Origin of the sequence: Conexibacter stalactiti, from assembly GCF_033542075.1 — a bacterium.
In the GTDB taxonomy this organism is placed as follows: domain Bacteria; phylum Actinomycetota; class Thermoleophilia; order Solirubrobacterales; family Solirubrobacteraceae; genus Conexibacter; species Conexibacter stalactiti.
The window spans coordinates 1-57,222 of record NZ_JAWSTH010000003.1 but is presented as its reverse complement, the minus strand read 5'-3'; the positions used below and the strand labels follow the sequence as shown (position 1 = coordinate 57,222).

The 57,222-nt window shown below is 72.7% G+C and carries 45 protein-coding genes, 1 tRNA gene and 1 pseudogene (1 of these 47 only partly in view); 19 read left to right on the top strand and 28 right to left on the bottom strand.

Annotated elements, in window-relative coordinates:
* Positions 1-1,086: the 3' portion of a phosphotransferase family protein gene (locus R7226_RS02340; protein ID WP_318595420.1), read on the top strand. The gene continues 9 nt to the left of window position 1, outside the view; only the last 1,086 of its 1,095 coding nucleotides appear in the window; its start codon lies off the left edge, out of view; its stop codon occupies positions 1,084-1,086.
* Positions 1,087-1,091: 5 nt separating this feature from the next.
* Here R7226_RS02340 and R7226_RS02335 read toward each other — a convergent pair whose 3' ends face one another.
* From R7226_RS02335 to R7226_RS02325, 3 genes are all read right to left on the bottom strand, one after another.
* Positions 1,092-1,880 carry an IclR family transcriptional regulator gene (locus tag R7226_RS02335; protein WP_318595419.1) on the bottom strand — a complete coding sequence of 263 codons (789 nt, stop codon included), beginning with the start codon at positions 1,878-1,880 and terminating at the stop codon, positions 1,092-1,094.
* Positions 1,881-2,032: 152 nt separating this feature from the next.
* A complete protein-coding gene (locus tag R7226_RS02330) occupies positions 2,033-3,052 on the bottom strand; it encodes a hypothetical protein (RefSeq protein WP_318595418.1) in 1,020 nt (339 codons plus the stop codon).
* Positions 3,053-3,116: 64 nt separating this feature from the next.
* Positions 3,117-4,679 carry a class I adenylate-forming enzyme family protein gene (locus tag R7226_RS02325; protein ID WP_318595417.1) on the bottom strand — a complete coding sequence of 521 codons (1,563 nt, stop codon included), beginning with the start codon at positions 4,677-4,679 and terminating at the stop codon, positions 3,117-3,119.
* A gap of 149 nt (positions 4,680-4,828) precedes the next feature.
* On the opposite strand from R7226_RS02325, the gene R7226_RS02320 reads away from it, so the two are divergent.
* Positions 4,829-6,391 (top strand): class I adenylate-forming enzyme family protein, encoded by a 1,563-nt coding sequence (locus R7226_RS02320; protein WP_318595416.1) that lies wholly within the window; start codon positions 4,829-4,831, stop codon positions 6,389-6,391.
* Here the strand turns inward: R7226_RS02320 and R7226_RS02315 are convergent.
* Complete coding sequence (locus R7226_RS02315) at positions 6,375-6,791, bottom strand: nuclear transport factor 2 family protein (protein ID WP_318595415.1); 417 nt, start codon at positions 6,789-6,791, stop codon at positions 6,375-6,377. The genes R7226_RS02320 and R7226_RS02315 overlap by 17 nt on opposite strands.
* A 71-nt stretch (positions 6,792-6,862) precedes the next feature.
* Positions 6,863-7,861, bottom strand: coding sequence for an MBL fold metallo-hydrolase (locus R7226_RS02310; RefSeq protein ID WP_318595414.1), 999 nt, complete (start codon positions 7,859-7,861; stop codon positions 6,863-6,865).
* 122 nt (positions 7,862-7,983) lie between these two features.
* On the opposite strand from R7226_RS02310, the gene R7226_RS02305 reads away from it, so the two are divergent.
* Both R7226_RS02305 and R7226_RS02300 read left to right on the top strand, forming a co-directional pair.
* Positions 7,984-9,534 (top strand): class I adenylate-forming enzyme family protein, encoded by a 1,551-nt coding sequence (locus tag R7226_RS02305; RefSeq protein WP_318595413.1) that lies wholly within the window; start codon positions 7,984-7,986, stop codon positions 9,532-9,534.
* Positions 9,521-10,567 carry a phosphotransferase family protein gene (locus R7226_RS02300; protein ID WP_318595412.1) on the top strand — a complete coding sequence of 349 codons (1,047 nt, stop codon included), beginning with the start codon at positions 9,521-9,523 and terminating at the stop codon, positions 10,565-10,567. The genes R7226_RS02305 and R7226_RS02300 overlap by 14 nt, the downstream gene beginning before the upstream one ends.
* Before the next feature lie 88 nt (positions 10,568-10,655).
* Here R7226_RS02300 and R7226_RS02295 read toward each other — a convergent pair whose 3' ends face one another.
* Genes R7226_RS02295 through R7226_RS02275 form a run of 5 tightly spaced genes read right to left on the bottom strand, consistent with a single transcriptional unit; the run spans position 10,656 to position 15,306 of the window.
* The gene (locus R7226_RS02295; RefSeq protein WP_318595411.1) at positions 10,656-11,354 is read right to left on the bottom strand and encodes an ABC transporter ATP-binding protein; all 699 of its coding nucleotides are present in this window, start codon (positions 11,352-11,354) and stop codon (positions 10,656-10,658) included.
* Positions 11,354-12,121 carry an ABC transporter ATP-binding protein gene (locus tag R7226_RS02290; RefSeq protein ID WP_318595410.1) on the bottom strand — a complete coding sequence of 256 codons (768 nt, stop codon included), beginning with the start codon at positions 12,119-12,121 and terminating at the stop codon, positions 11,354-11,356. Before R7226_RS02290 ends, R7226_RS02295 begins: the two co-directional genes overlap by 1 nt.
* A complete protein-coding gene (locus tag R7226_RS02285; protein WP_318595409.1) occupies positions 12,118-13,164 on the bottom strand; it encodes a branched-chain amino acid ABC transporter permease in 1,047 nt (348 codons plus the stop codon). Before R7226_RS02285 ends, R7226_RS02290 begins: the two co-directional genes overlap by 4 nt.
* Positions 13,165-13,173: 9 nt before the next feature.
* Positions 13,174-14,046 (bottom strand): branched-chain amino acid ABC transporter permease, encoded by an 873-nt coding sequence (locus R7226_RS02280; protein WP_318595408.1) that lies wholly within the window; start codon positions 14,044-14,046, stop codon positions 13,174-13,176.
* A 30-nt stretch (positions 14,047-14,076) separates the two neighbouring features.
* Positions 14,077-15,306, bottom strand: coding sequence for an ABC transporter substrate-binding protein (locus R7226_RS02275; protein ID WP_318595407.1), 1,230 nt, complete (start codon positions 15,304-15,306; stop codon positions 14,077-14,079).
* A 165-nt stretch (positions 15,307-15,471) separates the two neighbouring features.
* On the opposite strand from R7226_RS02275, the gene R7226_RS02270 reads away from it, so the two are divergent.
* Positions 15,472-17,031, top strand: coding sequence for a calcium-binding protein (locus R7226_RS02270; RefSeq protein WP_318595406.1), 1,560 nt, complete (start codon positions 15,472-15,474; stop codon positions 17,029-17,031).
* 28 nt (positions 17,032-17,059) lie between these two features.
* Here the strand turns inward: R7226_RS02270 and R7226_RS02265 are convergent, their stop codons facing one another.
* The 3 genes and pseudogenes from R7226_RS02265 to R7226_RS02255 form a co-directional block, all read right to left on the bottom strand.
* On the bottom strand, positions 17,060-19,774 hold the full coding sequence (locus R7226_RS02265) for a helix-turn-helix transcriptional regulator (RefSeq protein ID WP_318595405.1): 2,715 nt from the start codon (positions 19,772-19,774) through the stop codon (positions 17,060-17,062).
* A gap of 4 nt (positions 19,775-19,778) precedes the next feature.
* Entirely contained in the window at positions 19,779-20,639 is an 861-nt protein-coding gene (locus R7226_RS02260) for a polysaccharide deacetylase family protein (protein ID WP_318595404.1), read from the bottom strand.
* A 70-nt stretch (positions 20,640-20,709) separates the two neighbouring features.
* Positions 20,710-21,646: pseudogene (locus R7226_RS02255) on the bottom strand (alpha/beta fold hydrolase).
* A 167-nt stretch (positions 21,647-21,813) separates the two neighbouring features.
* Here R7226_RS02255 and R7226_RS02250 point away from each other — a divergent pair.
* Positions 21,814-22,107, top strand: a complete 294-nt coding sequence (locus R7226_RS02250) for a hypothetical protein (protein WP_318595402.1) — start codon at positions 21,814-21,816, stop codon at positions 22,105-22,107.
* A gap of 3 nt (positions 22,108-22,110) precedes the next feature.
* Here R7226_RS02250 and R7226_RS02245 read toward each other — a convergent pair whose 3' ends face one another.
* From R7226_RS02245 to R7226_RS02225, 5 genes are all read right to left on the bottom strand, one after another.
* The gene (locus tag R7226_RS02245) at positions 22,111-22,848 is read right to left on the bottom strand and encodes a DUF899 domain-containing protein (RefSeq protein WP_404827752.1); all 738 of its coding nucleotides are present in this window, start codon (positions 22,846-22,848) and stop codon (positions 22,111-22,113) included.
* A gap of 120 nt (positions 22,849-22,968) precedes the next feature.
* A complete protein-coding gene (locus R7226_RS02240) occupies positions 22,969-23,997 on the bottom strand; it encodes an SDR family oxidoreductase (RefSeq protein WP_318595400.1) in 1,029 nt (342 codons plus the stop codon).
* 163 nt (positions 23,998-24,160) lie between these two features.
* Positions 24,161-24,406, bottom strand: a complete 246-nt coding sequence (locus tag R7226_RS02235; protein ID WP_318595399.1) for a type II toxin-antitoxin system VapC family toxin — start codon at positions 24,404-24,406, stop codon at positions 24,161-24,163.
* A 109-nt stretch (positions 24,407-24,515) separates the two neighbouring features.
* On the bottom strand, positions 24,516-27,431 hold the full coding sequence (locus R7226_RS02230; RefSeq protein ID WP_318595398.1) for an NHL repeat-containing protein: 2,916 nt from the start codon (positions 27,429-27,431) through the stop codon (positions 24,516-24,518).
* Positions 27,432-27,436: 5 nt separating this feature from the next.
* Positions 27,437-29,887: a choice-of-anchor M domain-containing protein gene (locus R7226_RS02225; protein WP_318595397.1), complete on the bottom strand. Its 2,451-nt coding sequence runs from the start codon at positions 29,885-29,887 to the stop codon at positions 27,437-27,439.
* Between the two features lie 376 nt (positions 29,888-30,263).
* Here R7226_RS02225 and R7226_RS02220 point away from each other — a divergent pair, with 376 nt between their 5' ends.
* Positions 30,264-31,250 (top strand): hypothetical protein, encoded by a 987-nt coding sequence (locus R7226_RS02220; RefSeq protein ID WP_318595396.1) that lies wholly within the window; start codon positions 30,264-30,266, stop codon positions 31,248-31,250.
* Here the strand turns inward: R7226_RS02220 and R7226_RS02215 are convergent.
* The 6 genes from R7226_RS02215 to dnaK are packed head-to-tail and all read right to left on the bottom strand — an operon-like array spanning position 31,247 to position 38,907.
* Positions 31,247-32,395, bottom strand: coding sequence for a hypothetical protein (locus R7226_RS02215; RefSeq protein ID WP_318595395.1), 1,149 nt, complete (start codon positions 32,393-32,395; stop codon positions 31,247-31,249). The genes R7226_RS02220 and R7226_RS02215 overlap by 4 nt on opposite strands.
* A gap of 37 nt (positions 32,396-32,432) precedes the next feature.
* The gene (gene clpB, locus R7226_RS02210) at positions 32,433-35,111 is read right to left on the bottom strand and encodes an ATP-dependent chaperone ClpB (protein WP_318595394.1); all 2,679 of its coding nucleotides are present in this window, start codon (positions 35,109-35,111) and stop codon (positions 32,433-32,435) included.
* A gap of 3 nt (positions 35,112-35,114) precedes the next feature.
* The gene (locus R7226_RS02205) at positions 35,115-35,450 is read right to left on the bottom strand and encodes a chaperone modulator CbpM (RefSeq protein WP_318595393.1); all 336 of its coding nucleotides are present in this window, start codon (positions 35,448-35,450) and stop codon (positions 35,115-35,117) included.
* Positions 35,451-36,470, bottom strand: coding sequence for a DnaJ C-terminal domain-containing protein (locus R7226_RS02200; RefSeq protein WP_318595392.1), 1,020 nt, complete (start codon positions 36,468-36,470; stop codon positions 35,451-35,453).
* Entirely contained in the window at positions 36,471-37,040 is a 570-nt protein-coding gene (locus R7226_RS02195) for a nucleotide exchange factor GrpE (RefSeq protein ID WP_318595391.1), read from the bottom strand.
* Complete coding sequence (gene dnaK / locus R7226_RS02190; RefSeq protein ID WP_318595390.1) at positions 37,018-38,907, bottom strand: molecular chaperone DnaK; 1,890 nt, start codon at positions 38,905-38,907, stop codon at positions 37,018-37,020. The genes R7226_RS02195 and dnaK overlap by 23 nt, the downstream gene beginning before the upstream one ends.
* A gap of 208 nt (positions 38,908-39,115) precedes the next feature.
* On the opposite strand from dnaK, the gene R7226_RS02185 reads away from it, so the two are divergent.
* Positions 39,116-39,922 carry a sigma-70 family RNA polymerase sigma factor gene (locus tag R7226_RS02185; RefSeq protein WP_318595389.1) on the top strand — a complete coding sequence of 269 codons (807 nt, stop codon included), beginning with the start codon at positions 39,116-39,118 and terminating at the stop codon, positions 39,920-39,922.
* A gap of 56 nt (positions 39,923-39,978) precedes the next feature.
* Positions 39,979-40,431: a thioredoxin gene (trxA, locus tag R7226_RS02180; RefSeq protein ID WP_318595388.1), complete on the top strand. Its 453-nt coding sequence runs from the start codon at positions 39,979-39,981 to the stop codon at positions 40,429-40,431.
* A gap of 47 nt (positions 40,432-40,478) precedes the next feature.
* Here trxA and R7226_RS02175 read toward each other — a convergent pair whose 3' ends face one another.
* The gene (locus R7226_RS02175) at positions 40,479-42,185 is read right to left on the bottom strand and encodes an FAD-dependent oxidoreductase (protein WP_318595387.1); all 1,707 of its coding nucleotides are present in this window, start codon (positions 42,183-42,185) and stop codon (positions 40,479-40,481) included.
* Between the two features lie 151 nt (positions 42,186-42,336).
* Positions 42,337-42,409: transfer RNA gene (locus R7226_RS02170), tRNA-Gly, on the bottom strand.
* Positions 42,410-42,776: 367 nt separating this feature from the next.
* Here R7226_RS02170 and R7226_RS02165 point away from each other — a divergent pair.
* From R7226_RS02165 to R7226_RS02155, 3 genes are read left to right on the top strand one after another with little or no spacing between them, the layout of a single operon-like run.
* Positions 42,777-43,142 (top strand): hypothetical protein, encoded by a 366-nt coding sequence (locus R7226_RS02165; RefSeq protein ID WP_318595386.1) that lies wholly within the window; start codon positions 42,777-42,779, stop codon positions 43,140-43,142.
* A gap of 31 nt (positions 43,143-43,173) precedes the next feature.
* Positions 43,174-43,722, top strand: coding sequence for a TlpA family protein disulfide reductase (locus tag R7226_RS02160; protein ID WP_318595385.1), 549 nt, complete (start codon positions 43,174-43,176; stop codon positions 43,720-43,722).
* Complete coding sequence (locus R7226_RS02155) at positions 43,719-44,216, top strand: cytochrome c-type biogenesis protein CcmH (RefSeq protein WP_318595384.1); 498 nt, start codon at positions 43,719-43,721, stop codon at positions 44,214-44,216. The genes R7226_RS02160 and R7226_RS02155 overlap by 4 nt, the downstream gene beginning before the upstream one ends.
* 36 nt (positions 44,217-44,252) lie before the next feature.
* Here R7226_RS02155 and argS read toward each other — a convergent pair whose 3' ends face one another.
* A complete protein-coding gene (argS, locus tag R7226_RS02150; RefSeq protein ID WP_318595383.1) occupies positions 44,253-45,974 on the bottom strand; it encodes an arginine--tRNA ligase in 1,722 nt (573 codons plus the stop codon).
* Between the two features lie 202 nt (positions 45,975-46,176).
* Here argS and R7226_RS02145 point away from each other — a divergent pair, with 202 nt between their 5' ends.
* From R7226_RS02145 to R7226_RS02135, 3 genes are all read left to right on the top strand, one after another.
* Positions 46,177-49,566: a DUF3616 domain-containing protein gene (locus R7226_RS02145; protein WP_318595382.1), complete on the top strand. Its 3,390-nt coding sequence runs from the start codon at positions 46,177-46,179 to the stop codon at positions 49,564-49,566.
* A gap of 118 nt (positions 49,567-49,684) precedes the next feature.
* A complete protein-coding gene (locus R7226_RS02140; RefSeq protein ID WP_318595381.1) occupies positions 49,685-51,820 on the top strand; it encodes a PQQ-binding-like beta-propeller repeat protein in 2,136 nt (711 codons plus the stop codon).
* Between the two features lie 22 nt (positions 51,821-51,842).
* Positions 51,843-54,020, top strand: coding sequence for a PQQ-binding-like beta-propeller repeat protein (locus tag R7226_RS02135; RefSeq protein ID WP_318595380.1), 2,178 nt, complete (start codon positions 51,843-51,845; stop codon positions 54,018-54,020).
* Between the two features lie 69 nt (positions 54,021-54,089).
* On the opposite strand, the gene R7226_RS02130 is transcribed toward R7226_RS02135, so the two are convergent.
* Positions 54,090-54,494 (bottom strand): 23S rRNA (pseudouridine(1915)-N(3))-methyltransferase RlmH, encoded by a 405-nt coding sequence (locus tag R7226_RS02130; RefSeq protein WP_318595379.1) that lies wholly within the window; start codon positions 54,492-54,494, stop codon positions 54,090-54,092.
* A 19-nt stretch (positions 54,495-54,513) separates the two neighbouring features.
* Here R7226_RS02130 and R7226_RS02125 point away from each other — a divergent pair, with 19 nt between their 5' ends.
* The 4 genes from R7226_RS02125 to R7226_RS02110 form a co-directional block, all read left to right on the top strand.
* Complete coding sequence (locus R7226_RS02125) at positions 54,514-54,822, top strand: DUF3467 domain-containing protein (protein WP_304725624.1); 309 nt, start codon at positions 54,514-54,516, stop codon at positions 54,820-54,822.
* A gap of 78 nt (positions 54,823-54,900) precedes the next feature.
* Positions 54,901-55,632, top strand: coding sequence for a metallophosphoesterase family protein (locus R7226_RS02120; protein WP_318595378.1), 732 nt, complete (start codon positions 54,901-54,903; stop codon positions 55,630-55,632).
* Between the two features lie 48 nt (positions 55,633-55,680).
* Complete coding sequence (locus tag R7226_RS02115) at positions 55,681-56,274, top strand: hypothetical protein (RefSeq protein WP_318595377.1); 594 nt, start codon at positions 55,681-55,683, stop codon at positions 56,272-56,274.
* The coding region (locus tag R7226_RS02110; RefSeq protein WP_318595376.1) for a protein kinase domain-containing protein at positions 56,271-57,222 on the top strand (952 nt) is incomplete at its 3' end. The genes R7226_RS02115 and R7226_RS02110, both read left to right, overlap by 4 nt.

Sequence of the window (57,222 nt, the reverse complement as noted above, 5' to 3'; positions counted from 1 at the left end):
CACGAGCCGACAGCAGCGCCCGCCCTGGCGGTCGACACGCACCGCGAGGCCGCGGCGCTCGCGCGCCCGCCGCTGCTCGTGCGCCGGCCGCTGGAGGCGCTGCTCGACCGTCACGGGATCGGCGCCGGCCCGGTCGAGGCGGAGCTGGTCGGCGAGGGCGAGTCCAACGTGACGCTCGTCATCCGCCGCGGCGACGCGCGCGCGATCCTGCGTCGGCCGCCGCGCCGGCGCTCTGAACGGGCGACCCGCAACGTCCTGCGCGAGGCGCGCCTGCTGGAGCTGCTGGAGCCGACGGCGGCACGCGCGCCGCGGGTCCTGCTCACCTGCGTCGATCCCGCCGTGATCGGCGTCCCCTTCTACGTGATGGAGGAGGTCGCGGGCAGCGTCATCACCTCGACGCTGCCGATCGGACTCGACGACGCCGACGGCCGCGACACCGTCGCGCGCGAGCTGGTCGACGCGCTCGTCGAGCTGCACGCGATCGACCTCGCCAGCAGCGGGCTGCACGCGATCGGGCGCTCCGACGACTTCCTCGAGCGCCATCTACGGCGCTGGACGGGGATCTGGGAGCGCCACCGGACGCGCGACGTGCCGGTGCTCGACGAGGTGACCGGCTGGCTGCGCTCGCATCGCCCGGAGCCGTCGTCGGCGCCGACGCTCGTGCACGGCGACTACCGCCTCGGCAACGTCGTCTTCGCCCCGGCGGGGCCCGCGCGGCTGCGGGCCGTGCTCGACTGGGAGATCGCGTCGATCGGCGATCCACTGTGCGACCTCGCGTGGATGCTGACGACCTGGCCGGAGTCCGACGACCCCGCCGGCACGCTGCTGACGATGGCCGGCGCCGTCGCGCCCGCCGGCTTCCCGTCGCGCGCCGAGCTGGCCGCGCGCTACGCCGAGCTGTCGGGGCGGCCGATCTCCGGCCTCAGCTGGTACACGGCGCTGGCGCTGTGGCGCGCGGCGATCGGGCTCGAGACGCTGCGCGAGCGGGCGCTGACCGGCGCGGCCGAGGACGCCTTCGTGCGCGAGCTCGCGGTCGGCGTGCCGGAGCTCGCCGACCGCGCCCTGACCGCGGCGCTCACGACCTGACGGCGTCAGGAGGCCAGCGCCGTGAGCCGGTCCTCGCCGTCGGCGGCGGCCGGCGCGGCGAGCAGCTCCGAGAGCCGGTGCGCCGCGACCGTCACCGCGCGGGCGTACTGCGGCTCGGCCTGGCGCAGCACGCCGGGCGGCATCGAGACGCTGAGCGCGGCGATCACGCGCGCGCTCGCGTCGCGCACCGGCGCGGCGACGCAGCAGACGCCGCGCTGGTTCTCCTCGTAGTCGAAGGCGACTCCGTCGCGCAGGGCGAGGTCGAGCTGGGCGCGCAGGTCGCCGACCCTTCCGACCGTCGCCTCCGTGAACGCCGGCAGGCCGTCGACGGTCGCGCGCTCCTGCACCTCGTCCCAGGAGCGGTGCGCGAGCAGCATCTTGCCGAGCGCGGTCGAATGGCCGGGCAGCCGCACGCCCGGGGCGCGCTCGGGCCCCTCGACCCCGGCGGGATGCCCGCTCGCGGCGACGCAGACGAGCCGGCGCCCGTCCCAGGTCGCGACGCTGGCCGCCTGACCGAGCCGGCGCGCCATCAGCTGCGTGACGGCGTCGGCCTGCCGTTGGAAGCCGTCGGTCTCGACGAGGTTGCGGCTCATCGCCAGTAGACGCCAGCCGAGCCGGTAGCGACCGCCTGGAAGCCGTTCGAGCAGACCGATGCCGGCGAGGCTGGCGAGCATGTCGTGGGCGTTGGACTTCGGCAGCGAGAGCGCGGAGGCGACCTCTGTCACCCCCCACTCCGGACGTTCGGTGGTGAACAGCTTCAGAACCTTGCCGACCCGGGCGACGGTGTTGAGCATCGACTCTCTCCTCTCCTCCGGCGCGGGCCTCGACGCCTCGCTGCCGGAACGGCAACTCTCCAGGCTGCCGTTCCGCGGGCGACCATCGTATCAGACAGTATGTCCGGTCAGCATGTCAATTTTTTGCGAGGGCTCCCCTGGCGCCCTCTCGCTCAGAGCGACGGCCGGTAGACGTATCTCGCGCTGCGCGTGACGGCGAACTCGAAGACGCCGACGCCCTCGACGGCGCCGTCGAGCACGAAGCGGGCCGGCCGGTCGACCATCGGCGTGTCGAGCGCCCGCGGCGTGACGCTCCCGTCCAGCGGCCACGTCTCGTGCTCGACCACCCCGCGGCCGCGGGGCTTGCCGTGCCAGCCGCCGTAGCCGCCGCCCGAGAGGAAGCCGCCGCCGGCCGTCCCGTCGACGTCGAGCCGCAGCGTGCGCCCTGAGGCCGTCGTGAAGACGAGCGTGCCGCGCGGGCAGTCGAGGCCGGCGTCGAGCTCGAGCGCGTGAACGCCCGCGACGATCGGATCGTCGACGCCGTCGGTGCCGAGCACGGCGCCGTCGCAGTGGGTGACCTCGTTGTCACGGTCGAGGTTGAAGAGGACCGCGACCGAGCAGTCGGCGAACTGCGCCTGGATCCAGAGGTGGATCCCGCCGCCCTCGGAGACGAGCCGCACGCCGCGCGAGCGGTCGCGCTGGCCGCGCCAGCCGCCGACGTCGATCCGTTCGCCGTCGAGCAGCAGCGTCCCCTCGTACGTGCCCGACTGGAAGAAGTGACCGAAGTCGCTGACGCCGCCGCGGCCGTCCTCCAGATGGATCCGCTCGGTCTCCCACGGGTTCGTGCGAGCGCGCCAGATCACGTCCAGCTCGAAGCCGGCGGGGTTCTCTCCGACGACCAGCCGCCAGGCGCGCAGCGGCTCGACGATCTCCCAGGAGAGCGGGCCGACGCCGGTCGCCGGCAGCCGGTCGCTCTCATCGGAGAAGCGCACGTTGCGCTGCTCCCGGTCGACCCGGATCAGGTAGCCGTCGACCACCCCGCGGTTGGGGTAGGAGCCGGCGCCGAGCATGATCAGCGGCGTCGGGGCGGCCGGGTCGTGCAGGTTGAAGTAGAAGCGGTCGAAGAAGCGCTCGCCGCTCTCGTCGGGGGCCTCGCCGACGAGCAGGTCGTCTGTCGCGGTCAGTGTCGTCATCACAGCACCGTCTCCCCGCGCGCCGCCCCGTCGCAACGCGCGTCCGTCAGTCGCGGAAGGGTTTTCACGCGCCGCTCACGTGCCGGGCGACGTCGGGCCAGAACGGCGCGCGGACCTCGCGCCGCAGGACCTTCCCGACGCCGGACTTCGGCAGCTCGCCGGCGAACTCGACCGACGTCACCTTCTTGACCGAGCCGACCTGCTCGCGCGTCAGCTCGATCACCTCAGCGGCGCTCAGCGACGCGCCCTCCTCCAGCACCACGACCGCCTTCGGCGTCTCCCCCCAGCGCTCGTGCGGGACGCCGACGACGCAGACCTCCCTGACGGCCGCGTGCGTCGCGATCGCGCGCTCCAGCTCGGCCGGCCAGATGTTGTAGCCGCCGGAGATGATCAGGTCCTCCTTGCGGTCGGAGAGGTAGACGAAGCCCTCCTCGTCCATGTAGCCCATGTCGCGCGTGAGCACGCTGCCGTCGGGCAGCAGCCGCTCGGCGGTCGCGGCCGGGTCCTTCCAGATCTCCGTCATCCGCCCCGGCGAGCTGATCGCGATCTCGCCGACCTCGCCGGCCGGCAACGCGCGGCCGGCGTCGTCGACGACGGTGATGATCGTGTTCGGCGTCGGCCGTCCGATCGAGCGCAGCCAGCGCCGTTCGCGCTCGCTCCCCTGCGGCAGGTGCTGGTGCGCGTGCAGCATCGTCGCGGGGATCGCCTCGCTCTGCGCGTACATCTGCACGAGGATCGGGCCGAACCGCTCCAGCGCGCGGATCGCGGTGCGCTCGGAGATCGGCGAGGCCGCGTAGTGCAGGCAGCGAAGGCTGGAGAGGTCGCGGCGGTCGACGTCGGGATCGTCGAGCAGCGCCTGGATCATCGTCGGGACGACGACGGCGAAGCTGATCCGCTCGCGCTCGATCAGCTCCAGCGCCCGGCCGGGGTCGAACGCCTCCATCACGACGACGCGCCCGCCGGCCTGCAGGATCGGCCAGACGCAGATGATCGCGAGGTGGGTCAGCGGCCCGGCCGCCAGGTAGCGGTCGCGGTCGTCGAGCTGCGGCAGCCCGAGGCGCCACTCGTTCTCGACGTTCATCCAGGCGGCGTTGGTGTGGTAGATCCCCTTCGGGCGCCCGGTCGTGCCGGCCGAGAAGCGCACGACGTGCCCGTCGCCGGGCCGCAGCTCGACCTGCGGATCGTCCGGCGCGGCGTCGGCGAGCACCCGCTCGTAGGCGAGGTGGCCGCGCGCGTCGCCGCCGAACACCAGCACGTGCTCCAACTGGGTGAGCGCGCCGAGGTGCGGCTCGATCTCCTCGACGTGGTCGGCGTGGACGAGCAGGGCGCGCGCGTCGACCAGATCCATCATGTAGGCGTTCAGCTCGCCCGTCTGGTGCGTGTAGAGCCCCGATCGCACGTAGCCGCCGAGCGCCACGCCGGCGAGCTGTTCGATCGTCTCGAAGCCGTTCGGCGTCAGCAGCGCGACGCGGTCGCCCTGCGCCAGCCCGAGCCCGCGCAGGGCGTTGGCGAGGCGGCTGGCGCGTTCGAACAGCTCGGTGTAGGTCTGCTCGCGGTCGCCGTGCACGACCGCGACGTTCTCGCGATGGTGCCGGGCCGCTTGACGAATGAGGTGCGCGAAGTCCATGTCGCGCAGCGTGCCGTGCCGGCCGCGGGTCGCAGGAGTACGGTCCGAGACTGCTGGACGCGCGGAGAGCGACGACGCTCGCGGCGCGATGATCGCGACGCTGATGTCCCCCCACGGCGCTGCGTCCGCCTGCTGAAAGGAACCGCCCCATGTTCATCCGAGATCTCGTCCGGCGGCTTGCGACCGTGACACCGGAGCGGCTCGCCTACGTCGACCCGGCGCGCTCGGTGACCTGGGGCGAGGTCCACGAGCGCTCGGACCGGCTCGCGGCGGCGCTGCAGCAGCTCGGCCTCGCCAAGGGCGACCGCTCGGCGATCATCGCCTACGAGACGGTCGACGTGATGGAGCACTGGATCGCCTGCACGAAGGCGGGCGTCGCGCGCGTCGGCATCAACTGGCGCTACGCCCAGCGCGAGATGCGGCACATCCTCGACGACGCCGACCCCGCCGCCGTCTTCGTCAGCGCCGACTGCGTCGAGCATCTCGGCCGCGAGACGATCGAGCGGCTGATCGCCGACGGCCGGCGGGTGATCGGCTTCGGCGCCGGGCACGGCCTGCCGCTCGACGTCGAGACGCTGATCGCCGACGCCGGCCTCTTCGCGGCGCCCGAGATCGAGCGCTCCGACGTGATCGCCGTCTCCTACACGTCGGGCAGCACCGGCATGCCGAAGGGCGTGCTGCTGACGCAGGAGGGCGCCGCCTGGCAGCTCGCCTCCGCGCCGTTCGCCGGCGGTCTGCAGAGTGGCGACGTCGTGCTCAACAACCTGCCGATGCCCGGCTTCCCGATCTACCTCAGCTCGTACGCGATGTCGCGCGGCGCCACGACGGTGCTGCCGCGCCTGTTCGACCCGAAGGCGACCGCCGCGCTCGCGCGCGAGCACGGCGTGACGGTGATGATCGCCGTCCCGACGATGCTGCCCGCGATCATCGACGCCGCCGGCGACGGCCTCGACGCCTTCGAGCGGCTGCGCGCGATCATCATGCTCGGCAGCCCGTCGACCGCCGGCATCCTCGCGCGTGCCAGCGCCGCCTTCGGCTGCGAGCTGCAGAACTGGTACGGCTCGACCGAGACCAACGGCGCGATCTGCATGCTGCGCGACGCCGATCGCGCCGCCTTCCCCGACCGCGACCTGTCCAGCTCGGTCGGGCGGCCGCTGCTGCACGTCGACTTCGCGATCCTCGACGACGAGGCGCGCGAGCTGCCGCGCGGCGAGACGGGCGAGATCGCGGCGCGCGGGCCGCTGCTGGCCGGCTACCGCAACAACCCCGCGGAGACCGAGCGGGCGCTCGGCGACGGCTGGGTGCGGACCGGCGACATCGGCGTCCAGGACGACGCCGGCTTCGTCTTCCTGCAGGACCGCAAGAGCTTCATGATCATCTCGGGCGGCTTCAACGTCTACCCGGCGGTCGTCGAGACGGTCCTCTCCCAGCACCCGGGCGTCCACGAGGTCGCGGTCGTCGGCGCGCCCCACCCGCGCTGGGTCGAGGCGGTCGTCGCCGTCGTCGTGCGAGCGCCCGGCAGCGAGGTGACCGCCGAGGAGATCGTCGCCTTCTGCGAGCCGCGCGTCGGCCGCTGGGAGGTGCCCAAGCACGTCGAGTTCGTCGACGCGCTGCCGATGGCGGCCTCCGGCAAGCTCGACAAGCGCGGCCTGCGCGCGCGAATCGCGGAGGCGCCGGAGCGCCTCCCCTGGCCGGCTACCGCTGCGCCGTGATCAGCGGCTCCAGCGGAAGCGTGTCCATGAATGCCTCGTCGCGGCTGAGCTGGGTGCCGCGCACCTCGCAGATGTCCATTCCGTGGATCGTGATCGTCTCGCCGCCGGCGCGGTGCGTGAGGTCGGCGGACCACATGCACATCTGCGCGTCCTTGCCTTCGAGGCGGTACTCCTCGGTCACGGTGAACTGGAAGTCCCAGACCTTGAAGAACTTCGTCAGGTACCGCCGCAGGTCGTCCTTGCCGACGATCTTGCCGCGCGTCTTCGGGTCTCTGTAGACGACGTCGTCGGTGTAGGTCGCGAGCGTCGCCTCGACGTCGAGCGTGTTCCACGCCTCGATGCAGTCGCGGGTGGCCTTGAAGATCTGCTCGTCGGTGAGCGAGGTGGTCGTGGCGCTCATGGGTCTCCTCCTGGAGTCGTCAACGCGACGAACAGGATCAGAGCACAGCGGGCGCCGCGATCACTGTCCGCCTATCTCGACCGGTAGCCGACGCGGCCGTCGTCGAGCGTCACGCGCGCCAGCTTCTCCTCGGCTTCGAGCCGGCCGAGCAGGCCGAGCACGGTGCTGGCGCTGAGGAAGGCCCACTCCAGCGCCGTCCGCGGCCACAGCCGCTCGGCGAGCGCGCACGCCGTCAGCGTCTCGCCGCGGCCGAACAGCTCCAGCGCCTCGCGCGCCTGGAGGTCCTGGAAGGCGAGGTGGCGGTCGATCACGTCGCGCGGCGCGTCGAAGCAGTCGCCGTGCCCGGGGATGACGAGGCCGTCGAGGTCGCCGCGCGACCGCGCCAGCGAGCGGCGGTAGTCGAGCAGCCGTGCGCAGCGCGCGGCCTCCTCGGCGAAGTCCGCGAGGACGCCGATCGGCCGGTCGAACATCGGCATCGACGCGTGGTCGCGCATCAGGTGGTCGCCGGAGATGACGATCCCGCGCCGCGCGTCGGCGAAGACCGTGTCGGTCTCGCTGTGGCCGGGACGGTGCAGCACGTCGAACGCGCCCGCTCCGATCTCGACCACGTCGCCTGGGGCGACCGACCGGTCGATCCGCACCGCCGCGGCCCAGCGCGCCTCGGCTTCGAGCTCCCGCTCGGCCCGCGCGGCGACCTCCGCGCCGAAGCCGTGCAGCTCCAGCGCGACACGCGCGAACGCGAAGTCGCGCGCCATCTGCGCGTCGTAGTCGGTCAGGAAGGTCGCCGCCTGCGCCAGCGCGACGACCGGCGCGCCCGAGCGCTCCGCGACCGACGCGGCGAGGCCGACGTGGTCGACGTGGTGGTGGGTCAGGACGATCTGCTCGATCTCCTCCAACCGCCGCCCGATGCCCGCGCACGCCGCCTCCAGCCGCTGCATCGCGCCCGGCAGCAGGCTGCCGGCGTCGACGAGCGTGAAGGGATCGCCCTCGAACAGCCAGGCGTTGACCGAGCCGACGACGTAGCCGGACTCCAGCTCGACCCGATGGATGCCGCTGCGCATGGTCGTCATCGTCGCCCACGATGCCGTTCGCCGCGGCGTGGTCGAAACCGCTTGCGAGATACCCGAATGGCGCTTGGGGGCATGTCGCTGGCGGACGTAGCGTCGGACGATCCGCTGACAAGGAGGAAACCGTGGGCCTGTACGGGCTTGCCGACTCGCTCTATCGCAACCGGACGGCGCGCCAGGGCGACGCCGACCGCGTCGCCCTGGTCTTCGAGGACCGCAGCTTCACCTACGCCGAGCTGGAGTCGCGCGTGCGACGGCTGGCGACCGGTCTCGCCGCCGCGGGCTTCCAGCCGGAGGACCGCTGCGCGATCCTGCTCTACAACCGCCCGGAGTACGTCGAGCTGTATTACGCGATCGCCCATCTCGGCGGGGTCGTCGTGCCGCTCAACTACTACCTCAAGGGGCCGGAGATCGCGTACGCGCTCGACGACTCCGACGTCCGCTGGCTCGTGCACGAGCCGGCCTTCGACGAGCTGCTCGGCTCGATCTCCTCCGATCTCCCGCCCGACCTGCGGACGGTCGCGCTGACCGACGGCGAGACGGAGGCGCTGCGCTACGAGCAGCTGATCGAGGCCGGCGCGGCGGCCGACGCGCCAGTTGCCGCGACCGCGCCCGACGACCTCTTCCTGCTGCAGTACACCTCGGGCACGACGGGGCTGCCGAAGGCGGCGATGCACTCGCACGGCAACATCCTCTTCAACGCGCTCACGCAGGTCGCGGAGTTCGCGATGACCGAGGACGACGTCCACCTCGTGCTGCCCGCGCTCTGCTGGGGCGCCGGCTTCCACGACTTCACCGTCGCCACCTGGTGGCGCGGCGGAACGGTCGTGCTGCGCCCGAGCGGCGGCTTCTCCGGCGCGGAGTTCTGCGCGACCGTCGCGCGGCACGGGGTCTCGATCGTGCTGCTCGTGCCGTCGGTGCTGCGGCTGGTGCTGGAGGGCGACAACCTCGAACGGCACGACATGTCGTCGCTGCGGCTGATCCTCAGCGGCGGCGAGCACGTCCCGATCGAGGCGATCGAGGATCTCCAGCGGCGGCTGCCGAACTGCCAGTTCCTGCAGGGGTACGGGCTGTCGGAGTTCCCGACGATCATGACCTACCTCGACGGCGAGCACGCGATCACCAAGCGCGGCTCCGCCGGCCGCGCCTCGATGACCGCCGTCGTGCGGGTCGTCGACGACGAGGGCCGCGACATGCCGGCCGGCGAGCCGGGGCAGATCATCTGCCGCTCCCCCGCCGTCACGCACGGCTACCTCGGGCGCGACGACGCGACCGGCACGACGCTGGTCGACGGCTGGCTGCACACCGGCGACCGCGGCTGGGTCGACGAGGACGGCTTCCTCTTCATCGCCGGGCGCGTGAAGGACATGATCATCAGCGGCGGGCTGAACGTCTATCCCGCCGAGATCGAGCGGGTGCTCGGCCGGCACCCCGCGGTCAAGGAGGCGGCCGTCGTCGGCGTCCCGCACGAGCGCTACAGCGAGGTCGGCCGCGCGGTCGTCGTCGTCGACGACCCCGACGCGCTCGACGCGAGCGAGCTGGAGGCGCTCTGCCGCGAGCAGCTGGCGAACTTCAAGGTGCCGCGCGAGTGGGAGATCCGCAGCGAGCCGCTGCCGCGCACGACCTCAGGCAAGGTGCAGAAGTTCCTGCTGGTGCCCGCGCATGACCGCCGCTGAACGCGCGGCGCTTCCCCCGCTGCTCGTGCTCGAGCCGCTGGAGCGGCTGCTCGACGCGCACGGCATCGGCGCGGGTCCGCTGGAGGCGACGCTGATCGGCGAAGGCCACTCGAACGTCACCTTCCTGCTGCGGCGCGGCGCCACCGAGGTGGTGCTGCGCCGCCCGCCGCGGCCGCCGTTCGACCCGCGTGCCCACGACGTGCTGCGCGAGGCGCGCTTCCTGACCGCCCTGCGCGGGACGGCGGCGCGCATCCCGGAGGTGCTGCTCGTCTGCGACGACCGCGCCGTGCTCGACGTGCCGTTCTACGTGATGGCGAAGATCGACGGGTACGTCGTCACCTCGACGCTGCCGGCGGCGCTGTCCGACGGCGCGCAGCGGCGCGCCGTCGCCGACGAGCTGGTCGACGCGCTCGTGGAGCTGCACACGGTCGACGCGGGCCGCCCGGCGCTCGCCGCCTTCGGCGACGGCGAGCGGTTCCTGGAGCGGCAGCTGCGGCGCTGGGGCGGGATCTGGGAGACGCGCCGGGCGCGCGAGGTGCCCGAGGCCGACGAGGTGCTCGCATGGCTGCACGACCACCGGCCGCGGCAGCGGGACGTGACGGTCGTGCACGGCGACTACCGGCTCGGCAACGTCATCTTCGCCCCGCGCGCGCCGGCCCACCTGGCGGCGATCCTCGACTGGGAGATCGCGACCGTCGGCGACCCGCTGATCGACCTCGGCTGGCTGCTGTCGGCGTGGCCCGAGCCCGGTGACGACAGCGGCGCGATCCTGTCGCTGGCGGCCGCGGTCGCCGACGGCGGCTTCCCCAGCCGGCGGCAGCTCGCGGAGCGCTACGCAGAGCGCTCCGGCCGCTCGATCGAGGCGCTCGGCTGGTACACGACCTTCGCGTTCTGGCGCGGAGCGGTCGGGCTGGAGACGATCTACGCGCAGGCGGTCCGCGGCACGACCGACGACCCCTACGCGCACGAGCTGGAGAGCGGCGTGCCCGAGCTGGCGCGGCGGGCGCTGCGCGAGGCGCGCGCGGCGAGCTGAGACGGACTTCGCCGCGGCGCGCCGTGCAGGGCGCGCCGCGGCTGCGGTCGCGAGCGCGCCTCGCAGGGCGCGCCGCGGCCCACCGGTCTCAGCCGCCGAAGTACGCCTCGGCGACGAGCTGCTCGCCGGCCTCGCCGTCGAGCGAGCGCGTGACGCGCCCCTGGTCGAGCAGCAGCACCTCGTCGCAGACGGCCTTCAGCAGGTACGGGTTCTGCTCCATCAGGATCAGCGCGACGCCCGTCTCGCGGATCCCCGTGAGCGCCTCCGCGACGCCGTCGATCGCGACGGGCGAGAGCCCCAGCGAGGGCTCGTCGAGCACGATCACGCGCGGCTGCTGCACGAGCGCCCGCCCGATCGCCAGCCACTGCTGCTCGCCGCCGCTGAGCGAGCCGGCGCGATCGCCCGCCTTGCGCGCGAGGATCGGGAAGCGCTCCTCGACGTCGTGCAGCTGCTCGGCGGTGAGCTTGACGCCCGCGCCGAAGGCGGCGACCTCGAGGTTCTCGCGCACCGTCAGGTCGCCGAAGATCATCCGCCCCTCCGGCACGTGCGAGAGGCGGGCGCGGACGCGCGCGCGGCTGTCCTTGCCGCTGACGTCGTCGTCGCCGATCAGCACGCTGCCGTCCATCACCGGCAGCGCGCCCGTCAGCGTCTGCGCCAGGCAGGTCTTGCCGGCGCCGTTGCGGCCGATCACGCCGAGCGCGCCGCCGGCGGCGACGTCGAGGTCGATCCCGTGCAGGACGGGCACGCCCCGGCGGTAGCCGGCGTGCAGGTTCGCGGCACGCAGCATCAGCCCACCTCCTCCGTGTCCTTGAGCTCGACGTTCTCGCCGAGGTACGCGACCCGCACCTGCTCGTCGCGCACGACCTCCTGCGCCGGCCCCGACGCGAGCGCCTGGCCGGCGGCGAGGACGAGCAGCTCCGGGCAGAGCGCGGTGACGAGCGGGACGTCGTGCTCGACGAGGCACAGCGCCGTCTGGGGATGCTCGCGGTAGTAGCGCTCGATCGCCTCGATCAGTTCGCTGCGCTCCTCGCGGCTGAGCCCCGCCGCCGGCTCGTCGAGCAGCAGGACGACGGGCTCGACCGCCGCCGCGCGCGCGACCTCGGCCATCTTGCGCACGCCGTAGGGGACCTCGTCGGGAAGCCCCTCGCCGTACGCCGCGCAGCCGAACAGCTCCAGCGCCGCGTCGACGCGCGCCGTCTCCTCCGCCGCCGAGCTGCCGTGCACCCGCCGCCCGAGCGCCGCGCCGAGGCGGACGTTCTCGGCGATCGTGAGGCTCGCGGCCAGCTGCGGGTGCTGGAAGGTGCGGACGATCCCGAGCCGCGCGCGGGCGCCCGGTCCGAGGCGATCGATCGAGCGGCCTCTGAAGTGGATCGCTCCTGAGGTGGCCCGGTAGACCCCGCTCAAGACGTTCAGCAGCGTCGTCTTGCCGGAGCCGTTGGGCCCGATCAAGCCGAGCCGCCGCCCGGGTTGCAGGGCCACGTCGACCTCGCGCAGCGCGTGCACGCCGCCGAACCGCATGCCGACGGCGCTGCCGTCGAGAAGATCTGCCGTCATCGTCCCTTCCTCCGCATCAGCGGGGCGATCGTGCCCCGTTCGAGCAGCTGGCCGAGGCCGCCGCTGCCGGCCAGCAGCGCCGCGAGCAGCACCACGCCGAAGACGATCCCGGTCGAGGAGGCCGGCACGACCGACTGGATGTTCGGCGGCAGCGTCCCGACCAGCAGCCCGCCGAGCCAGGCGCCGACGACGCTGCGGGAGCCGCCGACGAGGCCGCCCGCCAGCAGCGAGATCGACAGGAAGACGGTGAAGACCGTCGGGTTGAGGAAGCCGACCGCGAGCGCGTAGCAGAGGCCCGCGATCCCGCCCAGCAGCGCGGCCCAGGTCCAGACGGCGATCTTCAGCAGCGACGGCCGCAGCCCGAAGCTGCGCGCCGCGTGCGGCGCCTCGCCGACGGTCAGCAGCCGGCTGCCGATCGAGCGGCTGAAGAGCCAGAGGTTCACCGCCGCCAGCACGACGAAGAGGACCACGACGGCGATCAGCAGCTCCGTCGCGGAGCCGTCGATCAGCGTGTCGCCGATGATCGGCGGGGTGATCGCCGTGCCGGCGTCGCCGCCGGTGATCGACGACAGCGCGAGCGCGAGGTCCGGGACCGCGTACGCGAGCGCGAAGGTCGCCAGCGCCGTGAAGAGGCCCGAGAGGCGGACGGTGGGGATCGCGATCAGCAGGCCGAGCAGCAGGCTCACGACGATCACCGCCAGCACCACCGTCGCCAGGCCCCAGCCTCTGCTGAGCGTGTACGAGGCGGTGTAGGCGCCGATCGCCATGAAGGCGCCGGCCGCGAGGTTGATCTCGCCGAGCGTGCCCGTGATCGCGTTGTTGCCGAGGATCGCGATCGCGTAGATCGTGCCGATGATCAGCGAGTACTTGAGCGGGTTGTCGCCGGTCATCCCCGCGATCAGGACGACGATCGCGACGAGGACCAGCAGCAGGATCCGGCCGGGCAGCAGGATGCCCCGCCCGGTGCGGATCGACGCCGCGACGCGTTCGTCGCGCGGCGGACGGCCGTTGGTCGTGGCGGGAGCTGCGCGTGTGGTGCTCATCAGGCCTCCCTAGACCCGTGCCATCGGTCGTCGGCCGAACAGCCCCTGGGGGCGGATCAGCAGGACGGTGACGAGCATCAGGAACAGCGACGTCGTCACGAGGTCGGGATTGATGTAGGCGGCGGTCAGGTTGGTCGCGACGCCGATCACCATGCCGGCGACGACGGCGCCGGCGATCGAGTCGAATCCGCCGACGACGATCGCCGCGAAGCCGAAGACGACGATCGCGTTGACGCTCGTCGGCGTCAGCGAGTAGACCGGCGCGATGAAGAGGCCGGTGACGCCGGCGAGCGCGCCGGAGACGATCCAGCTCATCCGCTTGAGCGAGACCGACGCCACGCCGAGCATCTCGGCGGCGCTGGGGTTGTCGTGCACCGCGCGCATCGCGATGCCGACGCGCGTGCGCTTGAAGCCGGTCGCCAGCGCCGCGACGATCACGCCGCAGACGAGGAACGAGATCACGTCGGCCCAGGTCAGCGAGACCGACCCGATCGTCAGCGCGACGCTCTCGCCCGCGGACGGGAAGGGGCGCGCCTCGCCGCCGATGAAGGCGTTCTCCATCCCCTGGATCGTGATCCCGACGGCAATCGTCGCCATCGCGGCCGCGAGGATGCCGAAGCGCTCCATCGGGACGACGACGAAGCGGCCGATCAGCCCGCCGAGCACCGCCCCGGCGACCACCACCGAGGCGGCGACCAGCAGGTACGGGGCGCCGCCCTGGTGCAGCCAGAAGCCCAGGTAGAGCGCGACGGCCGCGATGTCGCCCTGGGCGAAGCTGACGTAGCCGGACACGCGGTAGATGACCACCAGGCCGACGCCGGCGAGGGCGTAGAGCAGCCCGCTGACGATGCCTGAGATCAAGCTCGTTTCGAAGAGATCCATCGTTCGTGCCTCCTCAGCGGGCCGCCGGGCTCAGCCTTCGCCCTCGGGGGCTTCGGGCAGCGGCTGGAAGTCGGTCAGCGCCTCGAATCTGCCGTCTCTGATGCCGACGATCAGCGCCTCGCCCTTGACCGTGTGGTTCTCCTCGGTCCACTCGAGGTTCGAGACGTACTCGTCGGAGTAGGTCATGCCGGGCATCGCCTCGACGATCTGCTCGCGCGAGGGCTTGTTGCCGCCGGCCTCCTCGACCGCGCGCTTGATGACCTCCAGGCAGGCCGTCGCGGTGACCCAGCCGAGCATCACGATGCTGTCGGTCTCGTCGGCGTCCTGGCCGGAGGTTCTGAGCGCGTCGCGGAAGGTCTGCGCTCTGTCGGAGTCGCCGAGCGGGAAGGGCGAGGCGAAGACGACGTTGTCGTCGATCGTGCCGCCGCTGAGGTCGACGAGGCCGCGGTTCAGCGCCGGCCACAGGACGCCCCACTCGGGCTTGTAGCCGACCTTCGCCGCGGCGCGGATGACGCTCGCGACGATCGGGGCGGTGTTGTTGACGACGACGAAGTCGGCGCCGGAGGCCTTCAGCTTCGCCGCCGTCGCGCTCTGGTCGGGCGCCTGGCCGTTGAACTTCACCTCGGCGACCGGCTCCAGCCCCATCTGCTCCAGCTGCCACTTCGCGCCGGCCAGCGTCGGGTTGCCGACGGCGTCGTCGCTGTAGGCGATCGCGACCTTTCTCTTGCCGAGGTCCTCGACCGCGTACTTCGTGATGCCGGCGGCGAGCGAGGGATAGGTCGGCAGCGGCAGGTAGGCGTTGTCGTCGGTCAGCTCCGAGGAGCCGGCGGCCGCCACGAGCGCGATTCTGCGCGCCTTCAGGTACGGCATGATCGAGACCGTCGTCGGCGAGCCGGCGACGCCGCACATCATCGAGACGTCGTCGCCCTCGACGAGCTGCCGCGCGACGCCGGGCGTGTTCGCCGGGTTGAGCTGATCGTCCTTGACGACCAGCTTGACTCTGTTGCCGTCTATGCCGCCTCTGCTGTTGATCTCGTCGAGCTTGGCCTCCATGCCCTTGTACAGCTCGCCGAGTGACGCCGCGGGACCGGAGAGCGGCCCGGTTGCGCCGATCACGATCTCGCCCTTCTCGCCGCCGCTGCCGGAGCTGCCGGTCGCCGAGCTGTCATCGCTCGACCCGCAGCCCGCCGTGACGAGCAGCGCACCAGCCGCCAGCGCTGCGAAGACACCGCGCGTCCGCGTGAGGACCCTTGACTCCATCTCTCTCACTCCTCCGTCGCCGAGTGGGCCCCTCTCGGCCCACATGCCGCGACGACGTTCCCAGCGGCCCCGATCGCGCCCAACCGGTGTTCGGGACTGACGGATGGGTCGTGCGCCCGTGTTTTCCCTGATGCGGGTCGCGCAGCCGCTGCCTACGCTCGCGCGATGCTCCGATCCCTGCTCGCCGCGTTCGTCCTGATCGCCTCGCTCGCCTTCGCCCAGAACGCCTCGGCGGTCATCACGCTCACGTACAGCGGCACGACGATCGGGATCGAGGGCAGCGGCGACAACGTCACCTACCTCGGGTTCGACAACGGGACCAGCACCGTCACCGTCCGCAACTCCAGCGGCGTCGTGAACATGAGCAGCTGCACGCAGGTGGATCTGCCGGTGCTCGGCACCTACTTCCACTGCCCGGGCGCAGCGACCGCGGTGGTCGCGAACTATCAGGGCGGCGCGGACAGACTGATGTTCGAGAACGTCTGCGTGCCGACGATCACGGCCGCCCTCGGTGACGGTCCGGGCGACTTCTCACGGCCGACCGGCTGCCCGGCGGATCAGGTCGCGACCGTGACCGGCGGCAGCGCCAGCGACTCCCTCGTCGGCGGCGCCGGACCCGACCACTTCGACGGCCGCGGAGGGGACGACCAGCTGCGCGGCGACCCGGGCGACGACGTGCTGACAGGCGGCCCCGGCAACGACGAGCTGTGGGGCCAGGACGGCAACGACCAGCTCGCCGGCGGCGACAACGACGACAAGCTGCGCGGCGGCGCCGGCAACGACGTCGAGGACGGCGGCGCCGGCAACGACGTGATCGGCGACGACGACACCGGTCAGGGCGCCGACGACGTCCGCGGCGGCCCCGGCTTCGACGAGCTGCGGCTCTCCAACCACGCCGGCGGCGTCGCGATCAGCCTCGACGACGCCGCCAATGACGGCACCCCGGGCGAGGGCGACAACTACCGCTCCGATCTCGAGAAGGTCCACGGCAGCCCCGGCAACGACACGTACACGGGCACGCCCGGCAACGACGCCTTCGACGGCTACATGGGCGACGACCTCGCTCGCGGCGGCGGCGGCAACGACGAGCTGACGGGCGGCTCCGGCGCCGACCAGCTGTTCGGCGAGGCCGGCAACGACACGCTCTACGGCGGCGAGGGCGACGACCGCGTCGAGGGCGGCCCCGGTCTCGACAGCCTCTTCGGCGACTACGCGCAGTGCTCGGCGTACGGCTGCTCGGCCGGCAACGACCAGCTGTTCGCCCGCGACGGCGAGCCGGACGCGCTCAACTGCGGCTCCGGCGCCGACAGCGCCCAGGTCGACGCGGTCGACACGGTCGCGCAGGACGGCTTTCAGGCCTGCGAGTCGGTCGACCGCGCCGCCGCGCCGGCACCGGGTCCGGCGCCGGGCGGCCAGCAGCCGGTCGGCCCCGCGCAGAGAAGAGCCGCGACCGGCACCCCGCCGGCGCTGCGAACCGCGAGCGCCAGAGGCGGAACGCGCCGCTTCACGCTCACGCTCGCGCTGCGCCGCGCGAGCACCGTCACGATCACCGTCACGCGCAGAGGGGCGCGCAGACCGCTCGGCAAGATCACCCTCAGAGCGCGCAAGGGAACGACCACGCGCACGATCAGAGCATTCGGCCGCCGTGCGCTGAGAGCGGGCAGCTACCGCGTCGTCATCCGGGCGGGCGCGACGTCGCAGACGCTCGCGGTGCGCGTGCGCTGAACGCCGACGACGGGCGCCGATCGACGCGTCAGGCGAACTGCTCCTCGAACGCGTCGCGCAGCTCCCGGCGGCTGTTGACGTCGAGCTTGCGGAACACCTTGCGCAGGTGGTACTCGACGGTGCGCGGGCTGATGAACAGCTGGGCGCCGATCTCCGGGTTGGTGTGGCCCTCGCGCGCCAGCCGCGCCACCTGGACCTCCTGCGGCGTGAGGGCGTCGCGCAGGTCCGCGGCACCGCTGCGCACGGTCTCGCCGGTTGCCAGCAGCTCGCGGCGGGCGCGCTCGGCGAACGCCGCCGCCCCGAAGCGGCTGAAGTCTGCGTGCGCGCCGCGCAGCAGCTCCCGCGCGTCCGCGCGACGGTGCTCGCGCCGCAGCCACTCTCCGTACAGCAGCCGGCTGCGCGCGAGCTCGACCGCGGCGCGGCTGCGCGCGAGCCGCTCGATCGACTCGCGGTAGCGCGCCTCGTCGGCGTCCACCAGCGCCCGGCAGCGTGCTTCGACCCCCAGCGCCCACTCGGTGCCGGCCGCCTGCGTGCGCTCGCTCAGGCGATCGAGCGCGGCGGCGGCCGCGTCGGGCCGACCGCTGCGAACGGCGGCCTCGACCAGCTCGACCAGGGCCCACCCGTACGACATCACGTCCTCGTGCTCGCACGCCTGCTGCGCGGCCGTCAGCGCCTCGCCGTAGCGGCCGTTGGCGTTGTGCAGCAGCGCGGTCAGCCAGCTCAGCAGGCCGAGCGCCGAGCCCTCACCGCGCTCCGTCGCGTTCTGCCACCCGTAGTCGAAGAGCGGCTGCGCCTGCGCCTGATCGCCGCGCGCGGCGGCCAGCATGCACGCGGCGTACTTGAGCGGCGGGAGCCCGGTCGTCTGCGTCAGCACGTCGACCTCGTCGACCAGCGCGGCGGCAGTCGCGAACGCCCCGGAATGGACGTTGAGCGCGGCGAGGAAGTTGGTCATGATCGGCAGCAGGTTGAGCGCGCCGGTCTCGCGCGCGACGTGCACGCCGTGGGTCGCGAGCTCGTGCCACAGCTCGTCGTCCCAGAGATCCTGCGCGAAGCGGCACGCGAGCCACAGCCAGCGCTCGTCGTCTCCGCCGCCGGGGTCGCGGAACGCGCGCAGCGCCTCCCGCAGCGGCGCGACCGACGCCGCGTACCCGTCGGTGTAGCGCGTCGCGAGGGCGTCGAGCAGCGGGTCGGCCGCACCGGGAGCCTGCGCCCGATTCGACGCACGCGCGGCCTCGGCCACGTCGCGCACGCCCGGGCCGGCGCCGAGGCGCCCGGCGAACGTCGCCGACCCGAGCGCCTCGAGGTAGGTCTCGCGCGCCATCGCGGCGTCGAGAGGATCGAGCCGCTCGGCCGCCGCGAGCAGCAGCGGCGGCGCGTCACGTCCGCGCTGGCGGTTGAACGCGATCTGCGCGCGCAACCGCTCCAGCCGCGCCCGCTGCAGCGGGCCGATCGGCCCGAGCTCGGCGGCAGCGAGCAGGTCGGATGCCGACGCGGCGTCGGCGACGTCGAGCTTCGCCTGCGCCGCGTCGAGGGCCCGCTCGACGCGCATGACGGGGTCCGGCGTCAGCTCGGTCGCACGCTGGAGAAACGCGGCCGCCGCCGCCAGGCCGCTGCGGCGCCGCGCGCGGTCGGCCGAGCGCACCAGCTCGGCGGCGACCGCCTCGTCGGGCGTCGCCGTCGCGTGCGCGTGATGCCACGCGCGCCCGTCCGGGTCGAGCTCCGGGTCGGTCGACTCCGCCAGCGCCGCGTGGACGTCGCGGCGCTCACGCGGCTCCGCCCCGCGGTAGACCGCCGAGCGGACGAGCGGATGCGTGAAGCGCGCGTGCGCCCTGAACACGATCAGCCCGGCTGCCTCGGCCGGCCCGGATGCCTCGGTGCCGATCCCGAGCCGGTCGGCCGCGCGCCACAGCAGGTTCGCGTCGCCGAGCGGCTCGGCCGCCGCCGCGAGCAGCAAGCGCTGCGTGTCGGGCGAGAGCGCGCGGACGCGCTCGAGGAAGCTCTGCTCGATGCGGCTCGACAAGGGGCGCGCGTCGGGCAGTCCGAACCCACCCGCGAGCTGCGCCGGCGTCAGTCCGCGCGGCAGCTCGAGCAGCGCGAGCGGGTTGCCGCGCGTCTCGGCGAGGATCCGGTCGCGCACGCGCGTGTCGACCCGCCCCGGCACGGCGGACTCCAGCAGCGCGCGGGCGTCCGGGTCCGCGAGCCCTCCGACCCGCAGCTCCGGCAGGCCGGCGAACTCGGCGGCGTCGCTCGGCTCGCGGACCGCGAAGACGATCGCGATCCGCTCGGCCAACAGGCGACGGGCGACGAAGGCGAGCACCTGCGCGGAGGCGCGATCGAGCCATTGCGCGTCGTCGATCAGGCACACGAGCGGCCCTCTCTCGGCCGCTCCGGCCAGCAGGCCGAGCGCCCCCAGCGCGACGAGGAAGCGGTTCGGCGCGCCCCCTTCCTGCAACCCGAACGCCACCCGCAGCGCCTGCTCCTGCGGTTCCGGCAGCGTGTCCATCCCGTCCTGCATCGGCGCGCACAGCTGGTGCAGCCCCGCGAACGCGAGCTCCATCTCGGCCTGCACGCCGACGACGCGGACGACGTGACATGTGGTCGCCTGCTCGGCGACGTATTCCAGCAACGCGGTCTTGCCGATCCCGGCGTCGCCCCGCAGGGCCAGCACCGCGCTCTGTCCCACGCGAACGCGCTGCAGCAGTCTGTCCAGCGCGGCGCACTCGTCGCGGCGACCGCGCAGCACGCGACTACTGCCCACGCAACGGGTGGCGGCCGATCCAGTCCTCGGCGGCGGCCCGCGCGGGCATGAAGCGCGCGCCGTGCTCCTTGCCGCGCGCGATCATCCGCTCCAGCACGCGGATGCGAGCCCCGCGGCCGATGATCTCCGGGTGGAAGCACATCGTGAACACGCCGCCGGGGATCTCCTCGACCATGTAGTCGAGGTCGGCCAGCCACATGCGCTGGCACTTCTCCGGGTCGCTGAGCCCTTCGAGGAAGACGCCGTCGGAGGTCATGATGAACTCCATCTGCGGCATGTCGTCGAGCGTCCAGCTGAAGGGGATCTCCAACAGCTCGATCTCGTTCCCGAGCCTCGCGACGCCGTTGGGCTCGATCACGTCGCCGGTCCGGCACCAGTACGGCTCGAAGTCCTGCGCGCTCATGCTCGACTCGTAGAGGAAGCCGTGCTCGGCGAGCAGTCGGGTCGAGTTGGCCGACAGCTCGGCGCCGGGCGAGCGGTAGCCGACCGCGCGATGCCCGCCGAGGACGCGGTCCATCGCCTCCAGCCCCTGTTCGAGCTGCTCGCGCTCCGCCGCCTCGTCCAGCGTCACGGGCGTGATGTGGTGGTAGCCGTGATGGCCGATCTCGTGCCCCTCGTCGAGGATCCGCCGGCACAGGTCCGGCCATGCCTCGATCGTGATCCCCGGGACGAAGAACGTGGCGCTCACCTCCTCACGCCGCAGGATGTCGAGCACGCGCGGGACCGCGACGCGCCCCGAGAACTCCCCGCGTGAGACCGCGGCCGGCGACGTCATGCCAAGCGCTCCCGGCCAGACGCTGATCGCGTCGAAATCGAACGTCAGACAGATCTTCGCTTCGGGCTCGGCCATTGGTCCTCCGTCGGTGCGCCGTGACGACCCATGTCTATCGCAGCTGGGTTGTAGAGAGCTTGCAGTCGAATCACCAGTCCTGGACCTCGATCACGGCGTCGGCGAAGGCGCGCGGCGCCTCCTGCGGCACGTTGTGGCCGATGCCGGGCAGCAGCCGGTGCGCGTACCGTCCGGCGAACCGCGCCCGGTAGTGCGTCCCGGCGGCCGCGGCGCCGTCGAAGTCGGAGCCGATCGTGATCGCCGGAACGGTGATCGCCGCAGCGTCGCGCAGCCGCTGCTCGTCGTGCTCGTAGGCGGGCTCACCGTCCGCCAGGCTCAGCCGCCAGCGATAGTTGTGGACGACGACGTCGACATGATCGGGGTTGTCGAACGCGGCGGCCGTTCGGTCGAAGATGGCGTCGCTGAACTCCCACTCCGGTGACGCGGTCCGCCAGATGAGCTTGTTGAACGCGGCGGTGTTCTCGCGGTAGCCGCGGCGTCCGCGCTCGGTGGCGAAGTAGTACTGGTACCACCAGCCGAGCTCGGCCCGCGGCGCCAGCGGCAGCAGGTTGGCCGCGAGGTCGATGACGATGTAGCCGCTGACAGAGACGATCGCGCGCGCGCCGCGGCCAGAGGATCGCCATCGCGTCGGCGGTCCGCGCGCCCCAGTCGAAGCCCGCGACGATCGCGCTGTCGATCCCCAGCGCGTCCATCAACGCGATCGTGTCGGCCGCCAGCGCCGCCTGTTGTTCGTTGCGCGGCGTCTGGGACGACAGGAACCTGGTGCTGCCGAAGCCGCGCACGTAGGGGACGACGACGCGGAACCCGGCCGCGGTGAGGATCGGCGTGACCTCGGCGAAGCTGTGGATGTCGTAGGGCCAGCCGTGGACGAGGATCACCGCGGGCCCGTCGACCGGTCCGGCGTCGACGTAGCCGACGTTCAACAGTCCGGCGTCGATCTGCCGCACCGGCCCGAACGGGACCTGGACATCCTTCAACGAGTGGCCGAGAACGCTCCTGGGCTGCATGCGACGGTCCTTTCGGATGGGCTTGCGATGGCCACACCACCGTCGCGGCTCGAGGCGCGGATCGCTTCGGTCGGCGTGCCCGGTCTGGGCCCCGGGCCGACGACTGGGGAGTGGACTCGGGAGCGGCACGGACGAGCTGGCGGCGGTGCCGCGGCAACGTTGCCGCCATGAACTCCACCACCAACATCCATCAGAGCCGTGCCGACATGAGCGAGGAGCTGGCCGAGGTGGCCGGCGGCCTGCGCGCCACCCGCGTCTGGTGGGTGATCCCGCTCGTGCTGCTGGCCTTCCCGCCGCTGCTGACGCTCGTCATGGTCGCCGTGCTGTCGACCCTCGTCGTCGCGCTGCTGGCCACCACCGCCGTCGCCACGGTCGCGGTGCCGGTGATGCTCGTGCGGCGGGTCCGCGCCCACCGCCGAGCGCATCGTTCGGCGCTCGTCCTCCAGGGGCTGCGGAAGTGACCGTCACATCGTCGTGTATCTGGACCCGCGCTGCGAGGCGGCGGCGTCCGACTTCGCCTGCGCGAACTCGGTCGGGTCGCCGTACTCGTCGTGGAGGTTGATCCACACGTACGGCGGGGTCTGGGGGTAGCCCGCGGGCGAGTCCTCCCACGTCTCCTGGCGACCGAGGGCGGTGATGTCGAGGTAGCTGTAGTAGCTGCCCATCGCCTCGTCGCCGCGCCTGTCGACGAAGTACGTGCGGAAGATCCTGTCCTCGTCGTCGCGATAGAACGCGTTCGTGCCGTGCCACTCGCCGACGTCGAAGTCCCTGTCGAAGTCGTCGGTGAGCGTGTACCAGGGCACCTGCCAGCCCATGCGCGCTCTCCACGTCGCGATCTTCTCCTGCGGCGCGCGCGAGACGAACACGAGCGTGGTGTCGCGCGCGTTGAGGTGCGAGAGGTGGCTGACCTGGTCGGCGACCTGCGAGCAGCCGCGGCAGCCGGCCTCCGGGTAGCCGACGACACCGGGCTCGTAGAAGAAGCGGTAGACGACCAGCTGACGCCGCCCCTCGAACAGGTCGAGCAGTCGCGCGGGGCCGTCCGGACCCTCGAACGCGTACTCCTTCTCGACCGCCAGCCGCGGCATCCGGCGGCGCTCGGCGGCCATCGCGTCGCGCGCCCGCGTCAGCGCCTTCTCTCTCACGAGCAGCATCGCGCGCGCGGCGTTCCACTCCTCCTTCGACACGACGGGCGGCATCTCCATCTCCACGGCTCCCTGGAATCGATGTGTAACCTCATAGTTACACATCGATTCGTTCAGATGCAACCCATCGGTTACTCCTGCGACGCTCGTTCGCTCGCCGCGGTCATCGGGCCGTCGTCGTCACACGGCCGAGTCGAGCCGCAGCAGGCTCTCGGCCGTCGCCATGATCGCCTCCTCGGTGGTCCGCGGCGCCCACCCCAGGACGCCACGGGCCTTCTCTGAGCTGAGGTGGCGGAGCTTGCCGACCTCGCGCGCGATCCGCTCGAGCGACGGGTCGTTCGCGGCGGCGGCGCGGATGGCGTCGTCAGGGATCTCGGTCGCCGGAACCTCCGCGGCGGCATCGCCGAGGCGCTCGCGCAGCAGGCGCGCCGCGTCCGCGAGCCAGATCGCGTCGCCGGAAGCGGCGATGAAGCGCTCGCCCGCGGCGGCGGCGGAGTCCATCGCGCGCAGGTGCAGGTCAGCGACGTCGCGGACGTCGACGACCGAGAACGCCAGGCGCGGAACGCCGCCGGCCATGGCGCCGTTGAGCAGCCCGGCGACCAAGCCGATCGATGCCGACAGATCGGGCGCGAGCACCGGCCCGAAGATCGCGCCGGGGTTGACCACGGCGAGCTCGAGACCGCCGCCCTCGTGCTCGACGAACTCCCACGCGGCGCGCTCCGCGAGCGTCTTCGAGCGGATGTACGCCCCGACGTCGGCCGCCGGATCCGTCCAGTCCGCCTCGGTGAAGAGGTGATCGCCGGGCTCCCTGTCGTGCCCGATCGCGGCCGACGACGACGTCACGACGACACGACGGGCGCCCGCGTCGCGGGCGGCGCGCAGCACCCGCAGCGTGCCTTCGCGCGCCGGGACGATCAGGTCGTCCTCGTGCGCGGGCGTGCCGGCCGGAAAGGGCGACGCGACGTGGAGGACGCGCTCGGCCCCGGCCACCGCATCCGGCCAGCCGTCGTCGGACAGGAGATCGGCGACGACGAACGCGAGCCGATCCTCCGCGTCGACGCCGGCGCGGGCGAGTGTCTCACGCACCGCGATCTCCTTCGCGGGCGAGCGGACCGTCGTGCGGACGCGTTCGCCGCGCTCGAGCAGCTGGATGATCGTGTGGAGACCGAGGAAGCCGGAGCCTCCGGTGACGAGCACGGTGCTGGACATGGGCGTCATTCCTTCTCAGTGGTGGTGGGCGAGTTCAAGATCGCCCACACGCGCCCCCGACCGCGTCCGTCACCGGCCCCGGTGGTGTCCCTAGGGGCGACATGGCGACACCGAGAGCACCACGCTAGTTCGGCGCGTCCGCAGTCCCGGCCCGGAAGCCCGATCAGCCGTCGCGATGGACGCGCAGCGCGGGCTCGAGCTCGGCCAGCACGCCGAAGTCATCGTCCTGCGGCCAGACCGTCAGATCGTGCGCGAGCGCCGTCGCGGCGATGATCGCGTCCATCGCCCCAGCACGGCGTCTCTGCTTGCGGGCCGCCGTCAGCAGCTCGGCGAGACGCTCGGCAACGACCGCGCCATAGGGCGCCTCCTTCGTGGCCGTGGCGCACTCGACAGCGCGCCTCTGACCCATGTCGAGACAAGTCAGAAATTCACCGGACAGTCCGAAATATCGAAAGGTCAAGAGCGTCTCGTGGGCTGCGCGCGGGCGGATCCGTTCGTCGGACCCATGCGGGCCCCCGTCAGGTGCGGAGGCGGACCTTGAGGCTGCGGGTGATGGAGGTGCCGTCGGCCCCGGTCAACGTGACGCGAACGGTCACGCTGACTGTCGTTCGGCGACCCCCTCTGCTGATTCGGCGCAGAACGCGCGGGGTCGGCTTCAGCCGCAGCCTCACGGCCTTGCCCGCCTTCACCGGCATGCGCGTGCTCGCCAGCACTGAGGTCCCTCTTGCGCGCAGGCGACGGGCCGCGTCTCTGCCGAGGCGCAGCTCGACGCGAAGCTGGCCGTCGGCGCGTGGGGTGGCCGTGATCGGCATGCCCCGGCGCAGCCCTCTCAGTGTCAGGCGCGGTGGCACGTTCAGCTCGCCGATCCGTACGGCAGCCGACGACGGGGCGGGCGTGCTCGGCAGTCGGGGCGGCGTCGGCGCGGCCGGGGCGGGAGCGCGCGACGGACCGGGAGCCGGCGGCTCGCCGCTGCGCGCCAAGACGGTGAGACAGCCGTCGCAGACCGCTTCGGCGCCGTCGCCGGTCGTCACGAGCACGAGCTGCCGCGGGCCCGCCGACGCCGTCGCATCCGCGCGCAGGGTCGCCACGACGCGCATGTCGGAGACGCGACGTAGATCGGAGACGGTCACGCCGTTCCCCGCGCGCAGCTCGAGCGGGCCGAAGGTCGTGCCGATCCCGAGCGCGACCTCGACCGCCTCGCCTCCGGCCTGCAGCTGCGGCCGGCTTGGCTCGACCGCGTCGATCCGCATCAGCGGGCGCGGCGAGCTGAGGCGCAGCACGCGGCGGTTGCCGGTGTCGGCGACGACGAGGTCGCCGCCGGCGGCGAAGGCGATCGAGGCCGGTCCGTTGACGGCGACCGCGTCGCCCGGCCCTGACGGCTCCGAGACGCCGGTGACCCCGGTGCCGAGCACGCGCCGCGCCGCCGGGCCGCCGGGCTCGACGAACCAGACGCGCGTGGCAGTCGCGACGGCGAGCGTGCCATCGGCGCGAGCGGCGACGTCGAGCGGCCGCTCAAGCGGCGCCTCGCTCGCCGGGAGCAGCTCAGGCGGCGCGGGGCTCGTCAGCGGGGCGGCGGGCGTCGCCGGAACCGCGAGCGGGGTCGTGATCCGCCGCGTCTCGCTGTCGACCCGGCGCACGCCCCTGGCGACGGCGATCAGCAGGTCGCCGTCAGGCGCGAAGGCGAGCCCGCCCGGCGCGTCGAGCTGGGCGCTCGCCGCCGGGCCGCCGTCACCGGTGCTGTCGGCGTAGCCGGTGCCGGCGACAGTCGTGACGATGCCGGCGGCGAGGTCGATCCGGCGGACGCGATTGTTGCCGGTGTCGGCGACGTGGAGCGCTCCGTCGGGCGCGATCGCGAGGTCGCCGATGAGCCGAAATCTCGCGGTCGCGGCGGCGCCGCCGTCGCCGGTGAAGCCGGCCGCGCCGGTGCCGGCCACCGTCCTCACCGTCCCTTCCGGGGCGAGCGCGCGGATCCGCCCGCCGGCGTACGACGGGCTGAAGGTCGAGCCGAACGCCTCGGCCCAGAAGACTGTGCCGTCGGGCGCGACGGCGACGGCAGTCGGCTCGCTCAGCCGCGCGGCGCGGCCGGGGCCGCCGTCGCCGCACGACGCGGGCGGCTCGGCGCAGGCCTCGCCATTCCCGACGATCGTCGTGATCTGGCCGTTGACGGGATCGACGCGGCGCAGCTCGTGGGCGCCGCCGTCGGCGACGATCGTCGCTCCGTCGGGCGCGATGGTCATCCCTCTCGCCTCCGAGAGCTGCGCGTCGAGCGCCGGGACGCCGTCGCCGGAGACGGCGCGGCCGTTGCCAGCGAAATGGGCGATCGAGCTGCCGTCGAGCGCGACCGCGAGGATCCCCTCACCGTCGGCCCACGTGTTATCGCGCAGGACGCTGCCGAGCCCAACGTAGAGCGTGCTGCCGATCGACTGCAACGCGACGGGCGCGGGCAGCCGGGCGTCGGTCGCCGGCTGGCCGGCCGGCTCGCCGCTGCCGCCGCCGGCGAGCGTCGAGATCGTGCCGTCGGCGGCGTCGACGACGCGGACCCGGCCGTCGAACTCCTCTCCGAGCTCGGCGATCGCGACGTCGCCGCCCTGCAGCTCGACCGCGGCGGAGGGGTCGTGCAGGCGCGCATCCCTCGCCGGGCCGCCGTCGCCGCTGGAGACGCCGGTCCTGTCGTCGGTGCCGGCGACGCGCTCGATCGTGTCGGCGCCGTCGATCGCGCCGTTCGCGCCGGCGAGCACGCGGCGGACGCGGTGCTCGGTGAACTGCTCGCCCTCGGTCACCAGCAGGTCGCCGCCGCTCGTGAGCGAGATGCCGGCGACGCGGCCGATGTAGGCGGCGTCGACCGGCCCGCCGTCGCCGACGGCGCTCGCGTCAGCCTGTCTGCCGCCGATCACTGCCAGCCTGCCGCTGTCGGCGTCGACCTTCAGCAGCTGGCTGCGGACGTCGCCCAGGATCCCGTCGACGACGATCGGATCGCCGTCGGCGCCGATGGCAAGGCCCTTCGGGAAGGTCAGCTGCGCGGAGGTCGCGGCGATTCCGCTCGCGGGCGCCGTCGTACCGCCGCCGGCGAGGACCGTCACGGCGCCGGTCGCGGCGTCGCGGCGCAGCAGCCGGCCGCGCCAGTCGCTCTCCAGCGCGTAGACGTTGCCGGCGGCGTCGCGGGCGATTCCGGCGACACCGCCGCTGGTTGCGAACAGCGGCTCGCTGCTGCCGTCGGCGGGATCGATCCAGCGGACGGTCGAGCGACCGTCGCCGGAGAGCAGCCGCGTGCCGTCGGCGGCAAGCGCACCCGCGTTCGGGATCGACAGCTCGAGCGCCTGGCCGGCACCGAGGCCGCCGGCCAGCGGCGCGACGTCGCCAGGAGCGGCGAACGCCCCAGGGGCGGCGGCGAGGAGAGCGACGAGCGTGCTCGCCGCCATGGTTCGGAGGTGCATGAGGATCACCGCGGGAGGAGTCGGAGGGTGCGGACGGTCTGCGTGCGACGGCCGTCGGCTGCGGTCACGGTCACGTGCAAGCGGACCGGGACGGCGGTTCTCGGCGTCGCGACGAGCCGCTTGCGCAGCGCGGCGGCGGGGCGCAGCCGCAGCGTCACGGCACGCCCTCCCCCGCTGTGTCGCACGAGGCTCGCGAGCGTCGTGCGCGCGGCGCGCGGTCGCAGGCCGAGCCGGCGGGCTGTTCGGCGGTCGACCGTCAGGGCGGCGCGCACGGTCCCTGCGGAGGCGCGCACCGAGAGACGCAAGCCGGTTCGGCGCAGCGTCGCGAAGGTCGCCGGACCGGTGCGGAGCCGCTGCAGCCGCGGCGCCTCGGCACGAGGGCCGACGGCATCCGGTGCACGCTCGGGCGCCGGGCCAGGCGCGGGCGCCGGAACCGGCGGCGTCGGTGCCGGTGAAAGCGGCGGCTGGGGCACCGGCGGCGCGGGCCGCGGATCGCAGCTGCCGGGAGTGTCGGCCGCCGCGTCGCCGGGACCGGCGAGCACTGTCAGCGTCAGCTCGCGCGCGAGCTCCCGGCCGGAGGCGGTCGTGGCGGCGACGGACATGTCGAGGCAGTAGCGGCCGGCGCGCTCGAAGCCCCAGTTGCCGTGCGCGTGCGTCGGCGCAGGCACCGCGACGGTGTCCGGCAGCCCGTCGCGCGAGGCGAACAGGACTCTCGGGCCGCCGCCGAGCACGTCCTCCTGCCACAGCGACGCCTCGCCGGGGCCGCGCACGTCGCGCAGCGTCCAGCGCAGCGGTCCGTCGAGCAGCTCGGGCGCGATCTGGTCGCTGCTCCAACCGGGCCAGACCAGCTCCGGGTCCTGCACCTCCGGCAGCAGGTAGGCGGTCGCCCCGGCGGCGCCGAGGAAGCCGTACGCCGGGTCGGCGGGGACGGTCCGCGCCGCGCCTGGTCCGGCGTGCAGCACGACCGAGGAGAGGTCGCGGTAGGTCGGCGCCTCCGCCTCGGCGGAGCCGTCGGCGAGCGCGACGTCGAGCTCGCCCCCGAGCAGCCGCGTGGCGAGGTCGACGTGGCCGCGGTCGATCACCACTGGTCTCGTGGCGCCGGTCTCGCGGGCGCAGGGGACGACGGTCGCCGGGTCGATCGTCGCCGGCAGCGGCGTCCCATCGAGATCTCTTGCGGGCTCGTCGATCGCGAGCGTCAGCCGCTCGGTGCGGCTGACGGCCGCGCCGCCGGCGAGCCTGCCGGCCCACTCCAGCTCGACGCAGTAGACGCCGGGCGCCGAGGCCGACCAGGTCGCCGGCCCGCGCACGACAGCGCCCGGCCACAGCGCCAGCTCCGGCTGCTCGTAGCCCGCGCCGTTGGAGAGATCCGGTCTGGCGGCGCGCTCACTGGCGCGTGTGTCGAGCGTCAGCGTGCCTGGACCGACGACGGACTTCAGCCGCCAGGCGAGGTCGCCGTCGAGCTGGCCGGCGGGCAGCTCGACCATGCTCCAGTCGAGCCGCGCCGACCCTCTGACGTCGCCGAGCACGCGGGTCCGCTGCCCGGACGACGCGCGCCACGGTCGTCTTGTCGGCGCTCTCGCGCTCGTCTCAGGACGCGAGTGGAGGACGACGTCGCCGGGATCGCGTCGCACGCCGGCGCCGCTGCCGTCGCGCTCGACCAGCGCCACGTCCAGCTTTTCGCCGACGACGCGCGGGCGCAGCTCGAAGAACCCGCGCGAGACGCGCGGCGAACCGCCGACGGCACCCGCAGCCGGCCTGGCCGGCGCGGCGGGCACCGGCGGAGCACCGCGCCGGTCGCAAGGCTCCACAACGGAGGGGTCGACCCCGACCGCGACCGTCAGCTGCCCGCGGTCCGACAGCGGCGCCGCCGTCGTCGCCGCGCGCCCGCTGACCGACAGCGCGAGGCAGTACACGCCGGGCGCCGTGAACGACCAGTTGTTGTGCACGTGCGTGCCGCCGCCGACGCCGTAGGAGGCCGGCAGTCCCATCCGCGAGCTGAGCAGCGGCAGCGCGTTGCCGGTCGGCACGACGTTGGTCCAGGCGACGACCTCGCCGCCGGGCGGGCCGTCGATCGCCTCGAGCGTCAGCGTCAGGTCGCGTGAGAGGAACGTGTCCATCCCGCTCTGCCCGCCGAGCCCCAGCCACGGCAGGTTGACGTCCTGCAGCTGCGGAAGCGTCCAGACGTCGCGGCCGCGAGGCGCGAGGAAGTCAAGCGCCGGCGGTGTCGCCATCCGCCCCTCATCGCTGATCGGCACGACCGTGTCCTCGAGCGGGAACCAGCCGCCGGCGTCGTGGTGCACGCCGAGGTCGAGCGCTCCGCTCTCCAAGCGCACATGCAGGTCGGCGTGACCCGGAGGGAGCAGCCGCACCGGCTCGGCTGCAACCGCCTCCCCGCTCGCGGCGATCGCGATCGCCATGCCGAGCAGCACTGCCCGGCTCTTCGCAGTCCGTTGCACGAAGTCCTCTCGTAAAAAATAATGAGACCTAGTCTCAATATATCTACGATCGCGGCCCTCCGCCGGCCGCCCCTTCGCCGCCTTCCGAAGCGACCGCCGGCTCAGCCGCGTCCCCCGATTTCGTCCGAAGCGATGCCGGAGCACGAATTGGTCGAGAGCGTCGTTCCGGTCCCTAGTTGGTTGGGGGACCGACAACCGCGTACTAGCGTGCCGAACGTCAGGTCGTGAGGTCGTCGCCGGGTGGGTATCTGTCCGGCACGTCGCGCATCCGACCGAGGAGATTCCATGCCGCGCGCTCCTGTCGCTCCACATGACCGCCGCGAGATCTACGACGGCATGCCCGGCGTGCGCCCCGCGGCGGCCGCGACGTAGCCGCATGCCGAAGACGCTCGGACTGGTTGCCGATCCGGTCGTTGTCGCGGAGACGGTCGAGCGCACCGTTACGGACATCGCCGCCCGGCTGCGCGGCGACTGGCACGTCCGCGTGGACGAGCAGACGTTCACGGCCGGGCAGGAACTGCGCGAGCTGTCCCAGCGGGCCGAGGAGCTCGCCGACGAGCACGGCTGGGACGCCGTGATCGGGCTCACCGACCTGCCGATGGTCGTTGACGGTGAGATCGTGCTCGCGGACGTCTCTCCGAGAGAGCGCGTCGCGGTGCTGTCGGTGCCCGCGCTCGGCCCGCTGCCGCTGCGGCGGCGGCTGCGGCGCGCCGTCGTGAAGGTGGCGGAAGCGCTCGAAGGCGGCGGTGATCGCCGCGTGATCCGGATAAGCCGTGGTGGTCATGTCCGCCTGATGCTCGGGATGGTGGCCGCCAACCACCCGGTGCGGCTCATACGCAATCTCACCAGCGCGGGCGCCGCCGCGCTCGCCGCGACCGCGATCGCGCTGATGAACTCCAACGTCTGGCTGCTGTCCGACCGTCTCGCGCCGCTCCGCATGGCGGCCGTTCTGCTGCTGTCGGTCGCGATCATGGTGGGCTGGCTGATCGTGCACTACGACCTCTGGGAGGCGGCCGACGACGAGGAGGAGGGCATCCTGCCGGCAGGTCGCAAGCGCGCTGCGCTGTTCAACGCGGCGACCGTGCTCACGCTGGCGGCCGGCGTGATCGCGTTGTACGCACTGCTGCTCGCGGTGGCCCTGGCCTCAGCCGCCCTGGTGATCGAGAACAGCGTGTTCGCCTCGACCCTGGGGCACGGGGTGAGTGCGAGCGACTACGTCGAGCTCGCCGTCTTCGCCACCTCGATCGGCCTCGTCGGCGGCGCCCTGGGCTCGGGCTTCGAGTCCCAGGACGCGGTACGCCGCGTCGCCTTCGGCGTCCGCGAGCGCCATCGCCGGGAGAAGGCGCACGCGAAGCCTGGCTAGGAACTCAGCGACGAGCACGTCGACCGGTACCCGTACGCGGCCTCGCGCACGGCCGCGTCGCTCTCCAACCCCGCGCCGAGCGCGCCGGCGATCGTCGCGAGGGAGCCGGCCAGCCATGCGAGGCGGACGTAGCCGGCGAGCCCGACGTCGTGGCCGAGCTGCTGCGTCATCGCGTCAGGATCGACGAGGAGCGCGGCGCCGGCGATCGTCAGCAGCAGCAGCGCGACGTGGAGCGTCACCACGCCGAGCGCCAGGGTCGAGGTCGTGGCGACGTTGAAGAGGATCGCCTGCTCACGCAGTCCGCGGCGCTGCGGTCGCTCCCACAGCCCGTGGGCGACGATCAGGAAGACGACGATGCCGCTGATCGAGAGGACGCTCAGCAGCGACAGGCGGACCCAGCCCAGCGTGTCGGCCAGGCGCCAGATGTCGGAGGTGACGACGGCGAAGACGGCGGTCGCGATCGCGGCTGTCAGCGCGCGTGAGAGGCGGGCGATCAGCCGCCAGGGACGGTTGGCGCGCACCATTCCCGTCAGCAGCCGCAGGTTGCCGCGCACGACCGCCGCCACGTAGCGGACGTCGAGGTCGTCGTCGTCGGCGCGCTCTGGCCGCACCGGGGCCGCCAGCTCTTTGAGACGGCGGTCGATGCGGTCGCGGCGCGCCGCCCGGGCGGCAGCTCCCGCAGCCCCGCTCGCGCTGCGCAGGTCGAGGCTCTCGCCTGCGAGCCCGTCGACCAGCCGCAGCAGCGCGTCGATCGATCGTCTGCGCAGACCGACGGCGCCGAGCGCCGGCAGTGACAGCAGCGCGACGCCGTGGGTCGCGCTGGCGTCCGCGACGACGGGCCGGGGGCCGGAACGCAGCGGCAGGTCAGTCAGCACGACCGCGAGGTCCCAGCCTTCCGCCAGCATTCGCCGTCGCGCCGCATCGACCATCGCCGTCGCCCCGCCGTGCGGGTCACCTGCGACCGGGTCGGCCAGCACCGGCACCGACCAGTCGACGGCGTCGGTGACGCGCTCGGCCAGCAGCGGCGCGAGCTCGTCGGCCAGCTCACGTCCCAGCTCCTCCGGCAATCCCGGGGCGACGAGCAGGCCGAGCGTGACGGAGTCGGCGTCGGCGACCTCTGCGGTGCCGGCGTCGCCGGCGTTCATCTCCCCGTACGGTCGGCCAGTTCGGTCGTGGGTCCGGTCATGTGCTGACCCCCACGCGCTCGCGGTCGCCGCTGCCGTCCTGGGAGGCGCCCTCACCGTCCTCTGGGCTGACGTAGGTGACGACCAGCCCGTCGTCGTCGGCGTCGATGCAGATCGTCGCACCGTCGTTGAGGTCGCCGGCGATCAACCGGCGCGCGATCCGCGTCTCGACCTCCCGCTGCACGAAGCGGCGCAGCGGCCGGGCGCCGTAGACGGGGTCGTAGCCCTCGCGGGCGATGAATCTCAGCGCCGCCTCGTTCAGCTGCACGGTCATCCGCCGCTGTGCCAGGCGGCGTCCGACGTCCTCGACCTGCAGCTCGACGATCTGCTCGATCTCCTCCAGCGTCAGCGGCTTGAACAGCACGATCTCGTCGACGCGGTTGAGGAACTCGGGGCGGAAGTGGCCGCGCAGGTCGCCCATCACCTGCCCGCGCGCCGCGTCGGAGATCGCGCCGTCTGGCGTGATGCCGTCCAGCAGGAACTGCGAGCCGATGTTCGAGGTCATGATGACGACGGTGTTGCGGAAGTCGACGGTGCGGCCCTGGGCGTCGGTGATGCGGCCGTCGTCGAGCACCTGCAGGAGCGTGTTGAAGACGTCGGGGTGGGCCTTCTCGATCTCGTCGAACAGCACGACCGAGTACGGCTTGCGCCGCACGGCCTCGGTCAGCTGGCCGCCCTCGTCGTAGCCGACGTAGCCGGGCGGTGCTCCGACCAGGCGGCTGACGGTGTGGCGCTCCTGGTACTCGGACATGTCGAGCCGGACCATGTTGTCCTCGGAGTCGAACAGCGCCTGCGCCAGCGCGCGCGACAGCTCCGTCTTGCCGACGCCGGTCGGCCCGAGGAAGATGAACGACCCGATCGGCCGGCGCGGGTCCTTGACGCCGGCCCGGGCGCGGATGACGGCGTCTGCGACGAGCTGGACCGCCTCGTCTTGGCCGATCACGCGCTCGTGGAGGATCTCGTCGAGCCGCAGCAGCTTCTCGCGCTCTCCCTCCATCAGCCGCGCGACCGGGATGCCGGTCCAGCGCGCGACGACCTCGCCGATCTCGTCGTCGGTCACCTCCTCGCGCAGCAGCCGAGCGCCGTGCTGCTTGGTGCTCAGCCGCTCCTCTTCGGCGCGCAGCCGCTGCTCCAACTGCGGCAGCTTGCCGTGGCGCAGCTCGGCGGCGCGGTTGAGGTCGTAGCCGCGCTCGGCCTCCTCGGCCTCGCGCCGCACCTCCTCCAGCTCTCTGCGCAGCTGCTGCAGGCGGTGGATCGCCTGGCGCTCGGCCTCCCATTGGGCCGTCATCGCGTCGGCCTGCGCGCGCAGGTCGGCCAGCTCCTTGCGCAGCGTCTGCAGCCGGTCTCTCGAGGCCCGGTCGTCTTCCTTCTGGAGCGCCGCATCCTCGATCTCCAGCCGCGTCACGCGGCGGGTGATCTCGTCCAGCTCCTGCGGCAGCGAGTCGATCTCCGTGCGCACGACGGCGCACGCCTCGTCGACGAGGTCGATCGCCTTGTCGGGCAGGAAGCGATCGGTGATGTAGCGCTGCGACAGCGTCGCGGCGGCGACCAGCGCGGCGTCCTGGATGCGGACGCCGTGGTGGACCTCGAACCGCTCGCGCAGGCCGCGCAGAATCGAGATCGTGTCCTCGACGCTCGGCTCGTCGATGACGACCGGCTGGAAGCGCCGCTCCAGCGCCGCGTCTCTCTCGATGTGTCTGCGGTACTCGTCGAGCGTGGTCGCGCCGATGCAGTGCAGCTCGCCGCGCGCGAGCATCGGCTTGAGCATGTTGCCGGCATCCATCGCGCCCTCGGAGCCGCCTCCGGCGCCGACGACGGTGTGCAGCTCGTCGATGAAGAGCAGGATCCTGCCCTCCGCGGCCTTGACCTCGGTCAGCACCGCCTTCAGCCGCTCCTCGAACTCCCCGCGGTACTTCGCGCCGGCGACCAGCGAGCCCATGTCGAGCGCGAAGACGGTCTTGTCCTTGAGCCCCTCGGGCACGTCCTGGCGCACGATCCGCTGCGCCAGCCCCTCGACGATCGCCGTCTTGCCGACGCCGGGATCGCCGACGAGCACCGGGTTGGACTTCGTCTTGCGCGAGAGGATCTGGATCACCCGGCGGATCTCGCCGTCGCGTCCGATCACCGGGTCGAGTCTGCCGGCTCTGGCCTCCTCGACGAGATCGCGGCCGTACTTCTCCAGCGCCTCGTAGGCGCCCTCCGGCATCGCGCTGGTGACACGCTGCGCGCCGCGCACCTCGGTCAGGATCTCCAGCAGGCGGTCGGCGGTCAGACCCGACTCGTTCAGCAGCCGGCCGGCGGCGGTGTCCCCGCCCGCTCTCAGGAACGCGACCAGCACGTGCTCGACGGAGACGTAGTCGTCCTTGAGCCGCTGCGCCTCCTGCTCGGCGACGTCGAGCAGCTCGCTCAGCCGTCGGGAGACGTAGACCTGGCCGGGCGCGGCCCCCGGTCCGCTCACGCGCGGGCGCCGTCTCAACTCGGCTTCCAGCTGCTGCGTCAGCCTGCCGGCGTCGACGTCGGCGCGCAGCAGCAGCCGCGGCACGAGGCCGTCGGGCTGCGCGACCAGCGCGAGCAGCATGTGCTCGGGCGCGACCTCGGTGTGACCGAAGCGGAGCGCTCTGGTCTGCGCGTCGTGCAGCGCCTCCTGGGTCTTCTGCGTGAGTCTCTCGGGATCCATGCGTCATCTCCCGCGTTCGGTCGGATGTTCGTAGCGAGCCAGGCGCGCCTGCAGCGTGTCGATGCGGTCGAGCAGATCGAGCGCCAGCAGCGCGCCGGCCCAGTTGAGGCCGAGGTCCCGCCGCAGGCGCAGCAGCAGGGTCAGGCGCGACGCCGCCTCAGCGGAGAACCGCGGCGCAGTGCGCGTCCCGGCGATCGGCTCGAGCGCGCCCAGCGCGACGAGCCGTCTCACCAGCTCTGGATGGAGCCCCGCGCGACGCGCGACCGCCTCGAGCGGCAGCTGCTCGACAGAGGGCGAGACGACGAGCGCGGCGATCCGCGTGCGGGTCGGCGCCGACATCTACAGGCCCGCACGCGGGTCGAAGTCGGATGACGCCTGCGCGAGCCGCTCGAACAGCTCTCTCTGCTCACGCGTGAGGCGTCTCGGAACGTGGATCTGCACGACGGCGTAGAGGTCGCCGGGACGACCGCCCGGGTCGGGCAGCCCCTCTCCTCTCAGCCGCAGGCGCCGACCGCTGGAGCTGCCGGCGGGAATTCCCAGCCGCGCGCTGCCGCGCAGCGTCGGGACGCGCACGCTCGCGCCAAGCGCCGCCTCCCAGGGTGCCACCGGCAGGTCGAGGTAGACGTCGCGGCCATCGAGGCGAAACCGTCTGTGGGGGCGGATGCGGACGCGCAGGAAGAGATCGCCGCGCGGTCCGCCGCCGATCCCCTCCGCGCCCTCGCCGGCGAGCCGGATCCGCTGCCCGTCGCGGACACCGGGCGGGATCTCGACCTCGTAGTCGCGGCCGTCGGCGAGCGAGATCGACCGTCTGCCGCCGGTCGCCGCCTCCTCCAACGGCAGCTCCAGCACTGCCTCGACGTCGTCGCCGCGGCTCGTGAAGCTCTCGAAGCGGCTGCGGCCACCGGCGCCGCGGCCGCCCGCGCCCGTGCCCGTGCCGCCGTGCGCCGTCCCTCGTCCGAACAGCTGGTCGAAGAAGTCGCTCATCCCCGGGCCGCCGCCGAAGCCGCCGCCCGCGCCGTCGCCGAAGTCGACCCGCACGTCCTCCCAGCCGCCGCTCGGCCCGCCCGCTCCGCCGCCCCGGTAGCCGCCGCCGAAGCCGCCGAACCCCTCGGCGTCGGAGACGTCCTGCCCCGCTCTCCAATTCGCGCCGAGGCGGTCGTACCGTCTCCGCTTGTCGGGATCGCGCAACACCTCGTACGCCTCGCTGATCTCGGCGAACCGCTGCCCGGCATCCGGCTCTCTGCTGACGTCCGGGTGGTTCTCGCGCGCCAGTCTGCGGTAGGCGCGGCGGATCTCCTCCTCAGACGCGTCGCGGGAGACGCCGAGCGTGTCGTAGTAGTCACGGAAGCCGACCGACATCTACTCCGCTCCGGACTGCCCGACGCCGGCTGGGTGGCGCGCGACGAGCACCTGCGCGGGACGCAGCACGCGGTCGCCGAGCGCCCACCCCGATCGCGCCACTTCGGCGATGGCGCGGTCGGGCAGCTCGTCGGTCTCGCGCACGCCGATCGCATCGTGGCGCTCGGGGTCGAACGGCTCGCCCACGGCGCCGACCCGTCTGAGGCCATGCCGCTGCAGCAGCGTCTCGATCTGCTGCAGGACCGGCCGCAGGCCTTCGTCCTCGGTGCTGTCGCCCGGTCTCATCCGCAGTGCCCGCTCGACGCTGTCGACGACCTCGAGCCAGTCGGTCAGCAGCCGCTCGCGCGCCTCGCCGCTTCGCCGCTCGACCTCGGCGGCGCTGCGCTTGCGGTAGTTGTCGAGGTCGGCGAGCGCCCGTCGCCAGCGGTCGTCGAGCTGCGCGACCTCGCCGCGCAGCCGCTCCACCGCCTCGTCGCCGGGCGGTGTCGGCTCTGGCGGCTGCGGGGCGGGGTCGTCGCCTCGTGGCGACGCGCCCTGCCCCTGCTGCTCACTCTCGTGTGAACTCGGCATCGACGACGTCCTCCTCGTCGGCGCTCGACTGCTCCTCGCCGGAGCCGTTGCCGGCGGCTCCTGCGGCCGCGCTCGCCGCCGCCGGCAGTGCGTTGACGAGCTGCTGCAGGTCGGAGGTCAACGGGCGGACGCGGTCGAGCCCGGCCTCGTCCTCGATCGCTCTGCGCGCGTCGATCACGGCCTGCTCGGCGCGCGCTCTCTCGTGCATCGGCAGCCGGTCGCCCAACTCGTTCACGAGCGACTCGACGCGATAGGCGAGCGCGTCGAGCTCGTTGCGCGCGTCGATCTCCTCGCGCCGCCGTCTGTCCTCAGCCGCGTGCGCCTCGGCGTCTCTGACCATCTGCTCGATCTCGGACGGGTCGAGGTTGGTCGACTCCTGGATCGTCACCCGCTGCTCGGCGCCCGTGTCTCTGTCGCGCGCGGAGACGTTGAGGATCCCGTTGGCGTCGATGTCGAAGGTGACCTCGACCTGCGGCACGCCGCGCGGCGCTGGTCTGATCCCCTCCAGCCGGAAGCGGGCGAGCTGACGGTTGTCGCGCGCCAGCTCGCGCTCTCCCTGCAGCACGACGACGTCGACCGCCGTCTGGTTGTCCTCCGCCGTCGAGAAGGTCTCTCTGCGGCGCGCAGGGATCGTCGTGTTGCGCTCGATCACTCTCGTCATCACGCCGCCGAGCGTCTCCAGCCCGAGCGACAGGGGCGTCACGTCGAGCAGGACGACGTCCTCGACCTCGCCCTTCAACACGCCGGCCTGCAGCGCGGCGCCGATCGCGACGACCTCGTCGGGGTTGACGGTCATGTTCGGATCCTTGCCGCCGGTCAGGCTCCGAACGAGGTTCTGGACCGCCGGGATGCGCGTGGAGCCGCCGACGAGGATCACCTCGTCGATGTCGTCGGCGTTCAGTCTCGCGTCGGCCAGCGCTCTCTCGACCGGGCCGCGCGTGCGCTCTGTCAAGTCTCTGACGAGCTGTTCGAACTTCGCCCGCGTCAGCTGCGTGTCGAGGTGCTTGGGGCCGTTGGCGTCGGCGGTGATGAACGGCAGGTTGATGGTCGTCGTCGTCGCGGAGGAGAGCTCGACCTTCGCTCTCTCGGCCGCCTCGTAGAGCCGCTGCAGCGCCTGCGGGTCGCTGCGCAGGTCGACCCCCTGCTGGTTTCTGAACTCGTCCGCGAGGAAGTCGACGATCCGCTTGTCGAAGTCGTCGCCGCCGAGGTGACCGTCGCCGCTGGTGGAGCGAACCTCGATCACGCCGTCGCCGACGTCGAGCAGCGACACGTCGAAGGTGCCGCCGCCGAGGTCGAACACGAGGACGGTCTCCGAGCCTCTCTTGTCGAGCCCGTAGGCGAGCGCGGCCGCGGTCGGCTCGTTGATGATCCGCAAGACCTCCAGCCCTGCGATTCTGCCGGCGTCCTTGGTCGCCTGGCGCTGCGTGTCGTTGAAGTACGCGGGGACCGTGATGACGGCCTCGGTCACTCTCTCGCCGAGAAATCTGGCGGCGTCCTGCGCGAGCTTGCGCAGTATCTGGGCCGAGATCTCCTCCGGCGCGTGCTGTCTGCCGCGGACCTCGAAGCGGACCGCGTCGTCCGGCCCTCTCACGACCTTGTAGGAGACGATCTTCGCCTCCTCGTCGACCTCGCCCCAGCGCCGTCCGATGAACCGCTTGGCCGAGTAGATCGTGGCCTCGGGATTGAGGATCGCCTGTCGTCTGGCGACCTGCCCGACGAGCCGTTGCCCGTCGTCGGTGAACGCGACCACCGAGGGCGTCGTGCGCGCGCCCTCCGCGTTCGGGATCACCTCGGCATGTCCGCCCTCCAAGGTCGCGGCGACGACGGAGTTCGTCGTGCCGAGGTCGATGCCTACCGCCTTCGCCATGCTGGGCTCCTCATAGAGGTCGTCGCTCGTCCCCGTAGGCCGCGACGATGCGGCCGTCAACGTTATGGAGACATCCTCATCTGCGAGCTGTTTAGGACGCAGCGCGGTGGGCACCACCGTTGTACGTCGGATGGCGAGGAGAAGGGCGTCCCGTCGCCTCGACGGTCGCCGCACTCACTGCCCTTCCCTGCCCGCGAAGGAGCACCGCATGGCTCCACCTGTCGGCTGCGACGAACGCCGTCGCCGCGTCCTGCGCCGTCGGCACGGCGAACGCGCGCTGGTGCTCGCCGCGCAGGGCGGAGAGACCGGCGCGCGCGACGAGCTGGTCGACGTCTTCATGCCGCTGATCGGCAGCGTCGCGCGGCTCTACCGCGGTGTGACGTCCGTCCACCGCGCGGAGCTGATGCAGGCGGGCGTCGTCGGCTTGCTGACCGCGCTGGGGCGGTTCGACCCCTCGCGCCGCACGCCCTTCTGGGTGTACTCCTCATGGTGGGTGCGCCAGGCGATGCAGCAGGTCGTCGCCGAACTGGCGCGACCGGTCGTGATGTCCGACCGCGGCCTGCGGGAGCTGGCGCGGATGCGCGCCGCCCGCCGCGACTTCATGCGGCTCCACGACGCAGGTCCGAGCAGCGTCCGTCTCGCTGCCGCGACCGGGCTGACGCGCGAGCGGATCGAGGCGCTGATCGCCGTCGAGCTGGTCCCGGAGGCGCTGGAGGGCGAACCGGCGTGGGGCGACGAGGACGGCCCGGCACGCCCGAGCGGCCACGCGCTCGAGGATCCAGCCGCAGCGGAGGCGTTCGACCGCGTGCTGGACCGCGTCGAATGCGACCGGCTTCTGAAGCTGATGGGGAGACTGCGCCAGCGAGAGCGCGTGATCCTGCGCGCCCGCTTCGGCCTCGACGGGCAGGAGCGGACGCTGCGCGAGATCGCCCGCATGGTCGGTCTCAGCGCTGAGCGCGTCAGGCAGCTGGAGCACGTGGCGCTCGACGAGCTGCGCGCGGCCGCGACGGCTTGACGACCCGCGAGCGACGACCTACGAGTCAGATCACCGACCATTCGAAGGGATCAGCCATGTCGACACAGCCGATCGTCGCGTGCGACAACTGCGGCAGACGCAACCGCCTGCCGGTGGTCGCCGAGGGCGTCCCGCGATGCGCCGTCTGCCACCACCCGCTGCCGTGGATCGTCGACGCCGACGACGCGACCTTCGACGGTGCGATCGCCGCGTCGGTGCCGGTGCTCGTCGACTTCTGGGCCGACTGGTGCGGGCCGTGCCGGATGGTCTCCCCGTTGGTGGAGAGAATCGGCCACGACTACGCCGGCCGCCTGAAGGTCGTCAAGCTCGACACGGAGGCGGCGCCGCAGATCGCGGCCCGCTTCCAGATCCGCAGCATCCCGCTGCTGGTGCTGTTCCGCGACGGCGACGAGGTCGCGCGGCTGGTCGGCGCCCGTCCCGACGCGCAGCTGCGCGCCTGGGTCGACGGGCAGCTGGCAGCCTCGGCGGCTGCGACCGGATCGGGTTGATCGCCGGCGACAAAGGCGCGGCGTCGTGGCACGGCGGGCCTCGACGCCTATGACGTCACGCCGACAGGCGCCGGCCGCTCGGGCGCCTGCACGAGCCGGTCGACGACCTCGTCGCGGGCGAGGTGCTCGTGGACGAGCCAGACCGCCATCGAGCCCTCGCCGACGGCGGTCGCGACGCGGCGGATCGCACCGCTGCGCACGTCGCCGACCGCGAAGACCCCGGGCAGGCTGGTCTCCAACGTCAGGTCCGCCCCGGTCGCCGCGCCCGTCACCACGAAACCCTTCTCGTCGAGCGCGAGCGTACGGCCGAGCCACTGCGTGCGCGGCTCGGCGCCGATGAAGACGAACAACGCCCGCGCCGGGATCCGATCGTGCGCGCCGGTGCGGTCGTCCACGAGCTCCAGCTCCTCCAGCCACGCGTCGCCGAACAGCCCTCTGACTTCGGTGTTGGTGCGCAGCTCGACGTTGCCGGTGCGCTGCAGCCGGTCGACGAGGTAGCGCGACATCCCCTGTCCCAGCGACGGCTCGCGCACCAGCAGGTGAACGCGCTCGGCGCGGCGGGAGAGGAACAGCGCCGCCTGTCCGGCGGAGTTGCCGCCGCCGACGACCGCGACGGGGTCGCCGCCGCACAGCTGCGCCTCGACCTCGGTCGCGGCGTAGTGGACGCTCGTCCCCTCGAACTCCTCCAGCCGCTCCAGCGGCAGCTTGCGGTAGTGGACGCCGCTGGCGACGACGACAGCGCGGGCGTGCAGCTCCTCGCCGTCCGCGAGCGTGAGCACGTGGTGACCGTCGCGCTCCTCCAGCGCGACCGCGCGTGCCGGCACGGTGATGCGCGCCCCGAACTTGCGCGCCTGCAGCGTCGCGCGCTCGGCCAGCTCGGCGCCGGTCACGCCGGCGGGGAAGCCGAGATAGTTCTCGATCCGCGAAGAGGTCGACGCCTGCCCGCCGGTGGCGACGCAGTCGAGCGTGATCGTGTCGAGCCCCTCGGAGGCGCCGTACACCGCGGCGGCCAGTCCGGCCGGCCCCGCGCCGACGACGGCCAGGTCGCACAGCTCGCCTGGGACGACCGGCGCGCGCAGCCCGATCGCCTCCGCCAGCTCCTCGTTGCTGGGATTGCGCAGCACGCGTTCGCCGTGCCAGATCACGACCGGCGTCTCCTCCGGGCCGATCCCCATCTCGCGCAGCAGTCTCTCCGCCGCCGCGTCCCGCTCGAGGTCGATCCAGCTGTGCGGCAACCGGTTGCGGGCCGCGAACTGGCGCAGGCGACGCGTGTCGGGCGAGTAGCGCGAGCCGACGATGCGCAAGCCGGCGCCGAGGCCGACGAGCAGCGAGCGACGCAGCAGGAAGGCGCGCAAGATCAGATCGCCGATCGCGACGTCCTGCGTGACGAGCTCGCGCACCTGCTCGACCGGGACTCGCAGCACCTCGGCGGGGACGCGAACGACCGCGGACAGAAACGCTGTCTCGCCGGTCACGACGCTCAGCTCGCCGAGGAAGCGGCCGGCACCATGGACGCCCACCGTCCGCTCGCCCGGCGATCCGAGGCCCTCGACCGCGGCGATCGCCCCGTCGAGCACGACGAAGAAGTCGACGTCGCGGTCACCCTCGCGATAGAGCACCTCACCCGCGTCGGTGCGACGGCGCGCCGCGCCGGGGACGCCTGCGAACAGCTCAATCTGCTCTGCGCCCAGGCGCGGGTAGGCGCCGTGCGGATCGGGCGTCTCGCGCAGCTCATCGGCGACGGAGCGGTTCATCACTCCTGCTTCCTAGGCCGGACGGCCGCGCGTCGCAAATGGGCGCTCGCGGCGCGCGTTCGATCGGTCAGCGCGACGCATCTGCACCGGGGCGCCGCCTGGCGCGGCCCCGAAACGCCGAAAGCCCCGCTCGCGCGGGGCTTTCGTTTCAAGCGGACGACGGGCCTCGAACCCGCGACCTTCGGCTTGGGAAGCCGACGCTCTACCAACTGAGCTACATCCGCGTACGGGCGATTCTACCCAGGAGCGCGGGGGTGTGGCGGCGTGGGGTCGTAGGCTTGCCAGATGCGCCGTCGCGTGATCCTCGCCCTGCTCGCGCTGCTCGCCGTCGGCGGGGCGGTTCGGCTCGGCGCACGGCGACGGACGGCGCGGCGGCTCGCGGCCTCCGGACAAGCGGCAGCGAGCGCCGGCGCGCCGTCTGTCGTGCTGCCTACACCGCGAAGACAGCTGTCAGCGCCCGCCGGAGTGCCGATCGAAGCGCCGCAACCGGCTGCCGCGTCCCAGCTGACGGACGATGCCAAGATCGCCGATGTCAGCGGCGATCACGACATCTCACCTGACCCTCAGGTCGAACGTGAGAGTGCGGTGGTTATGGAGCGGCGCGGCCGCTTCCTCTCGATTCCATGGTCGCCACACCCCGATCCGCCGCCGGCCGGCACGACCGAGCTGCGCCTCCACTGCACGCTGACCGCCGAGGGGATGGAGCTGGCGCGCGTCGACGTGCGCGAGACGGCATCGCAGGTCTTCGTCACCGTGCTCGCGCGCTGGGCGCCGGCCGCCGCGCCCGGCGGCGCCGCCTCCGAGGTCGCAGCCGCGCCGGCAAGCCGCAAGCGAGAGGCGACCGCGACGCTGCGGGAGCCGCTCGGCGAGCGCACGCTGGTGCACGCCCCGCACGACGCCCCGCCGCCGCAGGCACCGCCTCATGAAGCCGTCCCGCACGACGACCCGCCGCGCTGAGCCCCAAGACCTCTACCCTTCAATCAACGTCATGCGCCGTCTCGTCGTCCCCGGCCTCGTCGCCGTCCTCGCCATCGGTCTCGTCGCACTGCTGATCTTCGGCGTGCTGCAGACGACCGACGACTCCTCGATCGACCAGGCGCTCGCACGCGGGGAGACGCCCGCCGCGACCAGCATCGAGCTGGCCAGACTCGACGGCGACGGCTCGGCCGCGCTCGCCGACTACAGAGGCAGAGTCGTGCTCGTCAACTTCTTCGCCTCCTGGTGCCCGCCGTGCGAGCGCGAGGCGCCGCTGCTCAACAGAGTCCAGAGAACACTCGAAGCCCAGGGCGGCACGGTGATCGGCGTCGCCGTCGACGACACGACCGCGGACACGCGCAAGTTCATCGCCGAGCACGGCGCGAGATTCCCCGTCTGGCGCGACGTCGACAGAAGAATGTCGAAGGCGTTCGAGCTGAAGGGCCTGCCGGAGTCGTTCGTCATCGACGAGCAGGGCAACATCACCGCGCTCGAACGCCAGGAGATCACGCAGGACTGGGTCGACGAGAGCCTCAGACCGCTGCTCGACGGGCAGCAATGAGACGGCTGCTCGCACTCGCGGCGCTGCTGCTGACGCTGGCCGGCACGACGGCGCTGACCACCGCCTCCCCCGCGTTCGCGCAGGAGACCGAGCAGGCACCCAAGACCTCGCTCTACGAGATCGAGAGACAGGTCATGTGCGTGACCTGCAGAACGTCGCTGTCGGTCGCCGGCGGTCCGCAGGCCGACAGACAGCGCGACCTGATCAAGAGCCTGATCGCCGAGGGCAAGGACAGCGAGCAGATCAAGGACGCGCTCGTGCTCGAATACGGGCAGGCGGTGCTCGCCCTGCCCGAGGACGACGGCTTCAACATCGCCGTCTACCTCGTGCCGGTGCTCGTCGTGCTCGCCGCCCTCGTGCTCGCCGCGCTCTTCCTGCCGCGCTGGCGCCGCCACGCGCGCGCCGTCGCGGGCGCGCAGCAGGGCCCGCTCGAACCCGAGCTGAACGCCGCCGACGCCCGCCGCCTCGACGACGACCTCAAGCGCTACGACTGAGGCCCGGCCGCGCGGAAGCCCGCCCGCCGGCAGCCCCTACGCGCTCGACTCGGCCGCGGCGGCGTCGCCGCCGAGTCTCGCCATCGAGTCGGGCGCGCTGACGCCCAGCAGCGCCAGCGTCCGCGCGATCGTCCGCCGCGTCGCGACCAGCAGCGCGATCCGGAACGCCTCGACGCCCTCGCCCTCGGCGCCGAGCACGCGGCAGTCGCGGTAGAAGGCGGTGAAGTCCTGCGCCAGCTCCAGCGCGTACGCCGTCAGCCGGTGCGGGGCCCGCTTCTCGGCCGCCTCGGCGATCTCGTCCGGGAAGGCGAGCAGCTTCTTCAGCAGCGTCCGCTCGGCCGGGTCCAGCGGCTCCGTGCGCCCGGCGACCGCGGCGCCCGCAGCGCCGTTCGCGCCGCCGTCGCCGCCCGCGACCCCGCCGACCGCCGCTGCGACCGCCGTCTCCCCCGCTCTCTCCAGCATCGAGGCGATCCGCGCGTGCGCGTACTGGACGTAGTACACGGGGTTCTCGCTCGACTGCTTGCGCGCGAGGTCGAGGTCGAGGTCGAGCGACGTGTCGTGCGTCCGCTGCAGCATGAAGTAGCGGGTCGCGTCGACGCCCAGCTCGTCGAGCAGCTCGTCGAGCGTCGTGAAGACGCCACGGCGCTTGGACATCTTCTCGCGCTCGCCGCCCTCGACGAAGTGCACGAGCCGCATGATCAGGATCTCCAGCTTCTCCGGATCGCCGCCGAGCTCCTCCATCGCCGCCTTCAGGCGGGCGACGTAGCCGTGGTGGTCGGCGCCGAAGACGTTCAGCTGGCGCTCGAAGCCGCGCTCGCGCTTGCTCTCCATGTAGGCGACGTCGGAGGCGAAGTAGGTCGGCTCGCCGTTGGAGCGTTCGAGCACGCGGTCCTTGTCGTCACCGAAGCTCGTCGTGCGCAGCCACAGCGCGCCCTCGTGGCGGTAGGTGTGGCCGAGCTGCTCCAGCCGCGCCTGCGCCTGCTGGACCGGGCTGGGATCGCCGTCGTAGAGCGACTTCTCGCTGAAGAAGCGGTCGTACTCCACGCCGTAGCGCGTCAGCGTCGCCTTGATCCGCTCGTACATCAGCCCGACCGCGATCGTCGCCAGCTCGTCGGGGTCGCCATCGGCTGCGCCGGGGATCTCGGCCGCCAGCTCGATCACGTAGTCGCCCTCGTAGCCGCCCTCCGGCACGTCCTCGCCGCGCGCCCGCGCGCGCACCGACTCGCCGAGCTTTCTGACCTGCGAGCCGGCGTCGTTGAGGTAGTACTCGCGCGCGATCTCATGCCCGTGGAACTCGAGGATCCGCGCGAGCGCGTCGCCGAAGGCGGCGTGGCGGCCGCTGGCGGCGACGACCGGCCCGGTCGGGTTGGCGCTGACGAACTCGACGAGGATTCTCTCCGGCGCCGTGGCGCCGCCGGCGCCGAAGCGCTCGCCGGCGTCGAGCACGTGCTCCAGCGCGCCGCCGTACCAGCCGTCGGCGAGGAAGAGGTTGAGGAAGCCCGGCCCGGCGACCTCGTAGCGCTCCAGCGCCGCGCCCAGCCGCTGCTGCAGCGCGGCGCCGAGCAGCTCGGCGATCTCGCGCGGCGGCTTGCCGACGCTCGGCGCCAGCAGCATCGCGGCGTTGGTCGAGTAGTCGCCGAAGCCCTCGCGTCTGGGGCGCTCGACGGTCGGTGCTGTGCCGCCGGCCGCGGCACCGTCGCCGCGCAGCGCGGCGGAGGCCTCTTCGACGGCGGCTCTGAGGTGCTGGAGCGGGGTCACGAGTCGGAGGGTATCCCCACGCCGGCCGCGCCGCGTCCACGCGCCCGCGCGCGAGTAGGGATCCGAGCCCGTCGCCGGTGTCATAACAATGACTTCACCAGCCGGCCCCAAACCGTCACAGCGTTCTCACAAGGGAATCACTAATGAGCGGTTTTGCGCCAGGAAAGTCAGCGTTTCCCATCGATCCATCGAGGAGACGCAGATGCATCGCCCCCTCCCGCCGCGTCGCGGCCGGGTGCAGTTCCGCCTGTCCAGATCGCTCGCCGCGCTCAGCGCGGCCGGTCTGCTGGCGGCGCTCGCCGCCGCGCCGGCCGGTGCCTCGACCGCCTGGTTGACCGGCGGCCCGAGCAGCGCGCTGGTGATCCCGACCGACCTCGCGACGAGCACGGTCGGCACCGCGATCTCGACCGGCAACGCCGCCGCCAGAGCGCTCGTCCCCTCCCCCGACGGCAGCAAGCTCTACGTCGTCACCGACCAGCTCTCGCGCACGCCGTACGTCTCGATCATCGACACGGCGACGAAGACCGCCTCGACGCAGTTCACCGATCCGACCCTGACGGCGGCGGCGCGCAGAATCACCGGCGCGCAGATCACGCCCGACGGCAGAACGCTGCTGATCGCGGCCGGCCAGAACCTGCTGCCGGTCGACGTCAGCGGCGCGACGCCGGTCTTCGGCACGCCGATCGCCGTCGGCGAAGCCGTCGCCGGCGCGATCGCGGTCTCCAACGACAGCAGAACGGCGTGGATCATCTCCGGCGGCTCGCTGCGCACGGTCGACCTCGCGGCCGGCACCGTCGGCGTCGCGCTCACCTTCCCCGGCCGCCCGGCGCAGTTCGCGATGAGCCCCGACGGCGCGACGCTCTGGGTCCAGCAGGGTCAGGCGGCGCAGGTGAACGACCTGGTCGGGATCGTCCCCGTCGACACCGCGACCGGCGTCGCCGGCGCGCCGATCTCGATCGGCGAGGTGCAGTATTACGTGGCGCCGCTGAACCTCGTGGCCTCCAGAGACGGCAGAACGCTGCACGCGCTTCAGGGCGGCGGCACCAACCGGATCATCACCGTCGACATCGCGACGAGAGCGTTCAGATACTCCGAGCTGGGCAGCCTGAGCAACGTTCGCGGCCTCGCGCTCGCGCCGCGCGGCAGCATCGCCGCCGTCGGCGGCTTCGGCACCAGCACGCTCGTGACCGTCGACCTGCCGACCGGCGCGCTGCTGCCGGCGATCGACGTCAAGGGCAGCCTCAGCGGCACGATCAACCCGCAGCTCGTCGCCGTCACCGGCACAGCCGATCCCGCCGGCGCCGCGACGCCGACGATCACGCTCGACAAGCCGAGCCAGTCGAGCGTCATCGGCGACCCGACCAACCCCACAGTCAACGTCACCGTCCGCCAGGCGGACCAGTACGGCGACCCGGCCACGCCCGGCGAGATCGCGGTCACCGCCAGCTCGAACGCGCCCGGCGTGATCCCCAGCTCGGGCATCAGAGTCACGGGCGGCGGCGCGACCCGCACCGTCTCGTTCGAGCCCGTCGGCAGAGGTCTCGCCACGATCACGCTGACCGCGACCGGCCTCGACGGCAAGACGAGAACGGTCGACCTCAGCTACGCAGCGTCCAACGCGACGACGCCGACGAGCCGCGTGCTGATGGGCGGCGGCGACGCCTCGACCGCGATCGGCGTCGGCAGAGACCACATCGTCGTCGCCGACGACGAGCAGGACATCGTCCGCCTCTACGACAGCTCCGTCTCCGGCGAGGCGGTCAGAGAGTTCAACATCGGTCCGTCGGCCGACGGCGGCGGCGAGATCGACTTCGAGTCCTCGGCGCGCGCCGGCAGCGCGATCTACTGGCTCGGCTCGCACGGCAACCGCAAGGCCGGCCAGATCGAGACGTCGCGCTACACGCTGATCGAGACGAGGGTCACGGGCAGCGGCAAGAACGCGAACGTCACCCGCGTCGGCCAGGCGTACGGCGGCCTGCGCGCCGACCTCGTCGCCTGGGACGTCGCCAACGACAACCGGCTCGGCTTCCTCAACGGCACGGCGAGCGGCGTGCTGCCGGACGCTCCCAACGGCTTCAACCTCGAGGGCGCCGAGTTCGCGCCGGACTCGACCAGCACGCTCTACCTCGGCTTCCGCTCACCGCTGATCACGACGCCCGCGGGCACGCGCGCGGTGATCGTGCCGCTGCTGAACGCCGACCTGCTGACCAAGGGCGACGGCACGAGAGCGGTCTTCGACGAGCCGATCCTGCTCGACCTCGACGGCATGACGATCCGCGAGCTGCGCAAGAACGCGGCCGGCCAGTACCTGATCCTCGGCGGCAAGAAGACCAGCAGCGTCGAGCAGGCGCTCTTCAGCTGGACCGGCCGCCGCGAGGACAGACCGGTCAAGCTGACGACCGCGCTGCCCCCGAGCGCCGAGCCGTTCTCGGACGGCCAGGGCTCGTGGGAGGGGATCGGCGAGGTGCCGGCGACGCTGACCCCGGGCGCCGAGCTGAAGCTGATCATGGACCAGGGCTACGACCGCCTCTACGGCGGCGGCGACAACAAGGACAACGGCGACCCGCGCCACAAGAAGGCGCGGCTCGACAGCTTCACGCTGAGCGGCCGCGTCGGCGCCGAGGCGAACGCCACCGCCCCGACCTTCCCGGCGCAGGCGGCCGGCACGATCGGCGCGGCGCAGACGGTCACCGTCACCAACGGCGGCGCGCAGCTGCTGAAGCTCGGCGAGGTCAACGTCGACGCCGGCGACGAGGGCTCGCTCGGCGAGTTCATCGTCGCCGACGACCGCTGCCGCGGCCGCGTGCTCGGCCCCGACGGCACCTGCAAGCTGCTCGTCCGCTACGCGCCATCGCGTGCGAGCGTCACCTCGACCGCGACGCTGCGGCTCGAGGGCAACGTCGCCGGCGGCGCCGCGACGATCGCGCTGAGCGCCACCAGCACGGAGCTGCCTGCCGGCCCGAGAGGTGAGCAGGGCGAGAGAGGTGCTGACGGCGAGAGAGGCGCGGACGGCGGCCAGGGGCCGACCGGCCCGACGGGTGACGACGGCGCCAAGGGCGACAGAGGCGACACCGGCGCCAAGGGCGACACCGGCGCCAAGGGCGACACCGGCGCGAACGGTGCCAAGGGCGACGCCGGCGCGGCCGGCGCCAGAGGCGACAACGGCGCCAATGGCAGAGACGGCACCAACGGCAGAGACGGCGCCGCCGGAGGGAAGGGCGACAAGGGCGAGAAGGGCGACCGCGGCGAGCAGGGCGCGGCCGGCAGAGACGGCGCGATCGAGCTGCTCTCAGGGCAGTCGAGAACGGCTGTCCGGCGCGGTCGCAGCGCGCGGATCTCCTTCACCGTCCGCAACGCCTCCACCGCGACGCTCGCGCGCGCGACCGCATCGCTGCGGACGCCGAGAGCGCTGCGGGCCGGCACCGCTCCCGCGCTGCGCGTGAGCGGTCTGCGTGCGGGCAGAAGCCGCACGCTGAGCATCCAGCTGAAGGTCGGCGCCAACGCCGCCGTCGGCAGCCACCGCGTGCAGATCCGCCTGACGATCGGAGGCCGCCAGGTGACGCGCACGGTCCTCGTGCGCGTCCACCGCTGACAGCACCACAGATACCTGTGCATTGCTAGCCCCTGGCCGCGCGCTCGACTAGCGTCGGGCGTGCGCCAGGGGACCGGCGCGCCTCCATACACCTCACACCGAAAGGGGATTCGGTGCCATGAGCAGGTTCAGGCAGCGACGGATCGCGACAGCACTCGCCGCCCTTGCGGCGCTGCTGTTCAGCGCGACGGCCTCCGCCCGCGACACGACGCCGCAGTCCGGCGTCGACGTCACCGACGGCACGGTCTACGCGATCGAGCAGGTCGGCGGCAACACCGTGCTCGGGGGCGACTTCGACTATGTCGGCGCCGCGACGGGCGCCGGCGTGCCCTTCACGAGAGCGGGCGTGCCGCTCAGATCGGGCTACGCGCAGGTGACCGGCTGGATCGAGGTGGCGGTCGACGACGGCGCCGGCGGCGTCTTCGTCGGCGGCAGACTCGACAGCGTCGGCGGCGTCAACACGAGAGGGCGCTACCTCGTTCACATCAGAGCGGACGGCTCCTTCGACAGCAGCTGGAACCCGGCGCCCAACGGCTTCCTCACGAGACTCGTGCGGGACGGGTCGACGCTCTACGCCGCCGGCTACTTCACCACCGTCGGCGGGCAGCCGCGCAGAGGGCTGGCCGCGATCGACGTGGCGACCGGAGCCGCGACGAGCTGGGATCCCGCGCCCTCCAGCAGATTTGCCGGATCGCTCGTCGACGCGCTGCAGCTCGAGGGCTCGACGCTCTACGTCGGCGGCAGCTTCACGACCATCGCCGGTCAGCCGCGGCCGGGCATCGCCGCGGTCGACACGTCGACCGGGGCGCTCACCGCCTGGTCGCCGGTCGACCTCAGCGGCGAGGTCAGCTCGATCGCCACGGCTGCCGGCCGGGTCTACCTCGCCGGCAGCCTCAGACCGGGTCCGTTCAGCCTCACCACCGACGCGCTCGCGTACGACGCGACGACCGGGGAGCGGTACCTCGGCTGGTGGCCGAACGTCAACCACTCGATCAGCCTGCTGCAGGCGCGCGGCACGACGATCTACGCCTCCGGCGACTTCACGACCGTCGACGGACAGCCGCGCAGAGGGCTGGCCGCGCTGGACGCCGACGACGGGACGCTGCGCAGCTGGGACCCGAACCCGAACGGCCGCATCTCGACGCTCGCACTGGCCGACGACAACCTCGTCGTCGGCGGCAGCTTCACCGAGATCGCCGGCCAGGCGCGGCTGCGCGTCGCCGCCTTCGACGGCGCCGACGCCCTCTTGCCGTGGAACGTCGCCGCCAGCGGCGATGTCCGGGCCGTCGCCGCGACGGGCAGACACATCTACCTCGGCGGCGACTTCCACAGCGTCGGCGGCACGATCCGCCACAACCTCGCGGCGCTCGACGCCGCCGGCAGACTGCTGCCGTGGGCGCCTGACCCCGACAACACCGTCCAGGCGCTCGAACGCGACGGATCGCGGCTCGCCGCCGGCGGGTTCTTCACGACCGTCGCCGGCCAGCCGCGCAGAGGGCTGGCCGCCTTCGACACGAGCAGCGGCTCGCTGCTGAGCTGGGCGCCGTCGGTCGACGGCTACGTCTACTCGCTGCTGGCGCATGACGGCCGGCTCTACACGGGCGGCTGGTTCAGAGCGATCGACGGACAGCCGCGCAGCGGTCTGGCCACCTTCGACCTCGCCGACGGCAGACTGACCCCGTGGTCGGTCGACGTCAGCTTCGGCCGCGGTGGCGGCGCGCCGATCACGGGCGTGAGAGCACTCGCAGTGCTCGACGGCGCGCTCTACCTCGGCGGCCTGTTCGAAGAGGTCGACGGCGTCAGACGGTGGAGCCTCGCGGCCGTCGACGTCGACGACGGATCGCTGCTGCCGTGGGACCCGGAGGCGATCGGCGACGGCAGACCGATCCCGCAGGGCCGCATCTACACGCTGCAGGCCGGCGGCGGGTCAGTCTACGTCGGTGGCCGCTTCACGACGGGCGCCGGCGACCAGGCCAACGCGGCCGCGCTCGACGCCGTCACCGGAGCGAGATCGGGGACGCTCCCGAGCTCTGCCTTCTCGACCAACGTGATGCTGCTCGACGGCTCGACGCTCTACCTCGCGACCGAGTCGCTGCGGGCGATCGACCTGACAACCGGCCTCACGACATGGGACGTCTCCCCCTACAGCGAGGTGCACGCGCTGAGCCTCGCGGGGACGCGCCTCGACGTCGGCGGCAGCTTCGCCTCGATCGGCCTCTCGCCGACCTCCGGCTACGCCCGCTTCCCCGACTGACGCGACAGAGAGGATCATTGACATGAGCAAGACCACACGAGGGTGGCTGGTCGGCGCCGCGGCGACGCTGTTGCTGCTCGCGCCCGGCGCCACCGGCGCGGCGGCGCGCAGCCTCACCGCCGACACCGGCGCCGACGTGACCAACGGCCGCGTCCGCGCGATCGCGCAGGTCGACGGCAAGACCGTGCTCGGCGGCGACTTCGACTACGTCGGCCCGCAGACCGGCGCCGGCGTCCCGTTCACCAGAGGCGGCGCGATCGCCGCCAGATACCCGCAGGTCGTCGGCGAGGTCTACGAGGCGGTCGCCGACGGCAGCGGCGGCGTCTTCGTCGCCGGCGAGATCACGCACGTCGGCGGGCTCGCCCGTCAGGGGGTCGCGCACATCAGATCGGACGGCACCGTCGACGCGGGCTGGGATGCGAACCTCGAAGACTCGTCCGTCCATGACCTGGCCGTCGTCGGATCCCGTCTCTACATCGAGGCCTCCAGCTCCGGCTTCCGCGCGCTCAGAGCGACCGACGGTGGCGACACCGGCTGGGATCCGGGCATCGGCGAGTTCGACGGCGTCGACGAGCTCGAGAGCGACGGATCGACGCTCTACGTCGCCGGCAGCTTCGACGACGTCGACGGGACTCCCCGCGACGGCCTCGCCGCGTACGACGGCAGCGGAACGCTGACCGCCTGGGATCCCGGCGTGGACGGCCGCGTCGGCAAGCTCGCGGCCGCCAACGGCGTCGTCTATGCGGCGGGCAGCTTCACCGCGGTCGGCGGAGCCACGCGCGGCGGTCTCGCCGCGCTCGATCCGCTCACCGGCGACGCGACCGCGTGGGATCCGCCGAGCGTGACCTACGACGTCATGGCGATCGCGGCGACCAGCTCGACCGTCTACGTCGGCGGGACGTTCTGGGAGGTCGGCGGTCAGACCCGGCACGGCCTCGCGGCGATCGACGCGAGCAGCGGGACGCTGAGCAGCTGGGCGCCGGACGCCGGGCAGAAGGTTCACTCGCTCGCGATCTCCGGCACCAACCTCGTCGTCGGCGGCGGCTTCACCGCGATCGACGGCAGCGAGCGCTACCGCCTCGCGGCGTTCGACACGACGACCGAGAGACTGCTGCCGTGGCACGTGCGCACCGCGGGACAGGTCAGCGCGATCGTCCCGACCGGCGACCACGTCTACGTCGGCGGGCAGTTCGCCAGCGTCGGCGGCGTCAAGCGCGACAACGTCGCGGCGCTCGACGGCGACGGGAAGGTGCTGCCGTGGTCCCCGAACCCCAACGGCATGGTGCGGGCGCTCGCGGTCGACGGCACGACCGTCGTCGCCGGCGGCGAGTTCACCGAGTTCGGCGGCCAGCCGCGCAGCCGTCTCGCCGCGATAGACGGCACGAACGGCTCGCTGCTGTCGTGGGATCCCGAGGTCACCGGCGGCGCGGTCCGCGCGCTGACGATCGGCGACGGGCGCCTCTACGCCGGCGGCACCTTCACCGCCGTCGACGGCGACAGACGGACCTGGCTCGCCGCCTTCGAGACGAGCGACGGCAGCCTCACGCCGTTCGCGGCGGACATCACCTGGTCAGGACCCCACACCTCGCCGATCCCCGTGCCGACGCCGATATACGAGGATCCGCTGATCCCGGGCGTCTACGCGCTCGACGAGGACGGCGGGACGGTCTACGCCGGCGGACTCTTCGACGGCGTCGGTGGGCAGACGCGCACGCGCCTGGCCGCCTTCGACAGCGACGACGCGACGCTGCTGTCGTTCAGCCCGACGGTGACCGGCAGACCGATACCGAGAGGTCCGTTCGGGCCGGCGCCGAGACCGGGCCGCGTCAACTCGATCGTCGCGAACGGGGCGACTGTCTACGTCGGCGGGCAGTTCATCAGCGCCGGCGGCTCCGGCTACGGCCTCGCCGCGCTCGACGCGACCAGCGGCGCTGCCGACACCGGTTTCGCCGCCGGGTCGAGCATCGACGACATCAGCGAGGCGCTGGTGCTCGACGGAACGACGCTGTACAGCACGTTCAACGGTGTGCGCGCGATAGACACCACGACCGGCGCCTACGACGCGTGGACGCCGGCGGTCTGGAGCTACCACGCCGGTGCGATGGCGCTCAGCCTCGCCGGCGACCGGCTCGACGTCGGCGGCGAGCTGCGGAACGCCGGCGCGGTGCCGGCCTCCGGCTACGCCCGCTTCGACGGCTGACCGACGGGACGTGCCCGGCGGCGGTCGCGCTTCGGCGCGACCGCCGCCGCGGTCCCGCCGCGGCGCTGCTCAGTAGTGGTACGGCTCGTTCGCGAGGATCTTGTGGCCGCGGTAGATCTGCTCCAGCAGCACGACGCGCGCGAGCTGGTGCGGCAGCGTCAGCCTGCCGAGCGACAGTCTGTGATCGGCCTCGATCTGAAGGCCGTACGGGCCGCCGACGACGAAGCAGACGTCGCGCCCGCCTTGGCGCCGATCCTCCAGGAAACGGCTGAACTCGACCGAGTCGTACGACTGGCCGCCGATGTCGAGCAGCGAGACGTACGCGCGCTCGGGAATGCGTCTGGAGACCTGCTCGTCCTCACGCACCTCCACGAGCTCCACGCGGGCATGGCGCGCGAGCAGCTTCTGGTAGTGCTGGACGTCGTCTGCAAAGGGGGGCCGCAGCTTGCCGACGGCCAGGACGATGATGCGCACGACTGCGATACTAGGCCCCATGGACGACGACCGAGAGCGCCACATCAACATCCACTTCTCGCCAGACATCATGGCGGGGGTGTATTCGAACTTCGCAAACGTGAGCCACTCGGAGTATGAGTTCACCGTCACGTTCGCTCGTGTCGACCATGAGGTCGACGACGACGAGATCCCGGGCGTGGTCGTCTCTCGCGTCAATCTGTCGCCGCGCTTCATGCGTGAGCTGATCGACGCGATGGAGGACAACTACTCGAAGTGGCAGACGAGCGAGGGCATCAAGAACCTGCCCGAGTTCGGTGGTCCCGAAGACCCGCGCGGCGAGCAGTAGCCCGCCAGCTCACGCCCGCCTCCTTGTAGAGGTGGCACCAACGCGCCAGACCGGCGCGCTGCGTAAGACTCCGCGTCCATGCGCGTCGCCGTCGTCTCCGACATCCACGGCAATCGTCAGGCCCTCGAAGCCGTGCTCGACGCCGTCGAGGCGGTCACGGCCGACGAGCTGTGGTGCCTCGGCGACCTCGTCGGCTACGGCGCCGATCCCGACGCCTGCGTCGCGCTGATCCGCCGCTACGCGACCGTCTCGCTCGCCGGCAACCACGACCTCGCCGTGCGCGGCGACATCCCGCTCGACGAGTTCTCGGCCGGCGCGGCGCTGGCCGCCCGCTGGACCCAGGAGACGATCGCCGCCGACGCGCTCGACTACCTGCGCGGCCTCGAGTCGCAGAAGCTCGACGAGGCCGTCGGGCTCTACCACGCCAGCCCGCGCGACCCGGTCTGGGAATACGTCCTCTCGCCGCTCCAAGCGGAGCTCTGCTTCGACGTTCTGCGCCACAGAGTCGCGTGCATCGGCCATTCGCACGTGGCGCTCTCCTATACGCGCGGCGCCGGCAGAGCGGCGACCGGCGAGAAGCGCCTCGACGGCGACCTGCTCGACCTCGCCGACGGCGAGTGGCTGCTGAACCCCGGCAGCGTCGGCCAGCCGCGCGACGGCGACCCGCGCGCCGGTTGGCTGCTGCTCGACACCGACGCCTGGACGGCGGCCTTCCACCGCACCGAATACGACGTCGCCGCGGCGGCCGCCGCGATCCGCCGGGAGCGCCTGCCGGACTCGCTGGCCGACCGTCTCGCGCACGGCCAGTAGGATGGTGGGTCGATGCGCTTTGCCGTCAGCCGTGCTTCCAAAGCCATCTTGATCGGCGTGCTGGGCTGCGCCGCCGCCATCTTCGTCGCGTGCGGGGACAGCAACGGTCTCCTTCCCGGCGATCAGGCGAACAAGCTCAGCACCGCCCTCGATGGCGTCTCCGCTGCCTGCCAGGGCGGCGATGTGACCCGTGCCCAGGCGGCCGCGGCGAGATTCGGCGACGAGGTCGCCGGTCTCAGCGCCGCGAGCGTCGACAGAAGACTGATCCGCGGGCTGCGCCAGGGTGCCTCGACGCTGGAGGAGCTGGTCGTCGAGTGCGATCAGGAGACGATTCCGACGACCGTCGTCACGACGCCCGAGACGACGCCGACGACGCCGGCCACCACCACCCCGGCCGAGACGACGCCGGTCGAGCCGCCGGTGACGACGCCGACGACCCCGCCGGAGACGACGCCGACGACGCCGCCCGACACCGGCGGCGGCACCACGACCCCGCCGGACACCGGCGGCGGTACGACGCCGCCCGACACCGGCGGCGAAACGCCGCCCGACACGGGCGACACGGGCGACCCGAGCCAGCCCGACGTCAATCAGGGCAACCCCGGCGGCGCGCTCGCGCCCGGACAGGGAGGGACGCCGTGAGCCAGGCGATCGCAGGGCGCTACGAGCTGGAGCGGCGGCTGGGGATCGGCGGCATGTCGACCGTCCAGCTCGCCTTCGACCGCCGGCTGGAGCGCTACGTCGCCGTCAAGCTGCTCGCCGAGCACCTCGCCGACGATCCGTCGTTCGTCTCGCGCTTCCGCCGCGAGGCGCTGGCGGCGGCGCGGCTGGTCCACCCCAACGTCGTGCAGGTCTTCGACTTCGGCCTCGACGAGGCCCAGCACCAGCACTTCATCGTGATGGAGTACGTGCAGGGGCAGTCGTGCGCGGAGCTGCTGAGGGAGCGCGGGCACCTCGACGTCGAGGAGGCGGTCGAGATCCTCGTGCAGGCCTGTCGCGGTCTCGACTACGCCCACCGCAACGGCGTCGTGCACCGCGACGTGAAGCCGGGCAACCTGCTGCGCTCGCAGGACGGCGTCGTCAAGCTCGCCGACTTCGGGATCGCGAAGGCGACCGAGCAGTCGAGCATCACGCAGGTCGGCTCGGTGCTCGGCACCGCCGCCTACCTGGCGCCCGAGCAGGCGCGCGGCGAGGAGTCGGGCCCGCGCGCCGACATCTACTCGCTCGGCGTCGTCGCCTACCAGCTGCTGTCGGGCCGCCTGCCGTACGAGGCGACCTCGCTGTCGGAGCTGGCACTCAAGCAGCAGCGCGAGGCGCCGCTGCGGCTCGAGGACCTCAACCCGGACGTGCCGGCGACGCTGTCGCAGGCGGTCGCGATGGCGCTTGCGCTGGAGCCGGACGGTCGCCCCGCCGACGCCGAGGCATTCGGCCGCGCGCTGCGCGCCGGTGCCCGCGGCATCTCGCCGGTGACCGCGACCGACCAGACCGCCCACCTGCCGGCCGGCACCGCCGCGACGCGCGTGCTGCGCGGCGGGGCAGCCGCTGCCGCTGCCGCGGCGGCCGCCTCCGAGCAGCGCGAGCCGACCGGCG

Excerpts from the sequence above, each read along its gene's own strand:
- R7226_RS02335 (WP_318595419.1), bottom strand. The coding sequence starts at position 1,880 with ATGCTCAACACCGTCGCCCGGGTCGGCAAGGTTCTGAAGCTGTTCACC.
- R7226_RS02330 (WP_318595418.1), bottom strand. The coding sequence starts at position 3,052 with ATGACGACACTGACCGCGACAGACGACCTGCTCGTCGGCGAGGCCCCC.
- R7226_RS02325 (WP_318595417.1), bottom strand. The coding sequence starts at position 4,679 with ATGGACTTCGCGCACCTCATTCGTCAAGCGGCCCGGCACCATCGCGAG.
- R7226_RS02320 (WP_318595416.1), top strand. The coding sequence starts at position 4,829 with ATGTTCATCCGAGATCTCGTCCGGCGGCTTGCGACCGTGACACCGGAG.
- R7226_RS02315 (WP_318595415.1), bottom strand. The coding sequence starts at position 6,791 with ATGAGCGCCACGACCACCTCGCTCACCGACGAGCAGATCTTCAAGGCC.
- R7226_RS02310 (WP_318595414.1), bottom strand. The coding sequence starts at position 7,861 with ATGACGACCATGCGCAGCGGCATCCATCGGGTCGAGCTGGAGTCCGGC.
- R7226_RS02300 (WP_318595412.1), top strand. The coding sequence starts at position 9,521 with ATGACCGCCGCTGAACGCGCGGCGCTTCCCCCGCTGCTCGTGCTCGAG.
- R7226_RS02295 (WP_318595411.1), bottom strand. The coding sequence starts at position 11,354 with ATGCTGCGTGCCGCGAACCTGCACGCCGGCTACCGCCGGGGCGTGCCC.
- R7226_RS02290 (WP_318595410.1), bottom strand. The coding sequence starts at position 12,121 with ATGACGGCAGATCTTCTCGACGGCAGCGCCGTCGGCATGCGGTTCGGC.
- R7226_RS02285 (WP_318595409.1), bottom strand. The coding sequence starts at position 13,164 with ATGAGCACCACACGCGCAGCTCCCGCCACGACCAACGGCCGTCCGCCG.
- R7226_RS02280 (WP_318595408.1), bottom strand. The coding sequence starts at position 14,046 with ATGGATCTCTTCGAAACGAGCTTGATCTCAGGCATCGTCAGCGGGCTG.
- R7226_RS02275 (WP_318595407.1), bottom strand. The coding sequence starts at position 15,306 with ATGGAGTCAAGGGTCCTCACGCGGACGCGCGGTGTCTTCGCAGCGCTG.
- R7226_RS02270 (WP_318595406.1), top strand. The coding sequence starts at position 15,472 with ATGCTCCGATCCCTGCTCGCCGCGTTCGTCCTGATCGCCTCGCTCGCC.
- R7226_RS02260 (WP_318595404.1), bottom strand. The coding sequence starts at position 20,639 with ATGGCCGAGCCCGAAGCGAAGATCTGTCTGACGTTCGATTTCGACGCG.
- R7226_RS02250 (WP_318595402.1), top strand. The coding sequence starts at position 21,814 with ATGAACTCCACCACCAACATCCATCAGAGCCGTGCCGACATGAGCGAG.
- R7226_RS02245 (WP_404827752.1), bottom strand. The coding sequence starts at position 22,848 with ATGGAGATGCCGCCCGTCGTGTCGAAGGAGGAGTGGAACGCCGCGCGC.
- R7226_RS02240 (WP_318595400.1), bottom strand. The coding sequence starts at position 23,997 with ATGTCCAGCACCGTGCTCGTCACCGGAGGCTCCGGCTTCCTCGGTCTC.
- R7226_RS02235 (WP_318595399.1), bottom strand. The coding sequence starts at position 24,406 with ATGGGTCAGAGGCGCGCTGTCGAGTGCGCCACGGCCACGAAGGAGGCG.
- R7226_RS02230 (WP_318595398.1), bottom strand. The coding sequence starts at position 27,431 with ATGCACCTCCGAACCATGGCGGCGAGCACGCTCGTCGCTCTCCTCGCC.
- R7226_RS02220 (WP_318595396.1), top strand. The coding sequence starts at position 30,264 with ATGCCGAAGACGCTCGGACTGGTTGCCGATCCGGTCGTTGTCGCGGAG.
- R7226_RS02215 (WP_318595395.1), bottom strand. The coding sequence starts at position 32,395 with ATGAACGCCGGCGACGCCGGCACCGCAGAGGTCGCCGACGCCGACTCC.
- clpB (WP_318595394.1), bottom strand. The coding sequence starts at position 35,111 with ATGGATCCCGAGAGACTCACGCAGAAGACCCAGGAGGCGCTGCACGAC.
- R7226_RS02205 (WP_318595393.1), bottom strand. The coding sequence starts at position 35,450 with ATGTCGGCGCCGACCCGCACGCGGATCGCCGCGCTCGTCGTCTCGCCC.
- R7226_RS02200 (WP_318595392.1), bottom strand. The coding sequence starts at position 36,470 with ATGTCGGTCGGCTTCCGTGACTACTACGACACGCTCGGCGTCTCCCGC.
- R7226_RS02195 (WP_318595391.1), bottom strand. The coding sequence starts at position 37,040 with ATGCCGAGTTCACACGAGAGTGAGCAGCAGGGGCAGGGCGCGTCGCCA.
- dnaK (WP_318595390.1), bottom strand. The coding sequence starts at position 38,907 with ATGGCGAAGGCGGTAGGCATCGACCTCGGCACGACGAACTCCGTCGTC.
- R7226_RS02185 (WP_318595389.1), top strand. The coding sequence starts at position 39,116 with ATGGCTCCACCTGTCGGCTGCGACGAACGCCGTCGCCGCGTCCTGCGC.
- trxA (WP_318595388.1), top strand. The coding sequence starts at position 39,979 with ATGTCGACACAGCCGATCGTCGCGTGCGACAACTGCGGCAGACGCAAC.
- R7226_RS02175 (WP_318595387.1), bottom strand. The coding sequence starts at position 42,185 with ATGAACCGCTCCGTCGCCGATGAGCTGCGCGAGACGCCCGATCCGCAC.
- R7226_RS02165 (WP_318595386.1), top strand. The coding sequence starts at position 42,777 with ATGGAGCGGCGCGGCCGCTTCCTCTCGATTCCATGGTCGCCACACCCC.
- R7226_RS02160 (WP_318595385.1), top strand. The coding sequence starts at position 43,174 with ATGCGCCGTCTCGTCGTCCCCGGCCTCGTCGCCGTCCTCGCCATCGGT.
- R7226_RS02155 (WP_318595384.1), top strand. The coding sequence starts at position 43,719 with ATGAGACGGCTGCTCGCACTCGCGGCGCTGCTGCTGACGCTGGCCGGC.
- R7226_RS02145 (WP_318595382.1), top strand. The coding sequence starts at position 46,177 with ATGCATCGCCCCCTCCCGCCGCGTCGCGGCCGGGTGCAGTTCCGCCTG.
- R7226_RS02140 (WP_318595381.1), top strand. The coding sequence starts at position 49,685 with ATGAGCAGGTTCAGGCAGCGACGGATCGCGACAGCACTCGCCGCCCTT.
- R7226_RS02135 (WP_318595380.1), top strand. The coding sequence starts at position 51,843 with ATGAGCAAGACCACACGAGGGTGGCTGGTCGGCGCCGCGGCGACGCTG.
- R7226_RS02125 (WP_304725624.1), top strand. The coding sequence starts at position 54,514 with ATGGACGACGACCGAGAGCGCCACATCAACATCCACTTCTCGCCAGAC.
- R7226_RS02120 (WP_318595378.1), top strand. The coding sequence starts at position 54,901 with ATGCGCGTCGCCGTCGTCTCCGACATCCACGGCAATCGTCAGGCCCTC.